Here is a 54,583-nt window from a genome sequence, read left to right as displayed (position 1 = left end):
CGCCGATTAAAGTGGCACGCGAGCTGGGTTCAGAACGTCGTGAGACAGTTCGGTCCCTATCTGTCGTGGGCGTTGGAGATTCGCGAGGTCCTGACTCTAGTACGAGAGGACCGGGTTGGACGCGCCGCTAGTGAACCGGTTATGACGCCAGTCGTACGGCCGGGTAGCCACGCGCGGACGGGATAAGCGCTGAAAGCATCTAAGCGCGAAGCCTGCCTCAAGATGAGATCTCCTTTCAGGGTCGTTGTAGACGACGACGTTGATAGGCCACAGGTGTAAAGCCGGTGACGGCAAAGCCGAGTGGTACTAATCACCCGAGAGTTGACGTTCGGCGGGTTAGATGATACGTTTAACGTTCCGGGCCATTGTCAAGATGACAATGGCAATTGAAAATTGAAAGTCGAGAATTGAAAATGATGAAATGTCACCATTTTTGAAGAACCGACGTTAGATTTTCAATGCGTGATAAAAATGATGAACTTTAAAAGATATTGTCACGGTGGCGGGAGCGCCACGATGGAGTGACGGAAGCTTGGAGATAGTGATGATTGGGAATAATTTTCAATTTTCCATTTTCAACTTTCAATTTTATTAAACGGTGTCTATAGCGACGGTGATCCACCTCTTCCCATCCCGAACAGAGAAGTTAAGCCCGTTAGCGCCGATGGTACTGCCGAGAGGTGGGAGAGTAGGTCGATGCCAGATTTAGAGAAGAGCGATTCTGAAAAGAGTCGCTCTTTTTTTATGGTGTAAATGGTATTTTAGCTCTCCCTCTGTTTATAGAGGGAGTACCCCGGAGGGGGAGGGAGTTCTTTAATTTTAGATTTAATGATTAACGAAGCGTCGCTTATATGACGAGAGGTATTTAATCAAAATCTCTCGATTTAAAATCAACAAACTCCTCCGGCACTTCGTGCCACCTCCTCTATAAACAGAGGAGGAGTTGGAATACTATCTTGCTTCGGAAGATATTTCTCTATTTTCAATTGTTTTTACCTGATTTCGGGTAGTTCTATGCCTTTTATTTTTCGATATAGGTTTAAGGCATAGGAGTCTGTCATACCGGAAACGTAATCCGTTACGGTTTGTATTTTCGTGTATATGGAGTCGTCTTTATGTACTTTGTATTGTTCTGGCATAACGGAAAGGATATTGCGGGCATAATAAGTTTCCGGTTTTAGAACGGCATCAATGTATTCTTTTAGTATGGTCGCGAGTATTTTGAAACCGGCAATCTGTATTTGGGTGACGATGTTCGTGTGATAAATCCGAGAATATGCCACTTCCGTACAAGCTTCGTAAGCTATTTTGTTAGTACCACTAAGATGGCTTATTAAGCTGCCCTTGAATGTACCGTTCATGATTGCCTCGTAGTTCTGGCAAAAGATGTCGGCACAGGCGTTGATTAATTTATTGATGATCCCGGCTCGTAAGAAGGCGATATATTCATTCTTGTCCGTTACAATTTTGAAGGTACGCGCAATGGTTTTCAAGTCTTCTTTGTCTGCTTCTTTATCGTAGAAATTGAGTAGAATTTTTGTTGTCTCTTCATACGATAGGATTTTCAGTTTGTGGGAATCTTCGATATCCATGATTTGATAACAAATATCATCCGCGGCTTCCACGAGATAAACTAATGGATGGCGGACGTATTGCAGCGGTTTTTCGCTTAATTGGATAATTCCGAGTTCTTCGGCTACTTCTTTGTAAATTTCCTTTTCACTTTGGAAGAAACCGTATTTATGTCCCTTGAGGGAGGCTTTGGATTCAAAAGGATATTTAACGATGGAAGCGAGGGTGGTGAAAGTCATGGTATATCCCCCCGGGCGTCTTCCGTTGAAACTGTGAGTCAATAGACGGAATGCGTTTGCATTTCCTTCAAAGTGACTGATGTCAGCCCATTCTTCGTCAGTCAATAGTTTTTTGAGGTATTGTCCTTCGCCTTCGATGAAAAAATAAGAGATGGCTTCTTCGCCCGAATGTCCGAAAGGCGGATTTCCTAAATCGTGGGCGAGACATGCCGTACTCACGATTGTTCCGATTTCTTCCAATATTTCCGGGTGTTCCAGAATTTCTTTGGTTTTGACAAATTGAGCTATCTTATTACCTAGTGAACGTCCCACGCTGGCAACTTCAAGACTATGAGTCAAACGGTTGTGCACGAATATATTTCCCGGGAGGGGAAATACTTGTGTCTTGTTTTGTAAACGACGAAAGGGGGATGAGAATATCAAACGATCGTAATCTCTTTGAAATTGTGAACGATCGTGTGAATGAAACATCGTGATCGTGTTTCCCGGTTGATAGCGTCTTGACGATAATAATTTATTCCAATCCATCATAGTGGTTGCCAGTTTATTTGTGTCACACAAATGTAGTAATAAAAAAAAGAGGAAGCAACCGGCTTCCTCTTTATTGTTCTTATTTTGAAATGAAGTGGTAGTGACTACCAAATCTTTCGAATGCTGCTTTGTCAAGCGACTCTCTGTGATCCGGGTGAGCGATGTTTATAAGTGCTTTCGCTCTGTCTTGGAGTGTTTTGCCGTAAAGGTCCGCAATACCGAATTCCGTTACGATGTAGTGTACGTCGAAACGAGTGGTAACGACTCCGGCTCCATTCAACAGTGTCGGGCAGATTTTGCTAACACCTTTGTTGGTTACGGCGGGAAGGGCAATGATAGGTTTACCACCTTCGCTGGCTGCCGCACCGCGGATGAAATCCAACTGGCCGCCGCTACCGCTGTAGAATTTGGTTCCGAGTGAATCGGCATTTACTTGTCCGGTGATGTCAACGGAAAGTGCAGAGTTAATAGCCGTCATTTTCGGTTGTTGAGCAATGATGAACGGATCATTCGTGTAGCCCACGTCCATCATGGCAACTCCCGGGTTGTCATCAATAAAGTCGTACACTCGTTTTGATCCCATGAGGAAGGTAGAAACGATTTTACCTTTATCGAATTTCTTGTTCATGTTGTTTACAACGCCTTTTTCGTATAACGGTAATACTCCGTCCGCAAACATCTCCGTGTGGATACCCAAGTTTTTGTGGTTTCCCAATTGTGAAAGTACTGCGTTCGGAATGGCACCGATACCCATTTGCAGGGTAGCCCCGTCCTCGATTAGGGTAGCCACGTTTTTACCGATAGCGATATCTTGCTCGGTTAAAACTGACGGGTGAGCCTCGATTAGCGGAGTGTTGTCTTCGCAGAAGATGTCAATGTCAGATAATCTGATGATGGCATCTCCCCATGCTCTGGGAACATTCGGGTTGATGACGCCAATAACCGTTTTCGCATTCTGTACAGCGGCTAACGTGGCGTCCACGGAGGTACCCATGGATACAAAGCCGTGTTTGTCGGGAGGACAAACTTGAATCATAACAACATCCACCGGGTGAATGCCGCTTCTGATTAATTTTTGAGTTTCGCTCAAGTGAACAGGTACATAATCAGCGTATCCTTCTTGGGTGGGTTTACGCACGTTACCGCCCACGAAATAAGACTCCAAACAGAATACACCCTCGAATTCTCCCTCCGCGTAAGGGGCGCTACCCTCGGTGTGCAGGTGTTGTATTCTCACGTTTTTTAATTCGCCGGCACGACCTCTTTTGCAAAGTGCTTGAATTAGACCTTGGGGGGCACAAGCCACGCTGTGAATGTGAATCCGATCGTTGGATTTTACTACTTTTACAGCCTCGTCAAATGACACTGTTTTTATTCCCTGATACATAGTAATTTATTTTATTCTATTCTTATGATTTAATAATAGCTTTCTTGTCTAAAAAACGCCGCAAGTTAGCAACACTCTTTTAATTAAACAATTTTTTCCGTAATTATTAGCTGCCAAATTCGAGCGTTGTGGAATCGTCACATTAGCCACCCCAGAATGGCTTTTCCGGTGAAAAGGTAGATGTTCAGTCCGATAATATCATTTGTCAGTGTGATAAACGGTCCGGTTGCCAGCGCGGGGTCGATTTTCATTTTGTTGAGCAATAGAGGAAATGCGGTTCCGAATATGGACGCAAACATGATCACGATGAATAAGGATATGGTTACCGTGATTGGCATCGCATAGGAGTTCAAGTTGAAAAAGAGGGATAATATGAAGATGATCGAGGAGCAGATACAGGCGTTGATAGTGGCACACGATATTTCTTTCGTGATACTTTGAAAGATATTTTTCGTGTTGAATGAATTGGAGGCAAGTCCCTTTACCACGATAGCCGAGGATTGTATACCCACGTTTCCGCCCATGGCGGTAATGACGGGAATAAACATTGCCGTGGCAGGAAATAGGGCGATATCCGCCTCGTAGAAAGAGATCATGTATGCCGCTAACATTCCCCCGAATAGCCCGATAATTAACCACGGAAGACGGGCTTTGGTTTGATCCCAAACCGTGTCGGAAGATTCCACGTCCTGACTGATACCGGACATCATCTGGTAATCTTTTTCGGCTTCCTCGCGGATGACGTCTACCACGTCGTCAATCGTGATACGTCCCACTAATCGTCCGATGGAGTCGACAACGGGAATGGCGACCAAGTCGTATTTCTGCATGATGCGTCCCACTGATTCGGCGGATTCGTCTGTCGTCACGTAAGTGACGTCCGGGTTATAGATATTTTTTATTTTCGTGGAGGTGGGGGTCAGGATCATTTTCTTTAAAGATAATCTTCCCTTGAGGATGTTGTCATCATCCACCACGTATATGTAGAATATTTCGTCCAGATTTTCGGCTTGCCGACTGAGTTCGCGCAGGCAGGTAAGGACGGTCCAGTTTTCGTTGACTTTGACAAGCTCTTTTCCCATAAGTCCGCCGGCAGAGTCCTCGTCATAATGCAACAAGTCCACGATGTCGCCGGCTTGTTCAAGGTCTTCCATGTGGGAAAGTACTTCTTGTTGCTGCTCGTTGGGCATACTACCGACAAGGTCGGCTGCATCATCCGAGTCCATGTTGTCAACGAAACGTTTCGCGATTACCTCGGGAGGGAACGAATCAATGAAGCGTTGCCGTTCGTCTTCCTCGATCTCGGCGAGTACGTCTCCGGCTTTCTCTTCATCTAACAGTAGAAACAGGTATTGGGCTTCTTCGGTGTCCAGTTCCTCTATAATTTCTGCAATATCTGCCGGGTGTAACGGTTCTACCAGTTTGGCGACGTCTTCCTTGTTATTGGCTTGAATGAGTTTCTCCAAATGGGAAACAAATTCTTCAGAGAGTTCAAACTGTTGCATATTCTACTGTATTTAGAAGTTTAAAAGCCTATTTTTCAGAGGCTTTTAAATTATTAAACGTTTCAATTTCTTTGCATAGAACAATAAAGTCATCCACGCTAAGCTGTTCCGGACGCAAAGATAATCTTTCTGACGTGAAATCGGGTGAAATTATCGGTTTTAACGAGTTGCGTAAGGTTTTGCGGCGTTGGTTAAACCCGGTTTTCACGACATTGAAAAATAGCCTCTCGTCACAATCCAGTTTTTCCCTTTTATTGCGAATCAGTCGAATAACGGCCGATTTTACTTTTGGAGGCGGGTCGAACACTTGTTCCCCCACGGTGAACAGGTATTCAATGTCGTAGAATGTTTGCAGGAATACGCTGAGTATGCCGTATGTTTTATTGCCGTGGGGGGCACTGATACGTTCCGCCACTTCTTTTTGGATCATGCATACCACTTGGGGGATAAGTTCCCGGTTCTCGAGAATTTTGAAAAAGATTTGAGAAGATATGTTATAAGGCAAATTCCCGATCACGGAAAACGGTTCTTGGTAGAAAGTCCGAATATCCGATTTCAGAAAGTCGCCGTATATGATTTGCTGTTTATGTTCGGGCAATTCCTCGTGTAGATAGTCGATGGATTCCCGGTCGATGTCGATTGCCAGCACGGTGAAGGCGGCATCGGCGAACAGGTGGCGAGTGAGTACCCCCATACCCGGACCTATTTCCAGTACCCCTTTGGTTACGGGTAATAAACTTTCCGTGATTTTACGGGCTATATTCTGGTCTTTCAGAAAATGTTGTCCCAGATGTTTTTTTGCACGAACAATACTCATAGAATGAAATCAGGGTGTTATGGGTTAAACTTCCAATTATTTATTTACTTTTGCATCCAGCTTACAAAATAAAGGTTTTATTTTGAGTTGTGAAAATTATTGGAATGTCAATCTTGACTAAATTTTTTGAATGAAGCCATTTTATAAACAGATTATAAAATTTTTTGCATTCTTGTGCGTGACGGTCGTTTTATTTTGGCTCGTGTACCGGGATCAGGATCCTGCCGAGTTGATGAAGGCGTTGCGGGAAGATGTGAATTACACGTGGATTTGGGTTGCTATCGGGTTGGGAATGCTTAGTCATATAAGTCGTTCTTTGCGTTGGCAGATGCTTACAAAATCAATGGGGTATAAAATATCGTTCATGAATAGTTTCATGGGGGTGATGATCGGTTACTTTGCCAATCTGGCGATACCGCGTATGGGAGAACTTACCCGGTGCGGGGTGGTGAGTAAATACGAGAATGTGCCTTTTTCAAAATTGCTGGGAACGGTGGTGACCGAGCGGGTTTTCGATATGATCATGTTGTTGTTGCTCACGTTGATTGTCGTGGTGACTCAGTTTAAACAGGTCGGGATATTCCTCGATAATAATGAGGATATTAAAGAAAAGTTATACGGGATGTTTTCTTCTCCCGTGACATGGGGAATATTGGTGCTGTTGGTGCTGGGGTTGATCGGGTTTATCTGGTTTTTGAGAAAAGGCTCTTTCTTTACCCGGTTGCATCATTTTATGACGGGATTGAAAGAAGGTTTGCTGACCGTGAAAGATGTCGATCATAAATGGTTGTTTATAGGATATACGATTTTCATTTGGTTGATGTATTACTTGATGTTGTATGTTTGTTTCTTCTGTTTCAAATTTACATCCGGGTTAGGTCCCTTGGTGGGATTGACTGTTTTCGTGCTTTCGAGTTACGGGATGGTTGCCCCGGTGCAGGGAGGCGTGGGAGCATGGCATTTCATGGTGATTGCCGCCTTGATGATTTATTTGCCGCACACGGAGGGAATCGAGAGTATGACGAAGACTTTCGCTTTGCTGACGCATGGCACGATGACGCTTTTGTACATCGTAGTCGGGGTGATTTGTTTGCTGGTATTACCGATATATAATAGAAATAATAGGAATGATTGAGAAGTATTTTACCGGACTGAACGAGATACAGATAAAACAGTTTAACCGGTTGGAAGGACTCTACCGGGAGTGGAACGAGAAAATCAACGTGGTTTCGAGGAAGGATATTGATGCGCTGGAGATTCATCACGTGTTGCACTCTTTGGCTATCGCGAAAGTGATTTCATTCAAGCCCGGAACGCGGGTGCTGGATGTCGGTACCGGAGGAGGCTTCCCGGGCATTCCTTTGGCTATTTTATTTCCGGAGGTTCATTTCCATTTGGTGGATTCTATCGGGAAAAAGATAAAAGTGGTCAACGAGGTTGCCGCTGCATTAGGATTAAAGAATGTGACGGCAGAGCAGGTGCGGGTGGAGAGTATGAGCGAGAAGTTTGATTTTATTGTCAGTCGTGCGGTGACAGCTTTCCCGGCGTTCGTGGCGTTGACGAGAAAACGTCTTTTGAAGGAGAGTTTCAATGATCTCCCTAACGGGATTATTTATTTGAAAGGGGGAGATTTCGAGGAAGAAATACAGGATTTTAGGGAGCGGATTACCGTGTATAATATCCCGGATTTTTTTGAAGAAGAATTTTTTGAGACCAAGAAGGTTATTTATATGAAATATATTAAATAATTTTTTTTACTAACAATTTGTGAGTAAGAAGAATTCTTTATAAATTTGTCGCAGTTTACATTTCCACTTGGTTCATGCCGAGTGATTTTTACTTACTGAAAAAGAAATAATCCAAATATAACGATACTCTATGTATGATATTTTAGAACTGAATGAAAAGTTACTTTCAGAATTGCGCCAAATAGCAAAGGAACTGAATGTTAAAAGGATTGAATCCTATAAAAAGAAAGAATTAATATACAAAATTCTGGACCAGCAGGCTATGGTGGCTACAGAGGAAACGGCTCCGGTGGAAGCGAAAGAGAAAAAACCTCGTGTGCGTGTCATAAGAGGGGGTGCCGAAAAAGTGGGAGATTCTAAAGGCGGGCTACCTAAATTCAACAAGAATAAGGATAACAAAAAGGTAGAAGACAAGCAGGAGCAACCTCCAAAAGAAGAGGAAAAGAAGCAACCCGAAAAGAAGGAACGCGTGAAGGTGAAGGAAGAGGCTCAGCCGATTAATGTCGTACATAGTGATATTCTAGATCAGGATTTGGTTTTGAGTCGCACGGAGAGCGGGATTGTGGTTGAGAAGAAAGCCGAGGTACAGCCGGAAAAAGCAGCCGAGGTGAAAAGTGAGGAAGTTGTCGAAGCGAAACGTGAGCCGGTTGTTCAAAAACAAGAGCGGAAGTTCTTCGAGAAACGGGTAAATAAGAAACAAGATAATAAGGACGCCGCTGTACAGGGGGAAGAGAAAAAAGAAGAAAGTACAGGGGAGAAACCGAAAGAAGAGCAAGGGGAAAGAGTACGTCCTAAATTTATTAAACGCAAACGCGTTGAACGTGACGAGGATGCCATCCGTCAAGATGAAGACGAGGCGAACTTTGAGGAGTCGGAGGGGAAAGAATTTATGCCTGCCAGAGATGAATACGGCAATGAAGGCTATGACAATGCTTCCCCGGAAAATGAAGACAGAAGAGAAAGTACAAGTAACAAAATGCGTTTTGACAAGCGCGATAAATATTACGAGTTCGAGGGGATTATCTTAAATTCCGGGGTGTTGGAAATCATGCCCGACGGGTACGGGTTCTTGAGATCGTCTGATTATAATTACTTGAATTCACCGGATGATATTTACGTGTCTCAGAGTCAGATCAAGTTGTTCGGTTTGGCAACGGGTGACACGGTCGAGGGTACGGTACGTCCTCCGAAAGAAGGAGAGAAGTATTTCCCTTTGATTAAAGTTTCCAAGATTAACGGCAGGACTCCGGATGCCGTTCGTGACCGGATTCCTTTCGATCACTTGACACCGCTTTTCCCGAACGAGAAGTTCAACTTGACCGGAAGCGGACGTGCAACTATCTCTACCCGCGTGGTGGATATGTTTGCCCCGATCGGTAAAGGTCAGCGCGGGTTGATCGTGGCTCAGCCCAAGACGGGTAAGACGATGTTGTTGAAAGAAATTGCCAACGCTATTTCAGCTAATCACCCGGAAGTGTATCTGATTATCCTTTTGATTGACGAACGCCCGGAGGAGGTTACCGATATGGCTCGCAGCGTGAAGGCAGAGGTGATTGCTTCTACTTTCGACGAGCCGGCGGAACGTCACGTGAAAGTGGCTAATATCGTGTTGGAGAAAGCGAAGAGAATGGTAGAGTGCGGACATGATGTGGTAATCCTTTTGGATTCTATCACTCGTCTGGCGCGTGCTTATAATACAGTATCTCCCGCATCCGGTAAGGTTCTTTCCGGTGGTGTGGATGCCAACGCCCTGCACAAGCCGAAACGTTTCTTCGGTGCTGCGCGTAATATCGAAAACGGTGGTTCTTTGACGATTCTGGCAACGGCTTTGACGGATACCGGTTCGAAGATGGATGACGTGATTTTCGAGGAATTCAAGGGAACGGGAAACATGGAGTTGCAGTTGGATCGCAAGTTATCCAACCGTCGTATATACCCGGCTGTAGACCTCACGGCTTCCAGTACGCGTCGTGATGATCTGTTGTTGGAAGACTACACGTTGAACCGGATCTGGATATTGCGTAACTATCTGACTGATATGAATTCAGTGGAAGCTATGCAGTTCGTGAAAGATCGTTTGGAGAAAACTCGGTCGAACGAAGAGTTCCTGATTTCCATGAATGACAAATAATAGGATTCAGGGAAATTCTATAGTATATAACATAGAAAAGCGGGTTAAGGATTACTTAACCCGCTTTTTGTATGTTTTGCAACATGTGGATTACAAAATCCGGCTTTTTTTATTACCTTTGCGTTGCAAAAGAATAAAAAATGGAGAGCTTACGTAACACGCATAAGATTCTGATGAAAGAAAGAACGTCGGCAATTCGGCGCGGATTGTTGGATACGATAGATAATCGTGCCCGATTGATCGCGATAAAGGGAAGCCGGGGCGTGGGTAAGACTAATTTCCTGTTGGATTTTTGCAAAGAGCATTACAAGGATGATCCCTCTTGCCTGTACGTGAATATCAATAATTTATTCTTCGCGATGGAGGGATTGTACAATTTCGCGGAATGTTTTTACAAACTCGGGGGGAAGGTATTGTTGTTGGATCAGATACACAAGTACCCGAACTGGGATAAAGAGTTACGCGAGGCTTACGACCGTTTCCCGGAATTGCAGATTGTATTCACCGTTTCTTCCATATTAAGAGTAAAGTCAAATAAATACCTTCAAGGCATTGTGGAGATGTACAACTTGAGCGGGTTGTCTTTCCGGGAGTTTTTGGAATTGGAAACGGGACACAAGTTCCCGGTCTATTCTTTCGAGGAAATCGTGGAACGCCACGAGGAGATCGTGGACGATATCTTGGAAAAGGTTCGTCCGTTAGCTTTTTTTAATAACTATTTGAAATATGGTTATTATCCCATATATTTGGAGGAGAAATCACATATTGATTATTTACTGAAGAATATCAATTTAACATTGGAGTTTGATATCCCGTACAATAATCAGATCGAGTTGAAGTATTTGACGAAGCTGAAACAATTGCTTTATATCGTGGCGAACGGTAACAGTAATATAAATATCAGCAAGTTGAGTGCCCGGATCGGAGTTTCCCGTGCAACGGTGTTGAACTACCTGCATTACATGAAGAACGCACGGTTGTTGACGTTGTTGTTTGACAAGGAAAGTGATGATGAGAACGGGTTGAAACCGAATCAGGTGTTTCTGCATAATCCGAATCTGCTGAATGCGGTTTGTCTGGATAATACGGATGCGCTGATGATTCGGAAGACTTTTTTAGCGAGTCAGTTGTGTGCCGTGGCGAGATTACATTATTCCGGAAACGAGGATTTGCTCGTGAACCGGAAATATGAGGTTTCCGTGCGGCAGTCGGACGATAAAGGGCGGGTCCGGGATTCAGTGATTCTGATGACCGATATGATCGAAAAGGGTGAGAAAAATATTATACCCTTGTGGCTTGCCGGTTTCGTGTATTGAGAGAAAATGAAGAATAAATAGAGTGATCAACTATTGTTAGTTAATGTTTAAAAAAATGGCAAAAGAAAAGAAATTTATCACATGCGATGGTAACGCGGCCGCTGCTCATGTAGCTTACATGTTCAGCGAAGTATCGTGTATCTATCCTATTACTCCGTCGTCCCCGATGGCAGAGTATGTTGACGAGTGGGCAGCGAAAGGTCGGAAGAACCTGTTCGGTGAAACTGTTCGTGTAGTTGAAATGCAATCGGAAGCCGGTGCGGCAGGAGCTGTTCACGGTTCATTGCAAGCTGGTGCTTTGACCACGACTTACACGGCATCACAAGGTTTGTTGTTGATGATCCCGAACATGTACAAGATCGCGGGTGAGTTACTTCCTTGCGTTTTCCACGTTAGTGCTCGTGCTTTGGCCGCTCATGCGCTTTCTATTTTCGGCGACCACGCAGACGTTTACGCTGCTCGTCAAACCGGATTCGCTATGTTGGCATCCGGCTCTGTACAAGAGGTAATGGATCTTTCTGCCGTGTCTCATTTGACCGCTATCAAATCGAGAGTTCCTTTCGTGAACTTCTTTGACGGATTCCGTACTTCTCACGAGATTCAAAAGATCGAGGAGATTGATATGGAAGAAATCCGCGGTCTTGTGGATATGGAAGCTTTACAAGCATTCCGTGACCGTGCTCAAAACTCGGAACATCCTGAAACAAAGGGTACGGCTCAAAACCCGGATGTATATTTCCAAGGACGTGAAGCTGCTAATAAATTCTATGATGCAGTACCGGATGTAGTGGCTCATTATATGGATGAAATGTCCAAGATTACAGGACGCACTTATCGCCCGTTCGTGTACTATGGTGCAAAGGATGCCGAGAACATCATCATTGCCATGGGTTCGGTAACTGAAACGATTCGTGAGGTGATCGACTACAAGGTGGCGCAAGGAGAGAAAGTGGGTATGGTTGCCGTTCACTTGTATCGTCCGTTCTCTGCTAAATATTTCATGGAAGCGATACCCGCTTCTGTAAAACGTATCGCTGTGCTCGACCGCACGAAAGAGCCGGGAGCTAACGGCGACCCGTTGTATCTTGACGTGAAAGAGGTGTTCTACGGTAAGGAGAATGCCCCGGTGATCGTTGGCGGTCGTTACGGTTTAGGTTCCAAGGATGTAACCCCGGGACAAATTATCGGTGTTTACAAGAACTTGGCGATGAACGAGCCGAAGAATAATTTCACCATGGGTATCGTGGACGATGTTACTTTCCACTCTTTGCCTGTTGAGCCGGAAGTGAAAGTGAACTCCGATGCCATGTACGAGGCTAAATTCTATGGTTTGGGTTCTGATGGTACGGTAGGTGCCAACAAGAACTCTATCAAGATTATTGGTGGTGCTACCAATAAATATTGTCAGGCTTATTTCGCTTACGACTCCAAGAAGTCAGGTGGTTTCACCGCTTCTCACTTGCGTTTCGGTGACGAGCCTATCCGTTCCACGTATTTGATTACCACGCCGGACTTCGTGGCTTGCCATGTGCCTGCGTATATTCATATGTATGATGTGTTGAAAGGATTGAAGAAAGGCGGTTCTTTCTTGTTGAACTCTCTTTGGGATGAGAACGAGGTTGCCAATCACTTGCCGAATCACATGAAACGTTATTTGGCAGAAAATGAAATCAATTTCTATATCATCAACGGAACAAAAATTGGTCAGGCGTTAGGTTTGGGTAACCGTACCAACACGATCATGCAGTCTGCCTTCTTCAAGATCACGAACGTGATTCCTTATGATTTGGCTGTCAACGAGATGAAGAAAGCTATCGACAAGTCATACGGCAAAAAAGGAGAGGCTATCGTGAAGATGAACTATGCTGCTGTTGATGCCGGAGGTATTGATACCAACGTGGTGAAAGTGAACGTGCCCGCTGAATGGAAAAACTTGAAAGATGAAAATTGCGCTCCCGATGCCAACCGTCCGGAATTTATTCGCAACGTGGTTGACGTGATGAACGCTCAAAAGGGTGATGACCTTCCCGTGAGTGCTTTCGTGGGACGTGAAGACGGTTCATTCCCTGCCGGAACTTCCAAATTCGAGAAACGCGGTATCGCTATCAACGTGCCGGAATGGCAAGTAAACAATTGTATTCAGTGTAATCAATGTGCTTACGTTTGTCCTCACGCTGCTATCCGTCCGTTCTTGTTGACTGATGCAGAGTTGGCTGCCGCTCCTGCCGGAACGGAAACGAAGCCCGCTATCGGTAAAGAACTTGCCGGTTACAAATTCAAGATTCAAGTATCCCCGTTAGACTGTACGGGTTGCGGTAACTGTGCCGATGTTTGTCCCGCGAAGGAGAAAGCGCTTATCATGAAGCCGCTTGAATCTCAAGAAGCCGAGATTGCTCGTTTCAAGTACATGGACGAGAAGGTTGGTTACAAACAAGTTGTTGAGCCTAACAACGTGAAGAATTCTCAATTCCAACAACCGTTATTCGAGTTCTCCGGGGCTTGTGCAGGTTGTGGTGAAACTCCTTATATCAAGTTAATCACTCAATTATTCGGAGAACGGATGATGGTGGCTAACGCTACGGGATGTACTTCTATCTATGGTGGTTCTGCCCCGTCAACCCCGTATTGCAAAAACTACGTTTCCGGACGCGGTGTGGCTTGGGCTAACTCCCTGTTCGAGGATAACGCGGAATACGGATTTGGTATGGCTGAAGGTGCTAATCGCCTGCGCGACCGTGCCAAGAGATTGTTGGAAGAGAATTTGTCAACCTTCTCCGCTGACACGCAAGCCGCTATCAACGAGTGGATTGCTGCTTACGAGGATGGTGACAAGACTTTGGCTACCAGCGACAAGATGTCTGCCGCTCTGGCAAAAGAAACTTCCGCTGCCGCTAAAGAGATCATGACGTTGAAACCTTACTTCCCGAAGAAATCTCAATGGATATTCGGTGGTGACGGTTGGGCTTATGATATCGGTTACGGTGGTTTGGACCACGTGTTGGCAAGCGGTCACAACGTTAATGTGTTGGTTGTCGATACGGAAGTTTATTCTAACACCGGAGGTCAATCATCCAAGTCAACCCCCGTGGGTGCTGTGGCTAAATTTGCTGCCAGCGGTAAACGCGTACGCAAGAAAGACTTGGGTGCTATGGCTATGTCTTATGGCTATGTTTACGTGGCACAAGTTGCCATGGGTGCAAATCAGGCTCAATACCTGAAAGCGTTGAAAGAAGCTGAAGCGTATGACGGACCGTCTTTGATTATCGCTTATGCGCCGTGTATCAATCACGGTCTGAAAGCAAGCATGGGTAAATCCCAAGCTGAGGAGAAGAAGGCTGTAGAATGCGGGTACTGGCAGTTGTACCGTTACAACCCGATGTTGGAGGAAGAGGGTAAGAACCCGTTCCAATTGGATTCCAAGGAACCGGATTACTCTAAATTCCGCGACTTCCTGATGGGTGAAGTTCGTTTCAACTCGTTGGCTAAAGCTGCACCGGAAGAAGCAGAGGCACTGTTCGCTAAAACACAACAGGATGCCAAGTGGAAACTGGATGGCTACAAGCGTCGTGCCGAGATGAAATACGGCGAATAATATTCACAATTATTATAGCGAAAACGAGGTTACTTTCGAGTGACCTCGTTTTTATTATATGCGAAAAAAGTATAAATATCTTTTCCTGCTTGATTGGCTTTGCGGGGGAGTGCTAGGATATGTGTTTGCTTTGGTCTGTCCATAACAGATTGCTTGTGTCGTACCCGCGGTGTGTGGCATTGGCGAGTAATGTTTCTTTTATCTCGTCGGGTAAACTGGGTGTTCGGCTGAGTATCCACAAATATTTGTCGGAACTGCTGCCGATGAGCGCGTATTTGTATCCTGCTTTATCCAGTTCAAGGATGTAATAATCAGCGTAGAACCAGAGGAAGAATGCGACTTTTAGTTTGCCCGGTTGTGTGGTATCGGGCATTTTGGCTCGTCCGACGGCACGTTTGAAATGGTCGTTGTCGTTTTTACCCGTTTGGTACCCGGCATTTTCTACCCGCACTTTTCCGTCGGGGAGTAGCGTGTAGGTTGCCGTCACGTTGGAAAGCCCTCGTTCAAACAGGTGATCAAAGCGGGCGATCTCGTACCAGCGTCCCATGTAACGGGACAAGTCGAGTTGGCCGATCGTGGTGTGGTCTGTTTGTCGCAGGAATTGCTCTATCGTGGCATCGGTGAAGCGGAACTCGGATTCAGTTAAGCGGGTGGGTTTCACGTCTTGCCCCGTGGTGAGAAATGCGGCTCCCTCGCCATACAGCGTGCGGAAGCAAAAGCGGGGAATGGTCACAGTACCCCAAGCGTGGCAGGCTTTTGCCACGGCACGGGTGAAGGCATGTTGCGTGAGTCTTCCCGGTGACACGAGATTGACAACGCCTTCTATCGATTTATTCCCGATAATGAATTGCATCGCCCGGCACAAATCATGGATACTGATCCACGGGAAAGGTTGTGTCCCCGGTGCGATGACTGCGGCGAGTTTCATTTTCAAGGGGAGTAACATCTGCCGCATGGCTCCCCCGTCCGGTGAAAGGACGATGCCGAAACGGGTAATGACCAACCTTGTTGCCGGGGGACAATGCCGGGCTTCCTGTTCCCACGCCTCGCAAAGTTCCGGCAGGAAACCGTTTCCCCGTCTGCCCGTGTATTCGTCGTGTGTTCCCTCTGTCGGGTAATATCCTACGGCGGATGCCGAGATCATCAATTCGGGTTTACGGGGAGCGGCATCTAAGGCTCTCGTAATACTCCGTGTCACCCGGATACGGCTATCCTGTAATTCTTGCTTGTACGAGGCGCTCCAGCGTTTATTGATGGGAGCTCCCGCCAAGTTGATAATTACATCACAGCGTGAAAGTGTTTGTACCAGTTGTTTGAACTTTTTTTCTTGAAAGAATGACCTGTCCAAGGGGACAATCTCGTACCCCGCTTCTGATAGTGAGTTCGTGAGGTGTTTGCCAATAAAACCGCTGGCTCCGCTGATCGCTATATTCATATCCCGTGAATTGTTGTTAATGTATGATATGAAAACGTATTTTGATAATGGAAAGTTGCTTTGAAAGGATAAAATGAACGGGTTGAATGAACATTTTTGAGCTTAAAGGTAACCGGGACGGGGTGAAAAGCGTAACGTGTAAAAATAAAACAAATAAAACTATGGATTTGAATAAAATGTTGAATTTGACGGGCATGGTGGCTGTCGTGACGGGTGGCGGCAACGGTATCGGGTGCGGGAGCGCACATATATTAGCCCAAGCGGGAGCCGACGTGGTGATCGGTGATGTGAATTTGGCGGATGCCGAGGTCGTGGCAGAGGATATACGAGGTATGGGACGTAAAGCGCTGGCATTGAAGTGCGACGTGACGAAGGACGGGGATTTGATGAATCTGGTGCAACGTACGATCGTGGAGTTCGGGAAGTTGAATATTCTGGTGAACAACGTGGGTGTCGGCGGGGGCGGGCAAGAGAATCCTTTCCGCGTGACTGAGGAGTATTTCGAGCGTATATTTAAGGTGAATGTCTTTAGTGCTTGGCGGTTGTGCCAGTTGGCAGTGCCTTACATGAAGCAGGCGGACTACGGTTCGATCGTGAATATTACTTCCATGGCGAGTATCAACAGGAGTCCGGGCATGAGTGCCTACGCCTCGTCGAAGGCGGCGTTGAATCACATGACGGCGAATCTGGCGATGGATTTCGGACCGGACGTGCGGATTAACGCGGTAGGTCCGGGTGCGGTGGAAACGCGGGCTTTGGAATCGGTACTGACACCCGAGATAGAGAAAAAGATGCTGGAACACACGCCGATCAAACGATTGGGGGAGATAGACGATATTGCCGGTGCCGTACTTTTCTTTGCCGCACCCATCTCGAGTTGGATCACGGGACAGGTTTTGTTCGTGAACGGGGGCGGGGTGCAGACGCTGGATTAGAGAGGAAAGGCGGAATCCGTGTTTCGCGATTCCGCCCGATATGCCGGTAGATGAATCTTAATGAGGTCTTCTTTGAGCTCGATTCTTTTTGTATTCTGCCGTTTCGTCAGGAGATGCCGGTTCCACCTTCGCTATATAGCCTCGGGAGGAGGTGTATTCTCCTTTGGGCGTGTTTATTTTTTTGTCGATATTTTCAAAAAAGACTCTGAGCGGAGTGTCTTCTTGTTCTGCTTTTTGTATTTTGTCGAAAACTTTTTTGCCTTCTTCGTGGGTGAGGTCGATGAAAAACATGGCAGCAAAATATGAAACTCCTACACGGGCTTCTTTTTCGTCGTGACTGATGATGTGAGGAATAGAAACATGATAATTTCTAAGTTTCTGTTTGAATAATTCAAGTTCTTCCAGTGAATAGGGATATCCGACCATGGATGCCCCGCTTTGGATTTCGTTTTGGACGGTAGGTGCGCTGATCACGACATTCGTGATAACAAAAGCGAGTTTCTTCCCGATGGATTCACGGGTCGCTTTTGCCCATGCCGGGATTTTATCGGCTTTCAAGGAGAAAAGAAGTTGTGGCGTACCGACAGTGTCGAGTCGTATTTGCTCGAAGTCATCAAGAGTGACAATCGGTGTCGGGTCGAGATAATAGGTTTCGAATGTTCTGTACATTTTTCCTTCGACGCCATGGATGGAATCGGTGACATAATACCAGCCCGTGGGGAAGTATTTGTGTTTTTTCGTGTTATTCTTTTGTGCTTGTAACAAGGGACAACAGAGAATTAGCATGATGAAACAGAGAAACAGATTTTTCATTTTCATAGCTGTAAAAGATTGGTTTATTCACAAATATAAGATTCTTTTCTTTAAGTGTGTTTAGAAATAGGTAAGAATCACCCGTTTAATTTTATACCTTCGCGGGAAGGGCAGAATTGTAATAGTTATTGTTTATGGTTAGAATATTAGTTGTAGAAGATGAACAGCGGGTAGCCGATTTGTTGAGAAGGGGATTGGAAGAATCCGGCTATCAGGTGGTGCTGGCTTATGATGGACAGATGGCTCTCCGGTTGTTTAAATCGGGTGATTTTCAATTAATCATTTCTGACGTGGTTTTACCCAAAATGGACGGGTTCGAGTTTTGTAAAGAGGTGCGCCGGGAGAATGCCGGAGTCCCGATTATCATGCTCACGGCTCTCGGGCAGACGGACGATAAGTTGGAGGGATTTGATGCGGGGGCGGATGATTACATGGTGAAGCCGTTTGATTTCCGGGAGTTGGATGCCCGGATAAAGGTGTTGCTGAAACGGGGAAGTAATGACGTGCAGGCTGTTGCCCCGGAAGAGTTAGTGTACGCCGATTTGAGAATTGCTCTCCGCACGAAAACGGTGTACAGGGGAACGGATGAAATAAGGCTTTCACCCAAGGAGTACAATCTGTTGTTGTATATGGCGGAGAACCCGGAACGGGTGTTGAGCCGGATGGAGATCGCGGATAAGGTGTGGAACACGCGTTTTGACACGGGAACGAATTTTATCGACGTGTATATTAATTATTTGCGCAAGAAGATAGACCGGGATTACGAGGTGAAGTTGATTCACACGAAACCGGGTATGGGTTTTATTTTTATGGCAGAGAAATGAAGATCAGGAGTAAGTTGACATTGAGGTACACGGGGGTGACCGCGGTTGTTTTTCTGGGGTTGTTGTCGGCAATCTATTTTTTCTCGGAACGAAGCCGAAGCCGGGAGTTTTTCCGGGATTTGAAGAGTGAGGGAATCACGAAAGCAAATCTTTTTCTGAAAAACCAAGTGGATGCCGTTACCATGCAGTCGATTTACTTGAATAACCGGGAGTTTATCAACGAGGTGGAAGTGGCGGTTTATGATACTTCTTTTCAATTGCTATATCATGATGCGAAGCAGATTGATTTGGTGAAGGAAACCCCGGAGATGATGGAAAGGATAACGCGGAATAAAGTTATCGAATTTTATCAAGGGCGTTATCAAGTCGTGGGAATGTTGTACGAGTTCGAGGGAAAGGAGTATATAATCACGGCGGCGGCTTATGACGGGTACGGTTACGCGCAACGGGAGGCGTTGCGCGTGATGTTGGCTTGTATGTTATTGCTGGGACTCGCGATATTGTTGGGAGTGGGATATTTGCTCGCGCGGGGAGCGCTGACTCCCGTGTCGGATATGGTGGAAGAGGTGCGGGCTATTACCGCTTCGAATTTGGATACGCGGGTACCGGTACGGTACGAGAATGACGAGTTGGGGGAGTTGGCGGTGACATTCAATCGGATGCTCGATGGACTGGAAAAGTCTTTCGAGGCACAAAAGATGTTCGTGAGTAATGTGTCCCACGAGTTGCGTACCCCGATGGCGGCTCTTGTTGCCGAGTTGGAGTTGGCTTTGTTGAAAGACCGTGCGCCGGAGGAGTACAGGGAAGCGATACGCAACGTGCTGAATGATGCCCAAGGGGTGGTGAGGCTTTCGGAGGGATTGTTGAATTTAGCGAGAGCCGATTATTTGCCGGAGCGGGTGAAAATGGAGGACGTGCGGTTGGATGAATTGCTGCTGGACGCGCGGGAAATGGTGTTGAAAGCAAATCCTGATTATAAAGTGGAGTTGATTTTCGAGGGGGAAGCCGATGATGACAGAGTACTCACGGTACTGGGGAATAGCTATTTGTTGAGGACGGCTTTCGTGAATCTGATCGAGAATAATTGCAAATTTTCGGGGGATAAGACTTCACTCGTGCAGATTACGTTTTGGGAGGATATGTCTATTATTCGTTTCTCGGATACGGGGATTGGCATGACGCCGGATGATAGGGAAAAGTTATTTTCTTTATTTTACCGCGGGAGTAACAAGGATTACGCCCCGGGAAACGGGATTGGCATGGTATTGACACGTAAGATCGTGACGATGCACAAGGGGACGATACAGGTAAATTCCCAGCAAGGGGAGGGGACTGTTTTCACGGTGGAGTTGCCGCACGTGTAGAGTTTGAATTCTAACGGTTTTCTAATGGTGTTATAATGTTTCTCTAACGGCTTGTCGTGAAGGGGGTGAGTACTTTTGTCCGTGTAAAGTATAACCCTCTAAAAGAAGACAATTATGATTTGGAGAAAGCACAATAGAAGAGAAGGTGCGGCGTTTAATACGGAGAAGGTGTTTCTTGCTGCCACGCAACCATTGAAAACGGTGTACGCCTATTTTCAGACTTCCTGCCGAGGGTTGACGGACGAGGAGATTAAGGAACGGCAAAAGGAGTACGGGCAAAACGAGATCGTGCATGAACAGGCGCAAAAGGCGGTGGTGATGTTCTGCAAGGCATTTATAAATCCTTTCATCGGGGTGTTGATGGCTCTGGCTATCGTGTCGCTTGTGATCGACGTGTGGATGGCAGCACCCGAAGAACGGGAATGGACGAGCGTGGTCGTGATTTCGACGATGGTGTTGTTGAGTGTCGTGTTGCGCTTTAGCCAAGAGTGGAAATCGAGCAGGGCGTCGGACGCATTGAAAAAGATGGTGAAAAATACTGCCAGCGTGTACCGGAACGGACGGGAAGAAAGCGAGGAAGTGAATATCACGGAACTGGTGCCGGGGGATGTGGTCTACTTGGCGGCGGGAGATATGGTTCCTGCCGACGTGCGTGTCGTGGAGTCGAAAGATTTGTTTGTCAGCCAGTCAGCCTTGACGGGAGAGTCGGATGCCGTGGAGAAGAGTACCGTGATTTCGGGCAACAAGCACCGGAGCGGGAGTGTCGTGGAGCTGGATAATATTTGTTTCATGGGTTCGAACGTGGTAAGCGGTTCGGCTATCGCGGTCGTGTTTGCCACGGGTAAAAACACGTATCTCGGGACGATAGCCAAGAGTATCGTGGGAGTACGGGCGCAGACTGCTTTTGACAAGGGAATCAGTAACGTGAGTTTTTTGTTGATTCGGTTTATGCTGGTGATGGTGCCTTTCGTGTTTCTGGTGAACGGGGTGACGAAAGGGGATTGGTTCGAGGCTTTTATTTTCGCCATATCCGTGGCGGTGGGGCTGACGCCGGAGATGTTGCCGATGATTGTTACCGCTAATTTGTCGAAAGGGGCGGTGGTGATGGCGAGGAAAAAAACGATCGTGAAGAACTTGAACGCCATTCAGAATTTCGGCGCCATGAATATTCTATGCACGGATAAGACGGGCACGTTGACACGGGATCAGATCGTGCTGGAAAAGTATATAAACTCGGACGGGAGTAGCGATGACCGGAAACGGGTGTTGAGGCACGCTTTTTTCAACAGTTATTTCCAGACGGGATTGAAGAACCTGATGGATAGGGCTATTTTGTCGCACGTGAAGGAGTTGCAGATGGAGTACTTGAAAGATAATTACATGAAGATTGACGAGATCCCGTTTGATTTTACCCGTCGCCGGATGTCCGTCGTGGTGGAAGACAGGCTCGGGAAGTGTCAGATTATCACGAAAGGAGCCGTGGAGGAGATGTTGGATATATGTGCTTTTGCCGAGTTTGACGGGGAGGTACACCGGATGACCGACGAGTTGCGTGCCAAGGCTTACGCTATCAGCGAACGAATGAACCGGGAGGGGATGCGGGTACTTGCCGTTGCCCAAAAGAGTTGGATCGAGAAAGGACGGGAGTTCGGGGTGGATGACGAGGCGGAAATGGTGTTGATTGGTTATCTGGCGTTTCTTGATCCGCCGAAACCTTCCGCGGCGAGTGCTATCAAGCAATTGCACGAGCATGGCGTGGAAGTGAAGGTGTTGTCGGGAGATAACGAGGCGGTGGTGAAGACGATTTGTCGGCAGGTGGGTGTGGATACGACTCGTACGCTGACGGGGCAAGAGATCGAGCGGATGACGGACGGGGAGTTGAAAGGAATGGTGGGCGAGGTGACCGTCTTTGCTAAATTGACACCTATGCAGAAAACCCTGATTATCACCTTGTTGCAGGAACAGGATAACACGGTCGGTTTCTTGGGTGACGGGATTAATGATGCTTCTGCCCTGCGACAATCGGACGTGGGTATATCCGTGGATACGGCGGTGGATATAGCCAAGGAGAGCGCAGATATTATTTTGCTGGAAAAGGATTTGATGGTGTTGGAGGATGGTGTTATCGAGGGACGCAAGACTTTCGGCAATATCATGAAGTATATCAAGATGACGGCGAGTTCTAATTTCGGGAATATGTTCAGCGTGCTGGGGGCGAGTGCTTTTTTGCCTTTCCTGCCGATGTTGCCGATCCATTTGTTGGTACAAAATTTATTGTATGACGTATCGCAAATCACGATCCCTTTTGACCGTCTGGATGCGGAGTACCTGCAAAAGCCCCGGCGGTGGGATGCTTCCGATTTGAGCCGGTTTATGATTTACATCGGTCCTATCAGTTCAATCTTTGATATAGCGACCTATCTGGTGATGTGGTACGTGTTCAAATGTAATTCACCGGAACATCAGGCTTTGTTCCAATCCGGGTGGTTCATCGAGGGGCTGTTGTCGCAAACGTTGATCGTGCACATGATTCGTACCCGTAAGATTCCCTTTATCCAGAGTACGGCATCATGGCCGGTGGTGGGGCTTACACTTTTGATTATGGTGGTCGGTATCATACTCCCGTTTTCGAACGTGGGGGCGGCAATCGGGTTGGTGCCTCTGCCTTGGAGTTATTTCCCGTGGCTGGTGGTGATATTATTGAGCTATTGCGTGCTGACGCAGGTGATCAAACAATGGTATATTAAACGGTTTACTCGCTGGTTATAAAATGAATGAGTCATGGAATTGATATTTTTTATCTTGCTGTACGTTCTCGGTTGCCTGTGTGCCATGTGGCTCACGAATAGGAACAGGAAGCAGCGGAAAAAGAAAAAAAGAGTGTATTAGTCTGTTTCTTTCTGTGCTTGCAATTCCCGGATTTCTTTGTTGAGGAAGATGGAGAGAACGGTGCGCAGGATGACAATCCCGCCCAAAATGGCTAACTCGTTCAGACCGGGTTCCAACACGGTTTTGAGGATGTCGGAAGCGATCAGAAATTCAAGTCCCAGAAGAAGATAGGTTCCCAAATCGGCCCGGAGTTCACGTGTTGCGGTAAATGAATATTGCCCCGTGATTCTTCGGGCTTCATTGCGTAAAAAGGCACAGAAAGCGATGATTGCCCCGTAGACAACGATGATCAGGCTGATGACACTGATTGCTGTGGATAGTATTTCCAGATAGTGCATGATTTTCATGATGTTGAGTTTATATCTATGGTTAAAAATACGGAATCGTTTGAGAAAGGTTGTTGCAATTCCCGTTTTTTAGTTAAAATCGTTATCTTTGGGGGCAGTATAAAAATAAATCATTTACTCATATAAAAATGGAAGAAAACAAACAAATGAATTCACTCCCGGATAACGCTTACCGGGAACTCGCCCCGGGCGAGGAGTACAAGCCAATGATGCCGGCTAACACGAATCCCAAGGAGGTGACGCCTTACTCGGTGACGTTCGGTATTATCATGGCGATTATTTTTTCCGCGGCAGCCGCTTATTTGGGACTGAAAGTGGGACAGGTGTTCGAGGCGGCTATTCCGATCGCTATTATTGCCGTTGGTGTGGGCAATATGATGGGTAAGAAGAATATGCTGGGACAAAACGTGATCATCCAGTCTATCGGGGCAAGTTCCGGTGTGGTGGTGGCGGGTGCTATCTTCACGTTGCCGGCCTTGTATATTCTCGGGTTGGAAGCGCAGTTTTATCAAGTATTCCTTTCCTCTTTGTTCGGAGGTTTCTTGGGAATCTTGTTGTTGATCCCTTTCCGGAAGTATTTCGTGAAAGACATGCACGGGAAATATCCTTTCCCTGAAGCCACGGCAACGACCGAGGTACTGGTATCCGGGGAGAAAAAGGGTAATCAGGCGAAATTGTTGGCGGTGAGCGGGCTCATTGGCGGTTTGTATGATTTTTGCGTGAGCACCTTCGGCTGGTGGGCGGAAGGAATCTCTACCCGTTTGATGGGTTGGGGCGAAGTGCTTGCCGATAAAGTGAAAGTGGTATTCAAAATTAACACGGGTGCGGCGGTACTCGGTTTAGGATATATTATTGGTTTGAAGTATGCGGCTATTATCTGTGCCGGTTCTTTCACCGTGTGGTTCGTGTTGATTCCTTTTATCAGCCATTTTGCCGATGGGCAGACTTTGGCAGTAGGAGAGGGAGTTTCGATGCTTTTGAGGGACATGAGTCCGGAGCAAATCTTCACGAATTATGCCCGTCATATTGGTATCGGTGGTATCGCTATGGCAGGGGTAATTGGTATTATCCGTTCTTCCGGTATTATCAAACAGGCGTTAGGTCTGGCGGTTAGTGAACTTGGCGGTAAGAAGAATATAGAGGGCAGCGTGGAGCGCACGCAACGGGATTTGAGTATGAGATTGATTCTTTCCGGGGTTATCTCCGTGTTGATTGCGACCTTCGTGTTTTTCCAATTCGGAGTGTTAGGTAATCTGATGCACACGATTATCGCCACGTTGATCGTATTTATTATATCTTTCCTGTTCACGACGGTGGCGGCTAACGCTATTGCTATTGTGGGTTCCAATCCGGTGTCGGGAATGACGTTGATGACATTGATACTGAGTTCTCTGGTGTTGGTAAGTGCCGGGTTGAGCGGAACGAGTGGTATGATGGCTGCCATGATTATCGGTGGTGTGGTTTGTACGGCTTTGTCTATGGCAGGTGGTTTTATCACGGACTTGAAGATCGGTTATTGGCTGGGAACAACTCCCGCCAAGCAGGAAGGTTGGAAATTCTTGGGAACGGCTGTTTCTGCCGCAACCATTGCCGGGGTGATGATGGTATTGAATAAAACTTACGGTTTCGTGGGCGAGGGTGCCTTGGTTGCCCCGCAGGCAAATGCGATGGCGGCAGTGATCAAACCATTGATGGAAGGTGGCGCAACCCCGTGGTTGTTGTATTTTGCGGGTGCTGCTCTGGCATTGATTCTGACGATGATCGGGGTGCCTGCCTTGGCTTTTGCCTTGGGTATGTTTATCCCGTTGGATTTGAATACCCCGTTGTTGATCGGTGGTATCGTTAGTTGGTACGTGGGAAGTCGCAGTAAGGACGAGAACGTGAATAAGGCTCGTCGTGAACGCGGTACATTGATAGCTTCCGGGTTTATTGCCGGAGGTGCGTTAATGGGTGTGATCAGTGCTATATTGAAATTTGCCGGACTGGATTGGTTCATGTCATGGAGCGGTGCCGAGATGTTGGCGGTAGTGATGTATATTCTGATCATCCTTTACTTCATCTATGATTCGATGAAAGCCAAGCTAACAGATTAATTGATTTTAAATTTTAGATTGTAAATTTTAAATTGAATAATGCAATTTGAGATTTACAATCTAAAATGTTGATAAGGTAGTTTCAATTTAAAATCTAAAATTTAAAATCTAAAATATAATACGATGGATTTGAAAGATCGTTTTTTGAAATACGTGAGTTTCGATACGCAGAGTGACGAGGCTAGCGAGACTTTTCCGTCTACCGGGAAACAGAAGGTGTTGTTGAAATATTTGGTAGAGGAGATGAAGGGACTCGGGTTGACCGAGGTAGAGATGGACGAACACGGTTATGCGATGGGAACTATTCCCGCGACCCCGGGATACGAGGAGCGTCCGGTGATAGGTTTTATTTCTCACGTGGACACGAGTCCGGATATGAGCGGGGCGAATATCAAGCCGCAGATTGTCGAGAATTATGATGGGGAAGATATTCGTCTGAACGAGAACTTGATGATGACCGTGAAGGATTTTCCGGAATTGTCAGCGTTTAAAGGACACACGTTGATTACCACGGACGGTACGACATTGTTGGGTGCGGATGATAAGGCCGGTATTGCTGAAATCATGACGGCTGCCGAGTATCTGATGGCTCACCCGGAGATCAAGCATGGCAAGATTCGTATCGGTTTCACTCCTGATGAGGAAGTGGGACGCGGTGTGGATTATTTTAACGTGGAGAAATTCGGTGCCAAGTTCGCTTACACGATAGACGGCGGTTTCGAGGGAGAGTTGGAATACGAGAATTTCAACGCTGCCAGTGCTAAAGTAAGTATTCAAGGACGTAACGTGCATCCGGGATACGCTAAAGATAAGATGATTAATGCGCTGCAAGTGGCTGCCGAGGTTAATAGCCTGTTGCCCGCTTGGGAACGCCCTGAACACACGGACGGGTATGAGGGATTCTATCACCTTGTCGGACTGAACGGTACGGTGGAAAATGCAGAGATCAATTATATTATCCGAGATCATAACCGGGAGAAGTTTGAAGCTAAAAAGCAATTTATCACGAAAGCGGTGGAATTGTTGACGGCTAAATACGGCGAGGGTGTGTTGACGTTGGTATTGAAAGACCAATATTACAATATGCGCGAGATGGTAGAACCGCATCCCGAAGTGATTGAGAAAGCTTTCGAGGCGATGACTCAAGCCGGGGTAACCCCGATCGTTCGCCCTATCCGCGGTGGTACCGATGGGGCCCGTCTTTCATACATGGGATTGCCTTGTCCGAACTTGTTCACGGGAGGTATGAATTTCCACGGGAAGTTTGAATACTGTTCTTTGGACACGATGAACAAAGCGATGCAGACAATTTTGATCTTGATTCAGCTTTGGGCGAAATAAGATCTTCGGAATAAATGGTAGAAGCACTTGGAATTTCACGATTTCAAGTGCTTTTTTTATGGGGATTGTTTATATTTGAGGAGAATATAAATATATAAAGATGATAGATATGGAAATCAAATCTTTGAGTAATATCAGTTTTGACGAGTTATTCGGGGCATTCGAACAGGCTTTTGCCGATTATGAAATCCAATTGAATAAGGCAGAACTCATGACCATGTTGAAAAGGCGCGGTTTTAATCCGGAACTTTCTTTTGCAGTATTTGACGGGGATAAAATCGTTTCGTTTACTTGTAATGGGATCGGGGATTTTAACGGGACGCCGACGGCTTATGACACGGGTACCGGAACGCTGAAAGATTACCGGGGAAGAGGGTTGGCGACACGAATATTTGAATATTCCATTCCTTATCTGAGAGAAGCGGGTATAAAAGAATATTTGCTGGAAGTATTGCAGCATAACACGGGGGCTGTTTCCGTGTACAGGAAATTAGGTTTCGAGGTGACACGCGAGTTTTATTACTTCAGACCGGAGAACGAGCGGATTAATAGAGACATGAAGGCTATTGGCCTTTCGTATTCGTTACGGGCTATAGATATGAACGAGTATGAATCGATACCCGGTTTTTGGGACTTCAAGCCTTCGTGGCAAAATAGTTCCGACGCTATAAATCGGGTGCCCGAAGATTTTATATGTCAAGGTGTTTTCACAGGGGACAGGCTTGTCGGGTACGGGGTTTTTGAACCGATGTCCGGGGATGTTACCCAGATAGCGGTAGATAAGCAATATCGACGTAAAGGTATCGGCTCGTTGCTATTCCAAAAGATGTTGGAGTCTAATAAATATAGCTCTGTCAAGATCGTGAATACTGACGTAGCCTGCGATTCGATGACCGCTTTTTTGAAGTCAAGGAATATTGAACCGACAGGAAAACAGTTCGAGATGATAAAGAAATTGTAAAGAATTAAAAGACTTTTGTTTCTCTTGTTTTGCCGGAAAAGTGTTAACTTTAGCGGTGAATTTAGCAAGATAAATAAAGCATGACAAATAGTACGTATGTAGCCGGACAGGCTACTCTTTTCCCTTTCACGCCCCCGAAGCATTCGGATGATTTGTGTATTCCCGTGCAGACGTGGGAGTTTTTGTGCCACACGTTATACTTGAAACGTTATCCTTTTCTGTTGGGTCCCAAGGGCTGTGGTAAGTCCTCTATTGCCAAGGAATTGGCAACAGCCATGGGCATGGAGTATTTTGCTTTCGACATGGGGCAGGCCTTCAAGCCGAAAAAGATGTTCGTGGGCGGGTTGATTATCGGGGATGACGGGAAGACAAAAGCGGTGCGCTCGGAGTTCTTCAAGGCTTTCGTGTCAACGAAACCCACGTTGATTTTCCTTGACGAGTTGACGCGTACGCCCATGGTGGCGGCGAATTTCCTGATGACGATTCTCGACAGGCAGCAATCGTATATTTATGATGAGGATTCAGGAAAACGATACAACAAAGGAGATAACGTGCTATTCGTGGCGGCGGGAAACGTGGGGTTTGCTTACGTGTCCACGCAACGGTTGGATACGGCTTTTGAAGATCGTTTTATCAAAGTCCGGTTGAATTATCTAACTTCCGCGGAAGAGGCTGATTTGATCCGTGTGCGTTTCCCGAAGGTATCCCGTGATGCGGCGGTACAATTGGCTAGGGTAGCCGAGGTGTTGCGTCTGGCAGAGCAGAAGGAAACTCTATCCGTGTCGCTTTCCACCCGGCAGGTGTTGGACGCGGCGGCATATATGCCTTTGGGCTATCGGTTGAGCGAGGTGATCGAACGGGTGATTCTCACGAATTACGTGATTACGGGAGAGGAAACGATAGCCCGTTCGTTGATACAGACCCTTTAATCAGACGATATGGATTTCCGGCGGATAGAAGAGATATATGACGAGCAATTTATTGATCGGGATTGGTGGGGTGATTTCCCGGCAGCCCGTAATTTGTTGGATCGGGATCTGGGGACGACGGATATATTGAAATTGATCCCGGTATGTGCCAAGATTGCTTATCATATTACGGGGGAGATTCCTAAAATGGTACTCTCGAACAGGGTACCCGCTTTGTCGATGAACCCGAAGCACATTGCCTTGAATCTGAAATTACTCCGTTTCGAGATTTCGGATGAAACACGGGTATTTGTTTTTTTCGGGTATTTCGTGCACGAGTTGGCACATTGGATTTACACGGGAAAGGATATTGCCGGGTTGAGCGAGGAAGAGTTGCTTTATACCCCGATGCATTATGATATGATTCATTTTATAGAGAATCGGCGGGTGGAGTCCAAGCTGGTAAAGGATTTCCCGGGGTATCACTATTATTTGTATGCTGCCCGGAAGTTGGGACTTGCCATGGGATTGAATGTCGTGGAATCCCGCATGGGGTACTACGGGGGACAGAGCGAAGACGGTTTGCACCGGGGAGGCGACGGGTCGGAAGCTCTGTATGACTACATCTGTACCAAGATATTATATCCGAATTTGCTGGACGAGAGTAATTATATGCGGGAGGTGTTGTCCTTTCCGGGTAATGACGTGAAGGTGAGGCAGGTGAATGCGATATTGAAAGGGATCAAGAATTACGCCGATCTGACTTACAAGGAAGTGGTATGGTATGCCGGGGCGTTGGCTGATTTGTTTCATGTAAAAGATGTTTGCCCGGATAATTTCTTCTTGCAGGAGATGAAAAAAGCGATGAAGGGGATTGAGGATTTCAAGACGGACAAACAGATAAAAATGGCGGAAACGGTGATTCGGGATCTCCGTAAAACGCTGAACAAGGATACCGTGTTTTCCCCGCAGTTGTTCGTGAGTTCGGAGCGCCAGAAGTTGGAGTGGAAGGGATCGCTGGGGGCGTGTGATCGTTTGGTAGAGATCGACGCGGAAGTGGCGGAAATCTCCGATGATTTGCTGAACCGGGCGAAAGAGTTGGCAGCCAAGATACAGGTGAGTCTTGCCATGTTTTCGGGAAAGATGGATCGGACGAGGGTGATATACGAGCAGGATTCGGGGGAATTGGATGAGGATGAATTGTATCAATCCCGTTACAACCGGAATATTTTCTTTGAGGAGGTGCTGGCTCCCTATGCCATATTGGAGGTGGTGATATTGCTGGATCTTTCCGGTTCCATGTGCACGGGTGACAAGATTCCTTTGCAGATTGTGATATCTTCCGCGTTGGCACTGGCTTTCAACAAGTATCCCAATGTCGTGTATTATTCCATATACGGGCATCGTTGTGGTGATGACGGGATAGAAATCACCCGTTTCCATGATCGGGGGGAGAGGTTGCAATTGGGGAAGCTATTTTCACAACAGGCTCTGAATGCGAATGCTGACGGGTATGCCATGTTGTATTGTTTCGATAAATTCAAATCGGATGCGAAGAATAAATTGTTCTTTATGATCTCTGACGGTGCACCTTCTGCCACGGGATATGATGGTGAAGATGCACGTGAACACGTGTGGGTGGTGGTGCAGGAGGCGAAGAAACGGGGGATTGAAGTATTATCTATCGGGATTGATAATTTCGACCAGTCGGATATGTATGAAGAGTTTATTCCTTACGAGGGACCGGAGATTACTACCCGTATTTCGCGATGGATTCGCGAGAAGTTTATGTCGATGGCGGAGGATAATTCGTTTTAAATAGTCCATAAAGTCTGTAAAGTCCGTAAGGTCATGATGTCCTTCGCGCAAGTTCATGGACTTTTGACCTTATGGACTTTACAGACCTTACAGACTGGAGGTGTGTCAAAACACACCTTTACAATCCTAATTTTTTGCGGATCGCTTTCGGGATAGCATCCTTGTGAACCATGATTGCCACGGTTTGCAAGCGGCAGAAAGGTTCGGACATATAGAGATAGCCGCCGAATTCGCTTCTTTCATCACCCCATGAATTTTTTGTTTTATAGTATAGGGTTCCGTTTTGGTCTTTAAGCAATCCGGTGATGTGCATCAAGTGGTCGTCCGTGGTCTGGCGATTGTTGAACGTGAATTGCCGTTTGGCATCGTCCACTTTCATTTCCGGCACGGGAGATTCGAATGATTGCAACTTACTTTTTCTTTCTTTTTCGCTGAGGGTAGTCCATTTGTCAATCTCGGCGTTAATCATTTCTTCCGGGTTATCCGTCGGGAGAATTGCCAGTCCGCTAGGATGGCTAAAGCCATTGTGGCTCACGTCACCGTCCCAACAAACGGAGTAACCGTTTTTAAGCGCGTTGTTCATGACTTCCATTAACTCGTCAATCGGCAAGTTGTAATATTGACCGTGCAACCAGTTGTCGGGGATAGGAAGCACGATAGATTTATAGAACGGGAAAGCCTCAAAAGAGGTGAGTTCCACGTAATCGTCCAAGTTTAAGTCCAATGATTTTGCGAAACTTTGCGGGGTATATTCTTTTCCCTCGTAAGTGAAAGTTTCGGGAGTATCCCCGAGGTATGCCTCGATATAGCGCGTGAAACCCTTGGTCCACACGGGAGTAATTTGTCTGTTCGGGTTTTTATTTACCCCGTCGAGGATGCCTTGCAGGGCAGCAACCATTTCCGCGTGAATGTGGAAATCCCGTCCGTATTGCAATCCGGGGTACACGTCTTCCGGAACGATACCGTATTTCCCGATAGCGTACAGCACGTCATGTGCTTGTCCGCCTTCACTGAAATTAGTTTTCCCGTGGAATTGGATGTAGCGTAGTCCTTTCTCGAAGTAAACGTTTTTGGCAACGTATAGTTCTGCCAGATCATAGACCGGCTTGCCTTTCCGGAGCAATTCGGATTCGAGGAAAGAGAGTGCAGCGTAATCCCAACAGGTGCCGACGCTTTGTTGATTTTTTACCGGGGTTGCTTTTAAGTCCGCCACGGTTGTAAACTTGTACCCGGAACGGGGACCACCCTTTTGGGCAAATAAGGTCGTGCTGATTACGGAAAACAAAACGACCATGCATAATGAAAGATGTTTAATCATGTCTGAGTTATTTTTAGCATTTCTGGTTTGGTCACAAAGCTAACGAAATTTATTTATTGACTAAACTTATTTGGATAAACTTTGCACCAGATAATATCCGCCCCACGTGGCGGCAAGCCCGAGTATCACGCTTAACCCGATATTAAGGGAAAGCAAAAAATAGGCTTTCGCGCTTAATAATTGCAGATTATCCAGCGAAAAGGTCGAAAAGGTAGTGAAACTCCCGCAGAACCCCACCGCTAGTAACAGTCTATGATTGTTCGTGAGGACGTTGGCGTGGGCTAATAGTCCGGCGATGATGCCCATGAGAAAACAACCCGCGATGTTCACGATAAAAACTCCTACCGGGAACGCCGTATCGAAATTCTTTTGAATAAAACCACTTAGCCAGTAACGGGAAACCCCGCCGAACATGGAACCGAGTGCGACAAACAATAGATTACTCATGTTATATTTATATAGATTGGTAAAAAATCTTTTCATGACAAAATTAATGCTTTGTAGTAGATAATCTATATCTTTACCTTGTTTTTTGGATTGGTGCAGAAGAACGATTTAAATATCAAATTATTATTTATGAAAAAAAGAGTTATATTACTTTTGAGTGTTACCGCTTTGGTCGCATCTTGCAAAGAAGGAGCGAAGCAGACGGAGAATCCGTTGATGCAGAAATTTGAAACCCCGTTTCAAGCGCCGCCTTTCGATAAAATCAAACTGGCAGATTACAAACCTGCTTTCGAAGAAGGAATGAAACAGCATAAGGCTGAAATTGAGGCAATCGTGAACAACCCGGAAGCCCCGACTTTCGAGAACACGATCGTGGCTTTCGATCAATCCGGAAAGTTGTTGAACCGGACGTCGGCTATTTTCTTTAATCTTTGCGAAGCTGTCACGAGCGATGACATGTTGGCGTTGGCGATGGAAATCAGTCCTGCCGTGACCGCTCACGGGGATGAGATTAACATGAACCCGAAGCTGTTTGCCCGCATCAAGACGTTGTATGACAAAAAAGAATCGCTGGGCTTGGACCCTTTGGCATTACGTACGCTGGAAAAATACTACGATGATTTCGTGCGCGGGGGTGCTAATCTGAATGATGAGGACAAGGCTAAGATGATGAAAATTAACGGGGAACTGGCTAAGCTGAGTTTGCAGTACGGCAACAACCTGTTGAAAGAAACGAATGCTTTCACGCTGGTGATTGATAATGCCAAGGATCTGGAAGGACTTCCCGATAACGCGATTGCTTCAGCCGCTGCCGAGGCAAAGAACCGGGGAATGGAAGGGAAATGGGTATTCACGGTACAGAAACCGAGCATGTTGCCTTTCCTGACGTACGCCAAAAAACGGGATTTGAGGGAAAAATTATATAAAGGTTACTATATGCGGGCAAATAACGATAACGCTAATGATAATAAAGCGGTACTTGCCCAAATGGTGAACCTCAGAACGGAAAAAGCTAAATTGTTGGGTTTTGATACTTATGCCGCTTACGTGATTGACGTGAATATGGCAAAGACACCGGAAGCGGTACATGCTTTCTTGGAGAGGGTATGGACTCCTGCGTTGAAAGTTGCCAAACAGGAATTGGCTGAAATGCAGAAGATCGCGAACAAGGAAGGCATGCGGGAGAAGTTGGAGAGCTGGGACTGGTGGTATTATGCCGAGAAGCTGCGGAAACAGAAATATGACTTGGACGAGTCTGAAATGATGCCTTACTTGAAACTGGAGAATGTACGCGACGGAATGTTCGAGGTGGCAAACAAGCTCTACGGCATCACTTTGGAGAAACGGACGGATATACCTTTATATCACCCGGAAGTGGAAACTTACGAGGTAAAGGACGTTGACGGTAGTTCGTTGGGTATCCTTTATCTGGATTATTTCACCCGTGCCAGCAAATCGGCGGGTGCGTGGATGACGGAATTTCGCCATTACACGAAAGAGAACGGCAAGGAAGAGATGCCGTTGGTATCCGTGGTCTACAATTTCTCGCCTGCCGTTGGCGATGCTCCCGTGTTGCTGACTTGGGACGACACGGAAACCATGTTCCACGAGTTCGGTCACGCCCTGCACGGGTTCTTTACCCGCGGCGATTATCAACGTATAGCCGGGACAATACCTCACGATATGGTGGAATTGCCTTCACAGGTTATGGAAAACTGGGCAAGCGAACCGGAAGTATTGAAAATGTATGCTAAACACTATCAGACGGGTGAACCGATGCCGGACGCGTTAATCAAGAAAATACAGGAGAGCGGGCATTTCAATCAAGGATTTGCCACGGTGGAATATGTTGCCGCTTCATTGTTGGATATGGACTGGTATTCACAAACCGAACCGCAACAATTTGACGTGAACGCTTTCGAGAAAGCATCCATGGATAAATATGGGCTGATCAAGGAGATTTTACCCCGCTATCGTTCCACTTATTTCTCCCATATTTTTGACGGGGGATATTCTGCCGGTTATTACGTGTATCTTTGGGCTGAAGTATTGGATGCCGATGCGTTCCAAGCTTTCAAGGCTTCCGGGGATATTTACAATAAAGAATTGGCTGCTAAATTCAGAAAGTATATTTTGTCTGAAGGCGGGTATGACGATCCCATGGGGCAGTACGTCAAGTTCCGGGGACAACAACCGTCCGAGGAGCCGCTTTTGATGAAGAGAGGTTTAAAATAGTAATAATAAGGAGTTGTGTCAAGAGTTAATGTTTATTTTTTGAACTCCTCCGTCGGCTTTGCCGCCACCTCCTCTATAAACAGAGGAGGAGCTGGTGACTCTTCCCGAAGACGGTGAGTAATTCAGCTCTCCCTCTGTTTATAGAGGGAGTACCCCGAAGGGGGGAGGGAGTTAAAAAAAACTTTTGACACAACCCCATACTTCTTGAATGGCGTTTATGGCATATACGCGTCTGTGTATAATCGTGATTTGTGTGTTAGCGTGTGGAAAAGTAACTTTTTCCGCGGAGAAGTATCGTGTTCATTCGTTTCGCGTAACCGATACAATCATTGCCGGGGATGAGCGAATTGTGGTGCATGGTAAAGTTCTCGATACAACGCGTCTTCCTATGGTAGGAGTCCACGTACTGGAAAAAGGAACGACGAACGGGGTCGTTACAGATTGGGAAGGAAATTTCTCCATGAAAGTAAGGCGAACCGGAACGTTGATCGTTTCTTTTGTCGGCTACCATACTCAATTTGTGGTTGTCGAGGGCAAAAAAGATATCCGGATCACGCTGGAACAGGAGAGTGTTCTGTTGGACGATGTCATCGTGACGGCATTGGGAATCCGTAAAAAAGAAAATTCCTTGTCTTATGCCGCTTCCCGGGTGAACCGGAATGAATTGATTCGGGTGAAAGATCCGAATATGATCGTGACACTTATGGGAAAGATCGCGGGAATGCAGGTGAACCGGAGTTCTTCCGGTATGGGCGGTTCCGTGAAAGTCGTGATGCGCGGTAATCGTTCGGTGGCGGGTAATAATCAGCCTTTATACGTGATAGACGGAATCCCGATGCTGAACGAGAGCAGCGAACAGCCGAGTACGTCTATCGGGGGTACGGCTGATGCCGGAAACAGGGATGCCGGGGATGGTATTTCCAATCTTAACCCGGAAGACATAGAGAGTATCAGTATATTGAAAGGAGCCCCGGCAGCCGCTTTATACGGGACGCAGGCTGCCAACGGGGTTATCTTGATTACCACGAAACACGGGGAAGCGGGGAAGCAGGAAGTTTCTTTCTCTTCGAGCGTGTTGATTGATAAAGCCATGATGCTCCCGAAACTGCAAAATCATTATGGCGTGAGCGACGAGGTGGAAAGTTGGGGAGAGAGAAAAGATATAAACACGGGGAACCCGATTTCTTCTTTTTTTAAGACGGGAGTGACCGCGATTCATTCCCTTACCTTTTCAACCGGAAATGAACGCACGCAAACTTATTTCTCCTACGCGAACACGGAGGGAAAAGGGATTATGGAAACGCATCGTTTATCAAAACACAACATGAACCTGCGGGAAAGTGCAACTTTTTATGACGGGCTTTTAAAAATAGACGGAAGTGTCAATTTATTGAAGCAAACGGTGAAAAATCGTCCGGTGCCGGGCGGCTTTTACATGAATCCGTTAGTCGGGTTATACCGTTTTCCCCGGGGAATGGATATCACGGAGTATAAAAATCATTTTGAAGTATGGAATGAAGAGCGCCGGTTGAACGTGCAGAATTGGCACGCCCCGACGGAGGACTTTGAGCAAAATCCCTATTGGGTACTGGAACGTATCAAAGGGCAGGATCAGAGAACACGGGTGATAGCCTCTATTGCCATGCGTCTGATTCTTTCTGCTCATTTTTCGTTGCAGGCCTGCGGAAGCGTGGATTACTTGAACGATAAGTTCCGTCAGAAATACTACGCTTCCACGGCTCCGGCGTTGGCGGGAAGTAATGGACGTTATATCGACGCGAGCCACGAGCAGACTTTGACTTATGGAGATGTGCTCGGGACTTATAAACGAAAGTTCGAGAACTTTTCTTTGGATATATCTTTAGGGGCAAGTATAAATAATAACAAGACAAATGAACTTCGCTACGATTCGAAAACAGCTTCATTGAAATATGCCAATGTATTCAATATCGCGAACATCAATATGACGACGTCCGCTTATATTGCCGAGCAAATCGATGCCACGAGGCAGATGCAATCCTTGTTTGCAACGGCACAGTTGGGTTTCCGGGAATACTTGTTCCTCGATATTTCCGCCCGTAATGATTGGAGTTCCACGTTGGCTTATACTTCCCGTGAATCCACCGGCTTTTTCTATCCTTCCGTGGGATTCTCTTGGTTGATAGACCGGACGTTTTCCCTGCCCGAGTGGATCACGGGCGGAAAGATTCGCGGGGCATGGAGTATGGTCGGGAATGATATCCCCTTGTATATCACGCACCCCGTGTCACACGTGTTGGCGGGAGGCGGTATACAGGCTTCCGATGCCGCCCCTTTCGAGGAAATGAAACCGGAGAAAAACGTGGCGTTTGAAGCGGGAACCGAGTGGCGGTTGTTCAACGACCGTTTGCGAGTGGACCTCACGTGTTACAACACGGTCACGAAGAATCAGTTTTTCAAACTGGCGGCGAAGGATGGCGACACGTACGCTTATCGTTACGTGAATGCCGGGGAAATACGGAACACGGGGGTAGAGATCGAGTTGAAAGGAACCCCTTTTGAGGATACAAAAGTCAAATGGGAAACCGGGATAAATTACGCTTCCAACAAAAATAAAGTACTTCGCTTACACGAAGAACTGCCTGTTTTCCAGTACGGGCCTTATGGCTTTTCGTCAAGTTACGCGATGAAATTGAAAGAGGGAGGTTCCTTCGGGGATATCTACGGCAAGGCTTTCAAGCGGGATGATAACGGGAAGATTCTATACGAGACGGAAGGCGATTTGAAAGGATTACCACGAGTGGAGGGTGACGGTAACACGGTGAGAGTGGGGAATGCCAATCCAAATTTCACGTTGGGATGGACGAATACCTTCTCGTGGCGGAATTTTATGATGACATTCCTGATAGATGGGCGTGTCGGTGGAAAAGTGTTGTCACAGACACGGGCGGATATGGACTTGTACGGGGTAACGAGAGCCACCGGGGATGCTCGTGACCGGGGGTATGTCATGCTGGAGGGCGAGAGGATCACCAACGTGAAAGGATTTTACAAATCCATTGTCGGGGGACGTGCGGGAGTGACGGAATACTACATGTACGATGCCACGAATTTCCGTTTGCGGGAATTTTCCTTGGGATACTCTTTCCCGAAACAATGGTTGGAATCGGTACGGGTACTACGGGATATACATCTGGCTTTTACCGCCCGGAATCTGTTTTTTATATACAGGAAAGCACCTTTCGATCCGGATTTGATTCTTTCTACCGGGAACGATAATCAAGCGATAGAAGTTTACGGGATGCCTACTACCCGTGGTATGGGATTCAGTCTGCGTGTTACCTTTTAATCGGATGGCGGTATGGAAAAGAGAGTATTTGTCTACATGGTTCTGTTTCTGGGATGTATCGCTTGCACGGGACATTTTAAGGATTTGAACACGGATAAAACCGGGATCACGGATGAGGATACGCGTATCGACTGGAACCATATCGGGATACCTCTCGGTGTGGTGCAGCAGGGCATTTATTTTAATTATGATTTCGGCAAGGGGAAGAATTGGACATACCAGATCATGCAGAACCTGAGCGCCGATATGTTCAGTGGTTATATGCACGATTACAAGCCGTTGAACGGCGGTTCCCACAATTCTGATTATAATCTTCAAGACGGGTGGAACGGGACGTTCTGGGGATACACGTACGCTTATATCATGCCGCAGATCAAACGGTTGGAGGATTCCACGAGAACAGAGAATCCTCTTTTCTACGCGATCACGAAAATATTGAAAGTCGAAGTGATGCATCGGGTGTCCGATTACTACGGTCCGATCATATATTCCAATTTCGGGGGGATGAAATCGGTGTATATGCCGGATACGCAACAGGATGTTTATCATGCTTTTTTTGACGATCTGAAAGAGGCGGTAAAGACGCTGAGCGATTATATGGATAAGCCCGATGAAGTTTTTGATTTTTCCCGTTTTGATATTCTGATGGACGGGGAGATCCTTTCGTGGATTAAATTTGCCAATTCATTGCGTATGCGTTTGGCGGTACGGATAGCAATGGCTGAACCGGAAAAAGCCAGAACGGAATTTCAGTCGGCTATCAGTGATGAACACGGGTATTTTGAAGACCCTTTCGAGCTCGTGAAGGTATCTACCCGCGATGGGTACACCAATCCTTTGGGCGAGATCAACCGGGTATGGGGGGAAGTGTACATGAATGCTTCCATGGAATCCATTTTAAACGGTTTCGATGATCCCCGGCGGAAAGTGTTTTTTGAGCCCTGCATGGAAGACGTTTGTTTGCCGGATAAGAACGGTAAGGATTCCGTCATTATTCCTTTAAAGGGACAATACCGGGGGATTCGCCAAGGTACAATGTTCGCACACCCTTATTACGCGGCTCTGTCCAAGATATACGTGAACGTGAATACCGACGCGATCTTGATGACGGCGGCAGAGGTATGGTTTTTACGGGCGGAAGCAGCTCTGCGGGGTTGGACATCGGAAGAAGCCGGGGATTGCTACGAGAGAGGGGTGAAATGTTCTTTCTCGCAATGGCAGGTACCCGACGCGGACGCTTATTTGCAGGGTGATAACCGGGCATCAGATTTCAAGGATGTATTCACGCCCGAGAATGATATCAAAGCCCGTTGCAAGGTATCCCCTTGTTGGGATGAATCCGCATCGCCGGAAATAAAGCTGGAAAGAATTATCACGCAGAAATGGTTGGCTATTTTCCCGGAGGGATGTGAGGCTTGGGCGGAACAGCGAAGAACGGGATACCCGAGACTTTTTCCCGTGAAATACAATAATAGCCGGAATGGTTGTATCGACACGGAAATCATGATACGCCGTCTGAACTTTCCTTCGACTCTTCTGGATGAAAGCGCGGAACAATACAAGGCATTGGTGGATGCTCTAGGGGGAAAGGACAACGCTGGAACCCGTTTGTGGTGGGATACGGGGAGAAATTTTTAAGAAATAGAAGGATTCAAAGATTCATAGGGATTACCTTATCGCGGGTAAACTTTTATTATGGAAATGTAAAGCATCCGAAATATGGGTATTTAGTCGTTCTTTGGTTAGAGTGTCGAAAAAATATAGTAAAAATTAAATGTTCCGCGTGAAACTTTATCAACCGCTTTTCGTTTCTATAGGTGTTTACAATGAAATACAAAGAACCTTTAAATATTTATAGTTATGATGAAAGGAAATATTGGTTTAGACGCATCAATGATCAAATCAAGTAAAACAATTTTAAATAACCTGCTTGCTGATCATTTTGTTTTACTGGCTAAAACATGGAATTACCACTGGAATATGAAAGGCGCGAGCTTCAGATCTTATCACACGTTCTTGGAAGATCTTTATAACGGCCTGATTGAAGATATCGACAGTATTGCCGAGCGTGTTCGTGATTTGGACGAACGTCCTATCGGGTCTTTGAAAGGCTGTCTGGAGCACAACCGCATCAAAGAACAAGACGAGGAGAAACCGCTTCCCGATGCAAAGGGGATGTTGGCAGCCTTGTTGGATGACAATGCAGAAGTTATCCGTCAGATACGTTCTGATTTGGAAACCATGGATAAAGAAGGCTCGAAAGATTTCGGAACATCCAATTTCTTGGAAGACATGATTGAGAAAAAGGAAAAAGTAACTTGGATGATCCGTGCCCATTTGGAATAAGGATAGATTTTTATGTTATGAGTGAATGAGGGGGACTGTCGATTATCGGCAGTTCTCTTTTTTTATGTTCGCCTTGTATTCCGATGTTTTTTGTATCTTCGTACCCGTTAATCAGGAGATATGGATGATAGAGAGATAAGTGGTATTTTAATCCACTGGTACGAGAAGAACAAGCGGGAATTGCCGTGGCGGGAAACCGGCGAACCTTACTTGATTTGGATCTCGGAGATTATACTCCAGCAAACCAGAGTGGTACAGGGGTTGGATTATTTCAACCGTTTCGTGCAACGTTTTCCCGATGTGCGTTCCCTCGCGGAAGCTGACGAAGATGAGGTGATGAAATACTGGCAAGGCTTGGGTTATTATAGTCGTGCCCGCAACCTGCACGCGGCGGCAAAGCAAATCGTGGATTCTTTCGACGGCGTTTTTCCCCGGACGAGAGAGGATATCTTATCACTGAAAGGGATCGGGGATTACACGGCTGCCGCGATAGCTTCTTTCGCCTATCAACAACCTTACGCCACGGTAGACGGCAACGTGTACCGGGTGTTAGCCCGGCTGTTCGATTTGGAGATGCCTATTGATAGCGGCGAGGGAAAGAAGTATTTCACGGAATTGGCACAATCGTTACTGGACGAACGGCATCCCGATCTGTTCAATCAGGCGATGATGGAATTCGGGGCTTTGCAGTGTGTCCCGAAATCCCCGGCTTGCGATTCTTGCCCTTTGAACGGGAAGTGTCTGGCATTGGCTTCCGGGCGAGTGGAACAATTACCCGTGAAGAACGGGAAGACCATGGTTAAACCCCGTTATTTTAATTATTTGCATATCCGCGGTCAGGGTAAAACCTTGCTTTCCAAGCGCACGGGAAATGACATCTGGCGTAATCTTTACGAGTTCCCGTTGGTCGAAACGGCATCTCCCGTGTCTTGGGGAGAGTTGCAACAAGTGACCGGATTCAATACATTATTCGGCGGAATGACGGGTATCAACGTGAAACGGGAGTTCACGGCTAAAAAGCACGTGCTGTCCCACCGGGTAATTTACGCCGTGTTCTACGAGATTCTGGTAGATGCTTTCTCTCCTGCCATGCAGAAGTACCTTCAGGTGCCGGATGAGGAGGTAGGTAATTACGCGGTATCCCGTTTGGTGCAGTCTTACTTGGAAAAGCGGGAAACTTTGTTGTTTTGATAAATAAAATTATTCCTTTTTGGTGTGTCACTGGTGAAAAAGATTTATTTTTGTATTGATGCGGAAAGATGATAGAGATATACTTGACAGGTTCACGAAGAATCGTAAGGACGGGATTTGCGTGCTGTTTGATCGTTACTATCGTCCTCTGGTGTTGTATGCCGGGACATTGATCAGTGACGACACGATGGCGGAAGATCTCGTTCAGGAATTTTTCGTGCGTTTGTGGGAAGACGATTATCTCGAACGTATCGAGAGCAAGGCGCTCAGTTCTTATCTTTTCTCTTCCGTGCGCAATAGTTGTTATACATACTTGCACAAGAACGATGTGATGCGTGCCCGCGTGGACTTCACGTCCATTGACGTGGCGGCAGATTCGGCGGCGGCTTTAAGCCAAGAAATCGTGGATAGGGTAACTGCCGTGATAGCCCGAATGCCCGAACAGACGGGACGAGTGCTGAATTGCGTGTTGATGCAGGACATGAAATATCAGGAAACAGCCGACGAGTTGCATGTATCCTTGAACACCGTGAAAACTTTGTTGCGCAACGGGATGCGGCTTTTGCGTGAAGAACTGCAAAGCGAACAGGAGTTGATTCTATTATTCGTTTGCGCGGGTAATTCGGAAAGTTGAACCGACGCGGGGTAACGTAGCTATCCTGAAGCTATACTCGTGCTACACCATATTGAGCCTTATTGGTTTATGCTTGTTTCCCGTTGGAATGTTCATGGCAGGGATGGCTTGAATATTTGTCAAGTTAAATTAGATTATTTCTTGTTAAAACGTGGGCGAAGAGTGGGCTATAAGTAGGCTAAGTGTAGGCGATGCCGCCTAATAGTCACCTAATAGTCGCCCAAAACTCACCCAACTCGGTTTTATATCCTGCTTAAAGCCCTCTTAAAGGTTATATGAAGTGATAGCTTTGCGTGAATATTTTAAAATATATATATTTGCCACCCTTTTTCATGAGGAGTAATTATTTTCAAGTAGAATGTAGTTTTAAACAGAGACAGACGATGAAAAGATTTTTTTCAACCTGCCTGTTGTTTTGGGTGGGCATATTCTTACTATTGGTCGGTTGTAAGAAGGATGAGGTGACAGTTGTCGAAGACGAGGATATTGTGGATAATGAATTACCCGTCAGGTTGACGGTGGCGGATTATAACGAGAGTAACACGTATTATTTGTTGAATGATGACGAATCCCCGGATGTTTATTTCGATTCGAAGCAGCGAAGTTTTCTCGTGACGCAGCCCTTGCAAATTTCGCTGGATGACGAGCTCAATTTCCAGATTCGTTTTTATAGCCCGAGAGCCTTGAAAGGCGTGACGATTTGGGCAACCATCGAGGGGTACGACGAGGAGGTCGAGTTTATGTCGCTCGAGAAAATCATGCCGTTCCAACAGCTTCGGGTGCCTGTGCCTTTTGTCACCACGGATATGACCGCGTACACTCGCGGCGGAAAAAAGATTCTTATCACGGCAAACCCGGATTTGACGGTGGAGGATATCTCTTTTAGAATCGAGTGTGACGATCCTTATTGGGCAAGGTTGCAATCTATCCGTTGTAAATGGAATATCGCTTTCGGCAGGTATAGCGACACGCAGGCAAGCTGGAAGTATAAAATGAAGGCTTCACACACGCGTGAGGCGGTGGCGATAGCGTTGAACATGAGTTATATGTTTTCGTCGGAGAAGCTCGAGAAGGCGTTGCACGAGTTCGGACCTCTACATAGTAACAATGACAGGGTGGAGATTGACAAGCATGCTTTATTGACAAGAGTGCTTAATCACCGCGGGTTGGTTTTCGGTTATACCACGGGTGTGATGGGATTGGGTGGCGGTACGACGTACGGGATGCACGAGGTGTGTTACCTTGAGCATTATGCCGATGATAAGAGCATCACGGAAACCCTTTTTCATGAGTTCGCGCATTGCGTGGGATACGGGCATGCCGGGAATATGACCTATGAGCAGACGGGACCCGGGTGGATTACCTTGTGTAATAACGTGTACGTCGAGTTGTCGCGTGAAAAGAAGTTGCCCGTTTACTCCCGCCGTTTCCTGCATACCCGTAAGTGCAAGAACAGGTATTTTGACGATATATACGTGGCGTCAAAATATATTATCGAGGATCCGGAACTTGATGCCCTAGATGGTGGTTTGTCCCCGTTGCGCGGGGTGACGGACACGGGTGGGGATGACGGTATGCCGCTGACTTTCCGGTTGGATTACGCGGATGTGCCCGGGGCAACGGCCGCCACTTTCCGCCCGAAAGACGTGTACGCGTACGGGAATACCTTGTACGTGGTGAATGATGCTGACAATAATTATAGCGTGGAGGTGTTCAATCTCGAGCCTAACAGTATGAAACAGCATTTGAATAGTATCCGGGAATGGTCGCGGGGGGACGAAACGGAAACGTTCGGTGGTAGACCGAATGGTGTTACGCGTGCTAACGGGAAGATATATGTCACTCACGAGGGGAGTCGCACGGAGATTTTCGACGCGGGGGATTACCGGTTTGTCACGTGTATCGGAACCGGGGCGTGGGGTACGGGGCCTTCTCAAACCGTGCACGCTTTCGACGTTGTGCTTTACAAGGGAATGGTGGCGATTCATGACAAGCGTTATGTCAATTTCGTGGAAGAGGGGGTGTTGACGCCCGGAAACGTGGCACCGCGTTTGTACATTCGGTCGGAGCATTTGGGCGAGGTGAGCGCCGCTTACGGCATGGCGGTCGATGAACGGGCGGGATTGCTTTATTCCACCCATCCGTCCAAGCGTATAGATGTTTTCGCTCTTGGTGATATACGCGAGGGTGTGACTCTTAAACGTGTCAAGCAGTTGGCTTACCGTAACACGCCTTACGCGCTGGATTTTTACAAGGGTAGGTTGTTCGTGACTTCTAACGGCAACGAGAAGTTTTGCGAAGTTGACCCGGAAACGGGGGATATCGTGAAGGATTACACGACGGTCGGTGGCATCACGTTGCAAGCCCCCGAGAAGTTCTGTATCCGCCGTAGCACGTTGTTTATTGTCGACCGCACGAAGGACGGGCCGTGTCTTTACGCTATTCCCACGCGGGAGTTGAAATAGGAGCGTATGGTTGTTTTTTTTCAAAAAAAATACACCCTTCATTCACCCGTTTTGATTTTTATTTAGTCTTACTTGTATAAAAAACAAAGTATGACTATATCGAATTACATAGAAGAGTTGATTTACCGTGTGTTAGCAGGAGATGCAAGCGAGGAGGAACGATGTGAGTTGGAGGCGTGGGTGCGGGAGAGCGAGGAGCATCGAGTGTTTTTTCACAAGGTGGAGCGGGCTTGGTACACGGGGAAGTATGCCGTGAGATGGAAAAACGTGGAGATGAGTTCCGCGTGGAAAGCTGTGGAGCATAAGCGGGAAAGTCATCGACGGAGGCGTTTGTTGCGCGTTGGTTGGAGTGTGGCGGCGGCAGTGGTGTTGGTGGTCGGGTTGGCGTGGATGTTTTTGCCGTCGGGGGAAGAGAATATGTCCGTGGCGATGGTGCAGGCTCCGGTGGGTAAGCCCGGGGAGTCGAAGGCGTTGCTGGTGCTTTCGTCGGGAGAGCGGGTTGCTTTGGGAGGCGAGCAGGCGGACACGATACGGGAGAACGGGCAATCGATTTTGCGGGAGAAGGATTATATTGATTATAGTCGGGAGAAAGGTGATGGAGTGACGGAAACGGTTTATAATGAGTTGATCGTGCCTGTTGGTGGGGAGTACCGTTTGTTGCTTGCCGACGGGACTGTCGTTTACATGAATTCGGAATCCCGCTTAAAATATCCGGTACGGTTCACCGGGAGCGAGCGATTGGTGGAGTTGGAAGGAGAGGCTTATTTCGAGGTGGAGCGGGATGAGGAGCGTCCTTTCGTGGTACGCACGAGTCGGTTGGACGTGACGGTATTGGGCACCGGGTTTAACGTGATGGCTTACAAGAAGGATGCCCGTACGGAAGTCACTTTGGTGAACGGGAAGGTGGACGTGACGAGCGGGAAGATTAGCGAGGTGTTGACCCCGAACCGACAGTTCGTGATGAATAACGAGAGTGGTGAATACGAGGTGCGTACGGTGGATGCGGATGCTTATGCCGCGTGGAAAAAGGGAACTTTGAATTTTGACGCGATGCCGTTGGAGGAGTTGGGGGATAAGCTGGCGCGTTGGTACGGGGTGAGTTTCTTTTTCAGTAATGAGCGTTTGAAGCAGTTGAAGTTCACGGGTGCTTTCAGGAAATATAATGATATGGATTATATTCTTTCTTTGATAGAGGCAACGACGGATGTAACTTTTAAAATCAATGGAAATGCAATTATAGTTAACGAAAAATAAAGTAGAAAACCGCTTCCGAAGGGGCATAAAAATACCGGAAAGTGTTGGGAGCACGATCCGGTAGTTACTCCCGGGGGAGCATTAAGAATCACTTAATTCACAAATGTATGAAAAAAAGTAATGTAGTGTGGCTTGTTTTGTCAAAAAATAAGCGGCAGCAATTATGGAGAATTATGAAACTAACATGGATTTTGTGTGTCTGTTTCGTGTGTACGTTGTCTGCGAACAGTCTGGCACAGCAAAAATTGAGTATGAATTTGGGGGAAACGTCGATTAAGACGGTTTTCGAGGAGATTCGTAAGCAAACGAACAAGATCGTGATTTATAATGACGACCGGTTGGCGTTGCGGAAGAAGGTGAATGCGGATTTCAAGGACATGGAGTTGGCAGATGTGCTGGAGCGTGTACTTGCCGGAAGCGGTATGACGTACAAGTTCGTGGACGATTATATCGTGATTACTCCTGCCGTGAAGCCCGCGCAGGATGAGAAAAAAGCGTTTCGGGTAAAAGGTTTCGTGTACGACCAGAACAAGGAGGCTTTGCCGGGAGTGACGGTGAAAGTGGCAGGGGTACCCCTCGGGACTTCTACCGATGTGAACGGGTGGTTTACCATGGAATTGACCGAGAAAGCGACTTTGGAATTTTCATTCGTGGGGTATAAAAGGAAGACTTTGGCTTTGACCGATCAGATGTTGAAAGACACGATTCGGGTTTACATGGAGGAAGAGGTGAACGAGATGGATGAGGTTGTCGTGACCGGTTATCAGGAAATCCGCAAGGATCGAATGACAGGTTCGGTGACTGTTATTACAGCCAAGGAGTTGGAGAATAGTGCGTTCAAGAGCATAGATCAGATTCTGGAAGGTAAGGTTGCCGGGTTGTATTCTTTCAAGACCAGTGGAGCACCGGGAGCGCGGGCGAACGTGCGGATCAGGGGTGATAACTCTATCTCGGGTAACAAGGAGCCTATGTGGGTGGTAGACGGTCTACCTTTACAAGGTGGTGTGGCTTCCATTAACGTGCTTAATGCGGGAAATATTCAAGAGTCTGCACTTGATCACGGTATCGGTAATCTTTCTCCGGCGGATATAGAGTCGATCACGATTTTAAAGGATGCGGCGGCATCGGCAATCTACGGGGCGCGGGCTGCTAATGGTGTAATCGTTATCAAAACGAAACGCGGTTTCGAGGGGAATGCGACATTCAGTTATAACGGTAGTTTTGGTATGGTTGAAGCCCCAAGCATTGATTTGGATTTTATGAATAGTAGAGAGAAAGTGGATTTTGAGTTAGAATTGATGCGAGATTTCAATCGTGCAGATCAAGCTGGTTTGGCGGGTAAGGCTTACGATTTGTATATGCAAGGACGTATTAATGCTGAACAATATAATGCTGACTTGGAGAGGTTACGTTCTATAAATACCGATTGGTTTGATGTGATTTTCCGAAAAGGATTTTCGCATTCTCATTTCTTATCGATGCGAGGTGGCTCAGAAAAAACCAATTACTATGCTTCGTTAAATTATAGTGGGCAGGATGGTATTTTGAAAAGCAATAGTTACGATAACTTGGGGGCTAAATTGGAAATTCGCCATAAACCTTTCGAGAATTTTGAATTGAATTTCCAAGTGGAAGGATATTATCGAGAGAGTGTAGACCATGCCTCTGGTATTGATCCGTTCAAGTATGCCGTTTTTGCTAATCCCTACGAGAAGCCGTACAATGCGGATGGTAGTTATGCAGCTGATTTGAGTTATTTGGGAGATAATTGGAGTTCGTTGAAGTATGGTTATAAATTTGATACATTCAATATCTTAAGAGAGTTAAATGAAACTCAAGCCAAGAGTATCGCTTCCGATATATCTGCTCGATTAGGATTTAACTATCAGATTCTGGAAGGGTTGACAGCAGATGTAAGCGGTGCTTTGACCTATAGCACGAATAATACTGAGAAGTGGGCTGCACCGGGAACATATGCTTCTTATGTAAATTTAAATTTTGTAAGAAGTGCTTTGAAGTTAAATCCAGAGGCTGAGATATCTTCGGAATTTAATAACGGTTATTTGCAAGAAGGTTCCGGTCGTACGACTTCTTTTGCGTTGAGAGGATTAGTTAGCTATAACAACGATAAGTTGGAAGGTCATTCGTTCTCTGTTGTAGTGGGAACCGAGTTATCTGGAAGCAAGAGTTATAATAACTTCCATAATTTTCCGGAGTTTAATCAGATTTATCGATTTACGAGTTTTCCTTCTTTTCCAAACTCGGATGAAATCACATATGATAAATTGAAAGATGTATTTCGTGGTATGATGAGTACGGGAGAAGCACAGGATCGTTCAGCCTCTTTCTTCGGAGCTTTCACTTATACTTTGCGAGATAAATATGTATTCAATGTGAATGCTCGTTTCGACGGTGCAGATATTATTGGTACAGATAACCGCTTTACTCCGTTGTGGTCTGCCAGTTTCCGTTGGAATGCGATGCGGGAAAATTTCTTGAAGAACGTGAACTTTATTTCTGATTTAGCCGTACGTTTTTCTTATGGATACACGGGAAATATTGATCGTAATGCTTATCCGATGCCGTTAGTATTTTTGAATGCAGAAAGATATGATGGTTTATTTTTGGCTGAACGAGTGGAATTCCCGAATCCCAATGTTAAATGGGAACGTAAACAAGATCGGAATATCGGTTTGGATTTTGGTTTCTGGAACAACCGTATCGGTGGTACGTTTAACTACTACTGGAATACTACTCGCGATTTGTTAGGTGAGATGACAACTCCTTATTCTTATGGACGTACTAGTATTAAGACCAATGTATCCTCTTTGGAGAATACGGGGTGGGAGTTTAATATCAACTTTCGTTTCGATTTAGGGAAAGAGGTTTCTTGGGTAAATTCTTTCAATATAGCTCAAAACAAGAACAAGATTACCAATACTTATATCAAGAATTTTGAAGAATTTGAAGAGGTGAATTGGAATGGTAGTACGGCTAATATTGAGGGATATGCTACCGGGACTATATTTGGGCATCGTTTTGCTGGGGTAAATCCTGTTACTGGTAATGCTACTTTCTATTTGACAGAAAGAGCTAGAGAAGTATGGGCAGAGAAGAAAGAGGTATCTATTGATCAGATTCCATACGTTATGGAGGATTCGAAAAAGGAGTTTGACTCAAGTGTGATGGCTGCTTCTTTGGTGAATTTGGGTACGGTGAATCCGAAAGTAACTGGAGGTTTTACCTCTACTTTGACTTGGAAACAATTGGAGGTACGTCTCGGTTTTGCTTATAGTGTCGGACATTTGTTAGAAACCTTTAATGAACGTGAATACGCACCTCGTGGGGGAGGAAATGGAGAGGTCTTTATTTCTAGGACTAATCGTTTGAGAACTGCTATGAATCGTTGGAGAACCCCGGGTGATATTACTAATACACCTCGTTATTCTTTTGCAAGTAATAGTTATCGTCAGATGTTGACGGATGATAAATTTGAAGACGCTGATTTCTTGGCTTTCCGTGATTTGACGGTTTCATACGATTTGCAGGGAGACTGGTTTAAGTATATAGGGCTAACTCGCTTCCGTGTAGGATTACAGGTAAGCAATGTATTTGTATTTACGAAGTATAGTGGTTTGGATGTAACTACCGGAAAGCCGTTTAATTATCCGTTACCTCGTACTTATATGTTTAATCTTTCTTTGGGCTTTTAAAAGATCGATGTTATGAAAAAATATATACGATTAATTAGTATTTTATTAATTCTGTGGATTACAGGGTGTAATAAGTTTTTGGATGTAACTCCCAAAAACGTGATCTCCATGGATGATTTACAGAGTATCAAGCAGGCATTATCCGGTTTTTTAAATGGAATGCGTGTTGATGGGGGAAATAGTTATAATTTTGAAAATCCAGTATCTCCTTTGGAACCGAGCAATAGAGAGGGGGTTTTGCTTGCATATTGTGAAGAGTGGGATTTATCAGAACTGGCAGCAGATAACGAAGGAATGACCGTTGAGGATATTAAAAAAGTTGATTGGCGTGATGAAACAACTCAAGGGTATTGGGGGAGATTTTATCAAACCATTGGTTTTATGAATTTGATACTTCACGAAGCTGAAACTGCTACCGGAGATGAGGATATGCGGGATTATATTATGGGGGAGGCATACGTTATGCGGGCTTATTGTTTCTTTAAGTTGGTTCAGTATTATGCTCCTTATGATAATAATGATTTGGGTATTCCTTTATGTCTGAATTCTTATGATGATTTTGAGGACGTAAATCTGTCCCGTGCTCCTCAAACGAAGGTATACGCTCAAATTTTAAGTGATTTGCATGAGGCTGAAATTCGATTAGAGCGGACGCCTATGCGAAATGGTTTTAATGTGATGTATAAATCATCCGTATTAAATCGGTTGTTTGCGCAGGTTTATCAGTTTAAAGCTCTTTCTCCTGCAGCAGAGGCAAACGATTGGCAGAATGCTGCGTTATATGCTTCTAAAGAAACAAGAAATGCTACTTTAGATGGTATTGATGTTTTGTATTCGATATTCAGCGTTAATAATACCAAAGAGGTCATGAATAATGAAACAGCTTTGCGTATATTTTTCAGTATGGGGTATCCCAAAAGCTCTATGTTTAATGGGATGGAATTAAGCACTGATTTTTACGAGAGTTATTTTTCTGTATCAGAAGGAGATATACGTCGTGATTTTATTGAGGAGATAAATGTATACGATTGGAAGCAAGGAAAATATGTATTAAAATTACTTCTTAATAAATTTGATAGTGATTATATTTATGGGGATTATGGAAGTGTATTTGTTGGTTTCCGATTGGCTGAGGCTTTCTTGATTCAAGCAGAAGCATTAGCGATGACGGAAAAGTTGGATGAAGCAAAAGCTATATTGGAACGTTTTAAAGAAGATAGATATGAAGGTACTTACACTACGCCTTCTGATAAAGAGGGATTGTTAAAAGACATTTATCGAGAACGTCGTAAAGAGTTTATGGGAGAGGGTGATTATGGCTGGTTAGATATAAAACGTTTAGGATTGAAAGTAGAGCGTACAATAGACGGTAAAACCTATACATTGGATGGTAAAGGGGATTATCGTTATACATTCCCGATTCCGACAATGGAACTGGAAAATAATAAGTTTATAGATCAAAATCCAGGATGGCATTTAACAGAGTAATATTATGAAGGCAAGGAATTTATTATATTTGTTCTTATTATTAGGCTTTTTTACAGCATGTACACCAGAAGAAAGTGAAGTGCTTGATTTTGGTCAAATTAAGATTGCAAAAGTGGAATTGGGTGCAGATGCCCGTCAATTGATTGCGGACGGGGTTGCGACTTTAACGCTGAATCCTATGTTGTATCAAGAGTGTACATTCCAAGACAAAGATGGTCGAGATAGTATAGGATATGGCCGAATTCCGGCAGATCGATTTCCTAGTGATGTTGTTCGCTATTTTCTAGAAGATGGTACAGTGTTAGATGGTGCGGAATACAAGACTACTGACGCATCACAAGGTAACGTGGGATTTTATATCACGGTAAATGATATGAAGTCTGATGTCTTTACCGTGAAATTGCGGGAACCTTTTGCTGAAGATAAATACGAAACGATAACTTATCCGGTTGTTTTTCATGTGGTACAAGCCACTGAAAGCGTGGAGGCAGGACAAGCGATTGGGGTGGATTTGATTTATGAAATTTTTAATAATATGTGTAATGTTTTTGCGCATGAAAGTATTTTTACCCCGAATGGAGCAGATACGCGTATTCGTTTTCAATTAGCAGAGTATGATCCGGATGGAATGCAAATGAAAGAGAAAGGTGTTAATCGTCATACGGAACTGAAAAGGTATATGCAATCAGATCTTTTACCTAATTTGGAAAATGCCATAAAGACAAGTAAGTATTATACTGATATTTTATGGGATTATAAAAAGTATTTGAATATTTGGATTATTGAAGGTGCGCAAAGAAACGTTGCTGCTCCCCCTGCTTATATTTTGGCAGGGACAGAACTTTTGGAAGGTGTGTCAATGCAGGAAAAGAGCGAGGCTGAATTTGAGAATGTAAATTGGAATATTTATGATATCGGCTTGTTGTTTGATGCAAGTGATTTTACATCAAATGAAGGTATGCCGTATGGATATATTGGCCAGCTGGGTACGTTTTTTGGATTGCGGCCTACTGAAAATATGGATGTAACGGGGGAGGTTGTATCTGATTATTGTGATGATACAGTACCTTATCGCACGTATACTGAATCTTGGTATGATGAAAATGGAAATGATGCAAATAATCGATTGAAAATTACTGATGATGGTTTGTTATTCTATTCCACGAACATTATGGATAACCAAAGTTTCAGAAGTTCTATCACTATGGATCAGGTGAAGCGTATGCGTATTATTACGGATAACTGTCCACTCCGCTGGGCTTGGAAGAGCAAGTGGGCATTCACGGGAAAAGAAGATTAATAATAGTCTTATATGTTGTGAATTAAGAGAAGGGGGAAGCTGAAAAAGGCTTCTTCCTTACTCTTTCTATGTAGAGAAAATCGAAGTTAAACTTAATAAATTGTGGACATGAAATATCGTTTATTATTTATCGTTTTTTTATTCGCATGTTGTTTTGCTTGTGAAAGTGTGATAGAAAATCAGCAATTCAATGAGTTGGATTTGGAAGAAAATATTTTGATAGAAGATGGGGGATTATCTCGCTCTGTGGATAGGGGAGTAACTGAGAATATGAATGCATTCCTTCAACGTGTTGATTTCTTTGAGCGTCAATTTATAGAATTGTATCAGTCTTATGATACAATTATTTCTGAAGGTATACTAAGACAAAAATGGTATGAATGTATTAATCGTTTTGATAAAGATGCAGCTCGTGTGTATCAAGATTTGTGTATAAATAAGTCTAGAGGTTTATTTAAGAATGATGAAGATCTCGAAAACTATTTTAGAAGTTTTAGAATATATAGTTCTCGTTGTAAGCAAGTTGTTGATTTAATAGTTCGTTCTGTAGAAGATTTAAGAAGTGAAATTATACATGAGTTAGAATATGGCATAAAGCCAATAGAACCAGATGAGCGTCCGGAAACTATTCGTTATACACTTTCGGAAACAATAAAAGAAACGAGAGGATATTGGGGAACATGGGAAGAAGTTGGTAAAGTAGGGGGGCCTGGTCCGTTATTTACTTCATTGGACGAATTCGATTTTATTGATGTAGCTTGTTTAGTAGATAATTACAATAGGCAAAATTTGTACACGTATAATAATTTTGCTTTTTCTACACCTCGAAAAGCGGAAGGATTTCAGGCTATTATGAAAATTGTAAATGATAGAGGAAATTTGATATTGCTAGGAGTACGTGTTCATCATGAGGATAGCCATACGATTTATCTTTATGTGATAGATGCTCATACGTATGAAATTTATGATCGGCTTGAAGTGGCTGTTTATTACCGCTATGATTTTAATGATCGATACGAAACGGAAGCGGATTCTCGTAGATTTCTTGTTAAAGATTGGATGTTTAAAGATGATTACAAGATCGTCGTTGGTGAATTGAAAACAGATGTTGCGGCTAAATTTAATGAAGATTTTGGAACATTAGAGGCGGAAGTGATTCGCACTACATACAAGTATAATGTTAATACGAATAAATTCGTACAAGTAGAGCAAAAATCTGTACGTAATTTGCAATATTGTTCTGAAAATGTAGTTACTAACTGGACTCCACTTTCTGAGTAGTCGTATTATATAAACGTGAATTAACGTCATGAAAAAAGTAATTTGCACCATCAATCTGTTGTTGTGGTTGGTCGTGCTGGTGTGTGAATCTGTTGCCCAGCCTCATTTAAAATTTAACGAGGGGGGACGGTTTAAGGTCGTGCAGGTGACTGATATGCACATTAACTTGAAGAAGGGGCAGTCGGAAGTGTGTTTTGAATTGTTGGAGGAGGTGATTCGGGAGGAGCGACCGGACTTGGTGGTGTTTACCGGGGATCAGGTGACAGAGTTGAATCCGCGAGCGACATGGGGACGGTTGGTGGAGCAAATGAGAACGTGCGGGGTGGCATGGACGATGGTTTTCGGGAATCATGATCACGAGCAGGGAATGAGTCGGGAGGAGATTTACGAGATGGTGAAGGAGGCTCCCAATTGCTTGATGAGCAAGGGGAACGTGAAGGGTGTCGGGAATTACGTGTTGGAGATAGAGGAGAAGCAGAGCCGGGCGACGGCTGCTGTGCTTTATTTTTTGGATTCGCATAGTAATTGCGAGTTGAAAGAGGTGGGGGGATACCAGTGGGTGGATTTTTCACAGATAGCTTGGTTGCGGGAGCAGAGCGCAAGACGAGAGTGTCCGTCGCTGCTGTTTATGCATATCCCGTTGCCGGAATATAACTATGCTTGGAACGGGAAGACGTTCGGGGTGAGGTTGGAAGAAATTTGTTGCCCGCGGCTGAATAGCGGGTTGTTTACCGCGTTGAAAGAGTCGGGGCAGGTGATGGGGGTGTTCGCGGGGCATGACCATGAAAATGACTTTATAGGTGTATATTATGATATAGCGTTGGGATACGGGCGTGTGTCCGCCGGGAAAAATGCCTACGGGTGTTTGGAACCGGGGGTGCGGGTGATTGAATTGACGGAAGGGAAACGGGAATTTGAAACGTATGTCCGGCTGAAAGGCGGGGAGGTGAAAAACAGATGCAAGTATCCGGTAGATTTTGAAGACTTGAAAAAATTGAAGTAATGATGAGATTGTGT

36 protein-coding genes and 2 rRNA genes are annotated in these 54,583 nt (G+C 45.6%); 29 read left to right on the top strand and 9 right to left on the bottom strand.

The window, feature by feature from the left end; genetic code table 11:
• Together Q5866_RS15335 and rrf are read left to right on the top strand one after the other, a co-directional pair.
• A 23S ribosomal RNA gene (locus tag Q5866_RS15335) occupies positions 1-329 on the top strand; the annotation flags it as partial.
• 265 nt (positions 330-594) lie between these two features.
• Positions 595-705 (top strand): 5S ribosomal RNA (gene rrf / locus Q5866_RS15330).
• Between the two features lie 287 nt (positions 706-992).
• On the opposite strand, the gene Q5866_RS15325 is transcribed toward rrf, so the two are convergent.
• The 4 genes from Q5866_RS15325 to rsmA form a co-directional block, all read right to left on the bottom strand.
• Positions 993-2,342, bottom strand: coding sequence for a deoxyguanosinetriphosphate triphosphohydrolase (locus Q5866_RS15325; protein WP_099290054.1), 1,350 nt, complete (start codon positions 2,340-2,342; stop codon positions 993-995).
• Positions 2,343-2,421: 79 nt separating this feature from the next.
• A complete protein-coding gene (locus Q5866_RS15320; protein ID WP_099290055.1) occupies positions 2,422-3,729 on the bottom strand; it encodes an acetyl-CoA hydrolase/transferase family protein in 1,308 nt (435 codons plus the stop codon).
• Between the two features lie 137 nt (positions 3,730-3,866).
• Positions 3,867-5,234 carry a magnesium transporter gene (mgtE, locus tag Q5866_RS15315; protein ID WP_099290056.1) on the bottom strand — a complete coding sequence of 456 codons (1,368 nt, stop codon included), beginning with the start codon at positions 5,232-5,234 and terminating at the stop codon, positions 3,867-3,869.
• A 28-nt stretch (positions 5,235-5,262) separates the two neighbouring features.
• On the bottom strand, positions 5,263-6,051 hold the full coding sequence (gene rsmA, locus Q5866_RS15310) for a 16S rRNA (adenine(1518)-N(6)/adenine(1519)-N(6))-dimethyltransferase RsmA (RefSeq protein ID WP_303181139.1): 789 nt from the start codon (positions 6,049-6,051) through the stop codon (positions 5,263-5,265).
• A gap of 130 nt (positions 6,052-6,181) precedes the next feature.
• Between rsmA and Q5866_RS15305 the strand changes: the two genes are divergently transcribed.
• The 5 genes from Q5866_RS15305 to nifJ all read left to right on the top strand — a co-directional run bounded on the left by Q5866_RS15305 (position 6,182) and on the right by nifJ (position 14,838).
• The gene (locus tag Q5866_RS15305) at positions 6,182-7,186 is read left to right on the top strand and encodes a lysylphosphatidylglycerol synthase transmembrane domain-containing protein (protein WP_186977992.1); all 1,005 of its coding nucleotides are present in this window, start codon (positions 6,182-6,184) and stop codon (positions 7,184-7,186) included.
• Complete coding sequence (rsmG, locus tag Q5866_RS15300) at positions 7,173-7,799, top strand: 16S rRNA (guanine(527)-N(7))-methyltransferase RsmG (RefSeq protein WP_303181143.1); 627 nt, start codon at positions 7,173-7,175, stop codon at positions 7,797-7,799. Before Q5866_RS15305 ends, rsmG begins: the two co-directional genes overlap by 14 nt.
• A 130-nt stretch (positions 7,800-7,929) precedes the next feature.
• Entirely contained in the window at positions 7,930-9,930 is a 2,001-nt protein-coding gene (gene rho, locus Q5866_RS15295) for a transcription termination factor Rho (RefSeq protein WP_303181137.1), read from the top strand.
• Between the two features lie 140 nt (positions 9,931-10,070).
• The gene (locus Q5866_RS15290; RefSeq protein WP_303181135.1) at positions 10,071-11,246 is read left to right on the top strand and encodes an AAA family ATPase; all 1,176 of its coding nucleotides are present in this window, start codon (positions 10,071-10,073) and stop codon (positions 11,244-11,246) included.
• Between the two features lie 55 nt (positions 11,247-11,301).
• Positions 11,302-14,838, top strand: coding sequence for a pyruvate:ferredoxin (flavodoxin) oxidoreductase (gene nifJ / locus Q5866_RS15285; RefSeq protein WP_099290385.1), 3,537 nt, complete (start codon positions 11,302-11,304; stop codon positions 14,836-14,838).
• 112 nt (positions 14,839-14,950) lie between these two features.
• On the opposite strand, the gene Q5866_RS15280 is transcribed toward nifJ, so the two are convergent.
• The gene (locus Q5866_RS15280; protein WP_303181134.1) at positions 14,951-16,273 is read right to left on the bottom strand and encodes a TIGR01777 family oxidoreductase; all 1,323 of its coding nucleotides are present in this window, start codon (positions 16,271-16,273) and stop codon (positions 14,951-14,953) included.
• A gap of 161 nt (positions 16,274-16,434) precedes the next feature.
• Here Q5866_RS15280 and Q5866_RS15275 point away from each other — a divergent pair, with 161 nt between their 5' ends.
• Complete coding sequence (locus Q5866_RS15275) at positions 16,435-17,208, top strand: glucose 1-dehydrogenase (protein WP_227215456.1); 774 nt, start codon at positions 16,435-16,437, stop codon at positions 17,206-17,208.
• A 57-nt stretch (positions 17,209-17,265) separates the two neighbouring features.
• Here the strand turns inward: Q5866_RS15275 and Q5866_RS15270 are convergent, their stop codons facing one another.
• Positions 17,266-18,021 carry a hypothetical protein gene (locus Q5866_RS15270; protein ID WP_303181132.1) on the bottom strand — a complete coding sequence of 252 codons (756 nt, stop codon included), beginning with the start codon at positions 18,019-18,021 and terminating at the stop codon, positions 17,266-17,268.
• A gap of 134 nt (positions 18,022-18,155) precedes the next feature.
• Here Q5866_RS15270 and Q5866_RS15265 point away from each other — a divergent pair, with 134 nt between their 5' ends.
• The 3 genes from Q5866_RS15265 to mgtA all read left to right on the top strand — a co-directional run bounded on the left by Q5866_RS15265 (position 18,156) and on the right by mgtA (position 22,978).
• Positions 18,156-18,845, top strand: a complete 690-nt coding sequence (locus Q5866_RS15265) for a response regulator transcription factor (RefSeq protein ID WP_303181130.1) — start codon at positions 18,156-18,158, stop codon at positions 18,843-18,845.
• Positions 18,842-20,209: a HAMP domain-containing sensor histidine kinase gene (locus tag Q5866_RS15260; protein ID WP_099290065.1), complete on the top strand. Its 1,368-nt coding sequence runs from the start codon at positions 18,842-18,844 to the stop codon at positions 20,207-20,209. Before Q5866_RS15265 ends, Q5866_RS15260 begins: the two co-directional genes overlap by 4 nt.
• A gap of 114 nt (positions 20,210-20,323) precedes the next feature.
• Positions 20,324-22,978 (top strand): magnesium-translocating P-type ATPase, encoded by a 2,655-nt coding sequence (mgtA, locus tag Q5866_RS15255; protein WP_303181128.1) that lies wholly within the window; start codon positions 20,324-20,326, stop codon positions 22,976-22,978.
• 116 nt (positions 22,979-23,094) lie between these two features.
• On the opposite strand, the gene Q5866_RS15250 is transcribed toward mgtA, so the two are convergent.
• Positions 23,095-23,445, bottom strand: coding sequence for a DUF1622 domain-containing protein (locus Q5866_RS15250; protein WP_303181127.1), 351 nt, complete (start codon positions 23,443-23,445; stop codon positions 23,095-23,097).
• Between the two features lie 128 nt (positions 23,446-23,573).
• Here Q5866_RS15250 and Q5866_RS15245 point away from each other — a divergent pair, with 128 nt between their 5' ends.
• From Q5866_RS15245 to Q5866_RS15225, 5 genes are all read left to right on the top strand, one after another.
• Positions 23,574-25,538: an OPT family oligopeptide transporter gene (locus Q5866_RS15245; protein WP_186977972.1), complete on the top strand. Its 1,965-nt coding sequence runs from the start codon at positions 23,574-23,576 to the stop codon at positions 25,536-25,538.
• A gap of 123 nt (positions 25,539-25,661) precedes the next feature.
• Positions 25,662-26,879 carry a peptidase T gene (gene pepT, locus Q5866_RS15240; RefSeq protein ID WP_303181125.1) on the top strand — a complete coding sequence of 406 codons (1,218 nt, stop codon included), beginning with the start codon at positions 25,662-25,664 and terminating at the stop codon, positions 26,877-26,879.
• Between the two features lie 109 nt (positions 26,880-26,988).
• On the top strand, positions 26,989-27,840 hold the full coding sequence (locus tag Q5866_RS15235; RefSeq protein ID WP_303181141.1) for a GNAT family N-acetyltransferase: 852 nt from the start codon (positions 26,989-26,991) through the stop codon (positions 27,838-27,840).
• 80 nt (positions 27,841-27,920) lie between these two features.
• Positions 27,921-28,769 carry an AAA family ATPase gene (locus Q5866_RS15230; RefSeq protein WP_227215452.1) on the top strand — a complete coding sequence of 283 codons (849 nt, stop codon included), beginning with the start codon at positions 27,921-27,923 and terminating at the stop codon, positions 28,767-28,769.
• 9 nt (positions 28,770-28,778) lie between these two features.
• A complete protein-coding gene (locus tag Q5866_RS15225) occupies positions 28,779-30,566 on the top strand; it encodes a hypothetical protein (RefSeq protein ID WP_303181122.1) in 1,788 nt (595 codons plus the stop codon).
• 118 nt (positions 30,567-30,684) lie between these two features.
• Here Q5866_RS15225 and Q5866_RS15220 read toward each other — a convergent pair whose 3' ends face one another.
• Both Q5866_RS15220 and crcB read right to left on the bottom strand, forming a co-directional pair.
• Positions 30,685-31,884, bottom strand: coding sequence for an aminopeptidase C (locus Q5866_RS15220; RefSeq protein WP_303181120.1), 1,200 nt, complete (start codon positions 31,882-31,884; stop codon positions 30,685-30,687).
• A 66-nt stretch (positions 31,885-31,950) separates the two neighbouring features.
• Entirely contained in the window at positions 31,951-32,331 is a 381-nt protein-coding gene (crcB, locus tag Q5866_RS15215; protein WP_186977966.1) for a fluoride efflux transporter CrcB, read from the bottom strand.
• 129 nt (positions 32,332-32,460) lie between these two features.
• Between crcB and Q5866_RS15210 the strand changes: the two genes are divergently transcribed.
• The 13 genes from Q5866_RS15210 to Q5866_RS15150 all read left to right on the top strand — a co-directional run bounded on the left by Q5866_RS15210 (position 32,461) and on the right by Q5866_RS15150 (position 54,569).
• Complete coding sequence (locus tag Q5866_RS15210; protein WP_303181116.1) at positions 32,461-34,566, top strand: M3 family metallopeptidase; 2,106 nt, start codon at positions 32,461-32,463, stop codon at positions 34,564-34,566.
• Positions 34,567-34,783: 217 nt separating this feature from the next.
• The gene (locus Q5866_RS15205) at positions 34,784-37,894 is read left to right on the top strand and encodes a SusC/RagA family TonB-linked outer membrane protein (protein WP_303181114.1); all 3,111 of its coding nucleotides are present in this window, start codon (positions 34,784-34,786) and stop codon (positions 37,892-37,894) included.
• A 12-nt stretch (positions 37,895-37,906) separates the two neighbouring features.
• Entirely contained in the window at positions 37,907-39,532 is a 1,626-nt protein-coding gene (locus Q5866_RS15200; protein ID WP_099290074.1) for a SusD/RagB family nutrient-binding outer membrane lipoprotein, read from the top strand.
• A 222-nt stretch (positions 39,533-39,754) separates the two neighbouring features.
• Entirely contained in the window at positions 39,755-40,240 is a 486-nt protein-coding gene (locus Q5866_RS15195) for a Dps family protein (protein ID WP_227215446.1), read from the top strand.
• Between the two features lie 120 nt (positions 40,241-40,360).
• Complete coding sequence (gene mutY / locus Q5866_RS15190; RefSeq protein WP_303181111.1) at positions 40,361-41,431, top strand: A/G-specific adenine glycosylase; 1,071 nt, start codon at positions 40,361-40,363, stop codon at positions 41,429-41,431.
• Between the two features lie 58 nt (positions 41,432-41,489).
• Positions 41,490-42,065, top strand: a complete 576-nt coding sequence (locus Q5866_RS15185; protein ID WP_303181109.1) for a sigma-70 family RNA polymerase sigma factor — start codon at positions 41,490-41,492, stop codon at positions 42,063-42,065.
• Positions 42,066-42,448: 383 nt separating this feature from the next.
• Positions 42,449-44,530: a hypothetical protein gene (locus tag Q5866_RS15180; RefSeq protein ID WP_303181107.1), complete on the top strand. Its 2,082-nt coding sequence runs from the start codon at positions 42,449-42,451 to the stop codon at positions 44,528-44,530.
• A 90-nt stretch (positions 44,531-44,620) separates the two neighbouring features.
• The gene (locus Q5866_RS15175) at positions 44,621-45,784 is read left to right on the top strand and encodes a FecR domain-containing protein (protein ID WP_303181105.1); all 1,164 of its coding nucleotides are present in this window, start codon (positions 44,621-44,623) and stop codon (positions 45,782-45,784) included.
• Positions 45,785-45,891: 107 nt separating this feature from the next.
• Positions 45,892-49,497, top strand: a complete 3,606-nt coding sequence (locus Q5866_RS15170) for a SusC/RagA family TonB-linked outer membrane protein (protein WP_303181103.1) — start codon at positions 45,892-45,894, stop codon at positions 49,495-49,497.
• Between the two features lie 12 nt (positions 49,498-49,509).
• Positions 49,510-50,985 carry a RagB/SusD family nutrient uptake outer membrane protein gene (locus Q5866_RS15165; protein WP_292267207.1) on the top strand — a complete coding sequence of 492 codons (1,476 nt, stop codon included), beginning with the start codon at positions 49,510-49,512 and terminating at the stop codon, positions 50,983-50,985.
• 4 nt (positions 50,986-50,989) lie between these two features.
• Positions 50,990-52,285 carry a hypothetical protein gene (locus tag Q5866_RS15160; RefSeq protein ID WP_303181100.1) on the top strand — a complete coding sequence of 432 codons (1,296 nt, stop codon included), beginning with the start codon at positions 50,990-50,992 and terminating at the stop codon, positions 52,283-52,285.
• A gap of 108 nt (positions 52,286-52,393) precedes the next feature.
• Entirely contained in the window at positions 52,394-53,566 is a 1,173-nt protein-coding gene (locus Q5866_RS15155; RefSeq protein WP_303181098.1) for a hypothetical protein, read from the top strand.
• 28 nt (positions 53,567-53,594) lie between these two features.
• A complete protein-coding gene (locus tag Q5866_RS15150; protein WP_303181096.1) occupies positions 53,595-54,569 on the top strand; it encodes a metallophosphoesterase family protein in 975 nt (324 codons plus the stop codon).
• The last annotated feature ends 14 nt before the right edge of the window (positions 54,570-54,583 follow it).

The organism is uncultured Butyricimonas sp., assembly GCF_959596855.1.
Classification (GTDB): Bacteria; Bacteroidota; Bacteroidia; order Bacteroidales; family Marinifilaceae; genus Butyricimonas; species Butyricimonas muris.
Note: the sequence above shows the minus strand (reverse complement) of the source record. Positions and strands in the feature narration are given on the sequence as shown.

Bases quoted from the DNA above. Each gene is read 5' to 3' on its own strand.
- Q5866_RS15325 (WP_099290054.1), bottom strand. From the start codon at position 2,342: ATGATGGATTGGAATAAATTATTATCGTCAAGACGCTATCAACCGGGA.
- Q5866_RS15320 (WP_099290055.1), bottom strand. From the start codon at position 3,729: ATGTATCAGGGAATAAAAACAGTGTCATTTGACGAGGCTGTAAAAGTA.
- mgtE (WP_099290056.1), bottom strand. From the start codon at position 5,234: ATGCAACAGTTTGAACTCTCTGAAGAATTTGTTTCCCATTTGGAGAAA.
- rsmA (WP_303181139.1), bottom strand. From the start codon at position 6,051: ATGAGTATTGTTCGTGCAAAAAAACATCTGGGACAACATTTTCTGAAA.
- Q5866_RS15305 (WP_186977992.1), top strand. From the start codon at position 6,182: ATGAAGCCATTTTATAAACAGATTATAAAATTTTTTGCATTCTTGTGC.
- rho (WP_303181137.1), top strand. From the start codon at position 7,930: ATGTATGATATTTTAGAACTGAATGAAAAGTTACTTTCAGAATTGCGC.
- Q5866_RS15290 (WP_303181135.1), top strand. From the start codon at position 10,071: ATGGAGAGCTTACGTAACACGCATAAGATTCTGATGAAAGAAAGAACG.
- nifJ (WP_099290385.1), top strand. From the start codon at position 11,302: ATGGCAAAAGAAAAGAAATTTATCACATGCGATGGTAACGCGGCCGCT.
- Q5866_RS15280 (WP_303181134.1), bottom strand. From the start codon at position 16,273: ATGAATATAGCGATCAGCGGAGCCAGCGGTTTTATTGGCAAACACCTC.
- Q5866_RS15275 (WP_227215456.1), top strand. From the start codon at position 16,435: ATGGATTTGAATAAAATGTTGAATTTGACGGGCATGGTGGCTGTCGTG.
- Q5866_RS15270 (WP_303181132.1), bottom strand. From the start codon at position 18,021: ATGAAAAATCTGTTTCTCTGTTTCATCATGCTAATTCTCTGTTGTCCC.
- Q5866_RS15265 (WP_303181130.1), top strand. From the start codon at position 18,156: ATGGTTAGAATATTAGTTGTAGAAGATGAACAGCGGGTAGCCGATTTG.
- Q5866_RS15260 (WP_099290065.1), top strand. From the start codon at position 18,842: ATGAAGATCAGGAGTAAGTTGACATTGAGGTACACGGGGGTGACCGCG.
- mgtA (WP_303181128.1), top strand. From the start codon at position 20,324: ATGATTTGGAGAAAGCACAATAGAAGAGAAGGTGCGGCGTTTAATACG.
- Q5866_RS15250 (WP_303181127.1), bottom strand. From the start codon at position 23,445: ATGAAAATCATGCACTATCTGGAAATACTATCCACAGCAATCAGTGTC.
- Q5866_RS15245 (WP_186977972.1), top strand. From the start codon at position 23,574: ATGGAAGAAAACAAACAAATGAATTCACTCCCGGATAACGCTTACCGG.
- pepT (WP_303181125.1), top strand. From the start codon at position 25,662: ATGGATTTGAAAGATCGTTTTTTGAAATACGTGAGTTTCGATACGCAG.
- Q5866_RS15235 (WP_303181141.1), top strand. From the start codon at position 26,989: ATGGAAATCAAATCTTTGAGTAATATCAGTTTTGACGAGTTATTCGGG.
- Q5866_RS15230 (WP_227215452.1), top strand. From the start codon at position 27,921: ATGACAAATAGTACGTATGTAGCCGGACAGGCTACTCTTTTCCCTTTC.
- Q5866_RS15225 (WP_303181122.1), top strand. From the start codon at position 28,779: ATGGATTTCCGGCGGATAGAAGAGATATATGACGAGCAATTTATTGAT.
- Q5866_RS15220 (WP_303181120.1), bottom strand. From the start codon at position 31,884: ATGATTAAACATCTTTCATTATGCATGGTCGTTTTGTTTTCCGTAATC.
- crcB (WP_186977966.1), bottom strand. From the start codon at position 32,331: ATGAGTAATCTATTGTTTGTCGCACTCGGTTCCATGTTCGGCGGGGTT.
- Q5866_RS15210 (WP_303181116.1), top strand. From the start codon at position 32,461: ATGAAAAAAAGAGTTATATTACTTTTGAGTGTTACCGCTTTGGTCGCA.
- Q5866_RS15205 (WP_303181114.1), top strand. From the start codon at position 34,784: ATGGCATATACGCGTCTGTGTATAATCGTGATTTGTGTGTTAGCGTGT.
- Q5866_RS15200 (WP_099290074.1), top strand. From the start codon at position 37,907: ATGGAAAAGAGAGTATTTGTCTACATGGTTCTGTTTCTGGGATGTATC.
- Q5866_RS15195 (WP_227215446.1), top strand. From the start codon at position 39,755: ATGATGAAAGGAAATATTGGTTTAGACGCATCAATGATCAAATCAAGT.
- mutY (WP_303181111.1), top strand. From the start codon at position 40,361: ATGGATGATAGAGAGATAAGTGGTATTTTAATCCACTGGTACGAGAAG.
- Q5866_RS15185 (WP_303181109.1), top strand. From the start codon at position 41,490: ATGCGGAAAGATGATAGAGATATACTTGACAGGTTCACGAAGAATCGT.
- Q5866_RS15180 (WP_303181107.1), top strand. From the start codon at position 42,449: ATGAAAAGATTTTTTTCAACCTGCCTGTTGTTTTGGGTGGGCATATTC.
- Q5866_RS15175 (WP_303181105.1), top strand. From the start codon at position 44,621: ATGACTATATCGAATTACATAGAAGAGTTGATTTACCGTGTGTTAGCA.
- Q5866_RS15170 (WP_303181103.1), top strand. From the start codon at position 45,892: ATGAAAAAAAGTAATGTAGTGTGGCTTGTTTTGTCAAAAAATAAGCGG.
- Q5866_RS15165 (WP_292267207.1), top strand. From the start codon at position 49,510: ATGAAAAAATATATACGATTAATTAGTATTTTATTAATTCTGTGGATT.
- Q5866_RS15160 (WP_303181100.1), top strand. From the start codon at position 50,990: ATGAAGGCAAGGAATTTATTATATTTGTTCTTATTATTAGGCTTTTTT.
- Q5866_RS15155 (WP_303181098.1), top strand. From the start codon at position 52,394: ATGAAATATCGTTTATTATTTATCGTTTTTTTATTCGCATGTTGTTTT.
- Q5866_RS15150 (WP_303181096.1), top strand. From the start codon at position 53,595: ATGAAAAAAGTAATTTGCACCATCAATCTGTTGTTGTGGTTGGTCGTG.